This is a genomic window from Streptomyces sp. NPDC059994 (assembly GCF_042737755.1).
Taxonomy (GTDB): domain Bacteria; phylum Actinomycetota; class Actinomycetes; order Streptomycetales; family Streptomycetaceae; genus Streptomyces.
The window spans coordinates 1-56796 of record NZ_JBHWUR010000006.1; the positions used below are offsets into that span (position 1 = coordinate 1).

The following is a 56796-nucleotide window of genomic DNA, read 5'->3' on the forward strand; positions in this document are numbered from 1 at the left end:
GGTGCCACCGCTGGCGGTCACCGGCGCGCCGGGCTCCGGCAAGACCGCCCTCCTGGGCCGCTTCCTGGCACTGACCGACCCGGACAGCCCGGCGAGGATGAACACCGCGCCCCAGACGCTGCCGCCGCCGGGGCTGGCCGTCATTCCCCTCAGTGGCCGAGGCGTCAACGGGCTGCGGTCGCTGGCCGCCGACCTGGCCGCCGCGCTCGGCCGGCCCCCGGGCTCGGCCCCGGGACACGTGCTCGCCGCGCTTCGAGCACGGACCGATCCCGTCGTCATCGTCCTCGACGGCCTCGACGAGATGGCCCCGTCCGCGTACGACGACGGGCTCGCCGGCTTCGTACGCTCGCTCGGTCGCATTCCCGCTGTGCGGCTCCTCGTCGTGACCCGCCCGACCCAACTGGAGTCACTGGGCCCGGACGTCGAGGTTCTCGACCTGGACTCGCCCGAGTACCGGGACGAGGACGCCCCGCGCCAGCTCGCCTACCGGCTGGCCCAGGATCCCGGCCAGGCCGCCGCGATATTGGCTGAGCTCGAACGCGACTTCACCCGCGAGGTGGGCCACTCCTTCCTGATGGTGCACCTGTTGGCGGCGCGTGCGCTGGCTGCTGACGGCATACCGTTGAACGCAGGAGACCTCCCCTCGCTGTTCCACGGCCTGATCCAACGCCTCGGCCCCGACGAGGCACGCTCGCAGCGCCTGCTGTCGCCGCTCGCCTGTGCTCAGGGAGCGGGCCTGCCTCACGGACTGTGGGCGCCACTGGTCGAGGCCCTCACCGGCGATGTGTGTACGCCCGAGGAGCTTCGGAGGTTCCGCGACCGGGCGGGCACGCTCGTGGTCGACAGCACCAGGCCCGACGGCACCACCGTCCACCGGCTCTTCCACGTCGCACTCGCTGAGTTCTTGCGGGCATCCGCCGACGAGCGGGAGCAGCAGAGGCGCATGGCCCGGGGCCTGGCCCGCCTGGTACCGCGCACGGCCGACGGACGAAGCGACTGGGCCGCGGCGGACCCGTACATCCTCGAACACCTCGCCACCCACGCCGCAGCAGGCCGGATCCTCGGCGAAGTCGTGCGGGACAGCGCCTACCTGAGCCATGCGACGCCGGAGCCACTGCTGCGGGCGCTGGCCGACAGCGGCGCCATCGGCCCGCCCACCGCGGCCCCCGCGGTCGAGGCCGAGGAGCCCGATGCTCCCGCCGAGGAGGACGTGGGCGCTGACACCGACACCGACGCCGGTATGACCACGGACGAGGACCTGGTCACGGACGCCGACGAGGCCGAGGACGCCAGCTTCGACGACGAACTCGACTTCGGCCTCGACCGGGTGACCGCCACCGAACTGGCCGCCGTCCACGTCCTGTCGGAGCGGCCCTGCGTCCTGGTCGTCGCCACCGAATGGTCCTCGGGCCGCGGCGGTCTGAGCACCTTCAACCGGCACCTGTGTGTGGCGATGGCGGCCGCGGGCGCCCAGGTCTTCTGCATCGTGCTGGACGCCGACGCCTCCGAAGTGACCGACGCCAAGGAGAAGGGCGTCACCCTGCTCACCCACCCCGGCGCGCCGGGAGCCCCGGACTACGGCCGGCTCACCCGTCGGCCGACCCTCCCGCACGGTACGCACCCCGACCTGGTCATCGGACACGCCCGCATCACCGGACCGGCGGCCGCCCACCTCAAGGAGGACTTCTTCCCGCACGCCCGTCGGCTGCACTTCGTCCACATGGCGCCCGACGAGATCGAATGGCACAAGCTGGGTGACGGCGTCGACCGCGCCCGGCAGGCCGAGGAACGCACCGAGATCGAGCGCGAGCTGGGCCTGACGGCCCACCGGGTGGTCGCGGTCGGCCCGGCGCTGAAACGCCGTTTCAGCAACGAGCTCTGGGGCACCGGAGTCCCCGAACCGCTGCGCCTGGATCCGGGCTTCGATTCGCCCACGTCCACCGGGCCGGCCGGTGCGAGGGGTCTGCCGAACGCGTTCGCGCGCCGCAGGCCTCCACCGGACGGGCTGCACAAGGTGCTGTTCGTCGGCCGCACCGAGGACGTCCGGCTCAAGGGAGTCGACCTCGCCGCCCGGGCCTGCGGAATGGTGCACGAACTGCGGAACAGAACGGCGGGAGAGCCGATCGAGCTGTTCGTCCGCGGCGCACCGCCGGAGAAGGCCGACGAACAGCAGCAGCTCATCCAGGACTGGTCAGGCTGTCCCGGCCTGCGCGTGGTGGTACGCCCCTACTCCTCCGACCCGCGCAAACTGGAGTCCGACATGCTGCGCGCCGGGCTGGTGGTGATGCCGTCCCGCTCGGAGGCCTTCGGCCTGGTCGGACAGGAGGCCATCCTGCGCGGCGTGCCCGTACTCGTCAGCGACCAGAGCGGACTGGCGCAGCTGCTGCGCGAGGAACTCCGCTCCGACGCCGACCACTTGATCGTTCCCGTCACGGGCGACTTCGCGGACGACACCAGGGAATGGGCCGCACGGATCGAGAAGTGCCTGAGCGGCCGCGAGGAGGAGTTCGAACGGATGCACACCGTGCGCAGCCGCCTCACCGCCTCAGTCACCTGGGCGGCCGCCGCCCGCCTGGTCCTGGCCGAGGTCCCGCCCCGCGGTTCGCGGGGCACGGGGCAGGGCGGATGACCTGACACGGTCGGCAGCCGTTCGGGAACCGGCGGCTGAGCGCCGTCGGGTCTGGCCCTCCATAGCCATGGACGTGCTCATGGCCCCGTGAGTGCTGTCGCGGTTGCCGACTCGCCGCCACACGATGTGGCACGCCTGGTATCTGTTCCAGCCCGTACTCCGTGTCACGCGGCCGTCGCTGTCCCAGGTGAGCTCGAAGACGCCGGGTGCTCGCGGGACGCCCGTGACGCGGAGGGCACCGCGGAAGCATCCGCCGCGCCCTGCGCGCCACGGCCGTCGCCGGCTACCCGTCGCTGTCGGTGCCCGCCGGATCCGTGGGTGAACTCGCGGTCGGTCTGCTGCTGATGGCCGGCGACCGCGAGGACGTCGGCCTGCTGTCGCTGGGCGTCGCGGTGGAGCGGCGGCTACAGGCCTGGCGCACACCGCGCTGTCTGCCGTCGGTGGGTCCCGCCGTCCGCTGAGCGGAACCGCGGCAAGGAGTGTTCTGCCCCGGCGGGAGTCTATTCATTGTCGTGCGGTTCGTGCGGTTCATGCGGTTCATGCACCGGGCACAAGGGCCACTCGTCAGTGCCCGAAACCCCCCACATCCCCACGGTGACTGGCCCGCTCGGGGCGGAGGGGGAGGGGCCCCACGGCGAGCGGGTAGTGCCGGGCCGCCACAGGGGGCCTCGCCATCCATGTGGCCCAGCCGCACTCCCTGCCACCACGCACTGGCTGAATCACGTCTGCCCGCCCGCCGACAGTCGTCCTCATGAATTCGGAACTTGATGAAGAACGCACAGCTATTGACGTGGATCGTTCAGGAAATTTATGGTCCCAGGACCCTCGCAGGCGAACCAGAGTGATGGAGAACAATGACGTACTCCCTCGGTGTGCGGCCGCGTGCCGCCCGACTGACCGCGGTGCTACTGGCCGGAGTGCTTGTCGCCTCCGTGCCCTCGGCGGCCTCGCAGCCGGCGATGAACGCCGCCGCCACGACCGCGACCTGCCGCGACAGCGACGACTGGACGCTCGGCACCACCCGTGTGGACGCGACAGACACCCACCATGCCTTCGTCGGCAACGGCTACCTGGGCCAGCGCGTGCCCCCCAACGGCGCGGGATACGCCGACAGCACTGCCAAGACCGGCTGGCCGCTGTTCACCCCGCGCTACGACGGCTCCTTCGTCTCCGGTCTGTACGCGCACAACAAGCAGACCGCCTCGGACCGGCAGGCCGTCGCCGCGCTGCCCACCTGGACCGCACTCAGTGTCAGTACCGGCGGGGCGCAGAGCGATACCTTCAACTCTTCGACATCGCCGGGCCGGATCTCCCACTACCGTCAGTCGCTCCTCCTTCACTGCGGAGTGGTGCGTACCTCACTCACCTGGACGGCCGCGGACGGCCGCCGCACCGACCTCGTGTACGAGGTGCTCGCCGACCGTGTCAACCCGCATGTGGGCGCCGTACACATGAGCATGATCCCGCACTGGAGCGGGGAGGCGACCGTCACCGACATGCTGGACGGTCGCGGCGCGCGGCGCATCCAGCAGACCGGCGGCGGTGACCGGACCGGGGGGCGGCGCGGCGACGGCCGGACCGCACCGACCATGGACGTGGCTTTCCGCACGGACGGCACCGACGTCGACGGCGCCGTCGCCTCCACCCTGCGTGCCGGACGCGGAGCCCAAGGCGCCACGACCCAACAGGCCGGCCACGCCCAGAACATGACCGCTCGCCAGGTCCTCGCCCTCCCGGTCCGGCGCGGGCAGTCCTACGACTTCACCAAGTACGTCGGCGTCGACACGGCTCTGACCTCGCACGCGCCGCGCCGCGACGCCACCGCCGCCTCGCAGCGTGCCGCCGACCGTGGCTGGGACGCCCTGCTGCGGTCCCACACCGCCGCCTGGTCGAGGCTGTGGCGCAGCGACATCGAGGTCCCCGGGCAGCGCGAGATGCAGTCGTGGGTGCGGTCCGCGCAGTACGGGCTGCTCTCCAACACCCGCGAGGGCGCGGCCAACAGCATCGCCCCGGCGGGCCTGACCAGCGACAACTATGCGGGCCTCGTCTTCTGGGACGCCGAGACGTGGATGTACCCGGGCCTGCTCGCCACCCGGCCCGAACTCGCGAAGACCGTGGTCGACTACCGCTACCGGACCCGCGCGGGGGCGCGCGAGAACGCCCGCAAGCTCGGCTATCAAGGGCTCTTCTACCCCTGGAACAGCGGAAGTTCGGGCAACCTGGCCCAGGAGTGCCACAGCGTCGACCCGCCGCACTGCCGCACCCAGATCCACCTTCAGTCCGACATCTCCCTGGCCACCTGGCAGTACTACCTGGCCACCAAGGACACCCAGTGGCTGCGCGAGCGCGGCTGGCCGGTGCTGCAGGGCGTCGCCGAGTTCTGGGCGGGACGTGTCAGCCGCAACACGGACGGCAGCTACTCGATCAAGGATACGGCCGGGCCCGACGAGTACAGCAACGGTGTCGACGACGCGGTCTTCACCAACGCCGGCGCCGCCACGGCGCTGCGCCGCGCCACCCGCGCCGCCGAAGTACTCGGCAAGCAGGCTCCCACCGCGTGGAAGGCGATCGCCGACCGCATCCGGATCCCGTACGACGCGCAAAGCAAGGTCTTCCAGCAGTACGACGGCTACCACGGCAGCACGATCAAGCAGGCCGACACGGTCCTGCTGGTGTACCCGCTGGAGTGGCCGATGCCCAAGGGCGCCGACGCCGCCACCCTCGACTATTACGCCCAGCGCACCGACCCGGACGGCCCGGCCATGACGGACTCGGTGCACGCCATCGACGCCGCTGGAATCGGGGAGCCGGGCTGCTCCACGTACACGTATCTGGAGCGTTCCATCAAGCCGTTCGTCCGCGGCCCCTTCGCGCAGTTCTCGGAGGCCCGCGGTGACAAGGCGGGCGCCGATGACCCCTTGGCGGGCTCGCCCGCGCATGACTTCCTCACCGGCAAGGGCGGCTTCCTGCAGGTCTTCACCAACGGCCTGACCGGGATGCGGATGCGCGAGAACCGCGTGCACCTCGACCCGATGCTGCCGCCGCAGTTCGACCGCGGCGTCACCCTGCACGGCCTGACCTGGCAGGGGCGCACCTACGACATCGAACTCGGCGCCCACCGCACCACCGTGCGCCTCACCGACGGCGCGCCGATGACGCTCGACACTCCCCAGGGCGAGCAGATCGTCAGCAAGGACGTCCCGGCCGTCCTCAAGACCCGCCGCCCCGACCTCGACCCCACCACCAACGCGGCCCGCTGCACCACGGCCACGGCCTCATCCGAACAGCCCGGCATGTACGCGAGCGCCGCGCTCGACGGCAACACGGCCACGGCCTGGGTCCCGGACGGTGCACGGGGCGAGCTGACGGCGGACCTCGCCAAGCCGGTCCGCGTCACGAAGGTCACCCCCACCTGGAACGACACCAAGCCCACTGCCTACAGCATCGAGCTGTCCCTTGACGGGCGGCACTGGCAGCGCGCGGTGGCGGGCGATGCGCGGCTCGCGCGGTATGTACGGGTGACGGTGCAAGGCGATGCGGAGGCCAAGAAGCACCCGGGCGTCGCGGAGCTGACCGTGAACTAGGGTAGGGATGACCGGCGTTGGCGGTCTGCGGCTTCGCCCGCCGGATAAGGTGTCCGCTGCCCCGGACGCCTCCCGCCGGCGGGCGAGGGCCGCGCGGGTGGCGACCGTCGGCAGCTCAAACAGGGGACTGGTCACCGCCCCCAACCGCAGCCCGACGGCGCTCGGTTGGGGCAGGGGCGGTCCGGCAGTGGCCTCATCGGATGCGCGGAATGAGCGGGCGCCCCGTTCTGTTGTCCGCGGACAATTCCCAATGTCCGCCGCCGACCTGGGCTTTTGAGGGGATGAATTGACGGACAAACCGGGGCCGGGTGACGTTGGGGCTTCCGTCGTCTCAACCTCATTCGGGAGGGCCAGTGAAGATCGCGCCCCGGTGGCACGTGCGGACCCCGCTTCACCGCAGAAAGTCGGAAACCGGTATCCGCACCCGACGGATACGCCGCCGTATGGCAACCCTGGCGGTCTCGACCGCGGTCGTCGCAGGGGGGATGTTCTTCTCCGCCGGCTCGGCCTCGGCGGGAGTGGCATCGTACAACGGGGGATGCGGATCCGGTTTCCGGGAGATAGACCACGTCAGCATGTACAGACCTGCGGACGGCGCGTACGTCGGAACCGGATATCTCACCTATAACTCCTCCACGGAGGAGAACTGTGCGGTGCTGCAGGTGGCGCCCGCCGATCCGGCGAAATGGGTGTTCATCGGTATCCGGCGTTCCGACGGGGCCGGGGTCCCGGTTTGGGACGAGGGGTACTACTCGCAGTACGCGGGGCCGGTCAAGGTGAGAGCCGCGGGTGCCTGCATCATCTGGGACGGGTTCGTCGGAGCCGACAACAACGACACGTCATCGCGGGCCGCCCGCTTCCACAAGGGGCCGTATCACTGCGACTGACCCACCCCACTGGTCGGCGGTTCCAGCCGGTCCATCTCTCTGCCCCAACTCGCTTGGCCGACAAGAACTCACCGCGAGAACAGTGAGCACGGCGCCCTGCGGGCAACGGTTCACCGGCCGTTCGACGGGGCGCCGGACAACAAACCGTCACGCCTTCCCCGCTCTTTCCCGTAAGGATGGCGGCAGACTCTGTCCGCCGTCACCGCCCACGTACATATGGCGCACGGCAGACGAGGAGATTCTCGGAATGAAGGCCGGACAGATCAGTATCAGGGTGGGATTCACGGCGCTCGTGTCGGTGGCCGGTCTGATCGCGGTTCCGGTGACGGCCGAGGCGGTACCGACGGACGGGCAGTACAACGGCGCGTGCGGCTCCGGATATCGCGTGGTCGATTCACTCGATATCAGTGGCTATGGACGCACCTTTCTGACCTGGAACGACTCCAACGGTCACAACTGTGTCGTCACCCAGAAGTACGGGGCGAACGAGGGAAACGACCTCTACTTCATGACCGCGTGGATCCAGCGCACCGCCGGTGGTTACGAAGAGGAGGACAAGGGCCTCTACCGCCACTACGCGGGCCCGGTCTACGTGAACGGGCAGGCCACCTGTCTCAACTGGGGAGGCTATGTGGATCCCGCGGGCACCGGTTCCTATCAGTTCAACAGGCACTGCGGGTAGCGCAGCCGGGGCGCGCATTCCTGAAAACGCGCGGGTCTGGAAGTGAACGCCTTTCCGCACGATCCGTGCAACGACAAAGACTCACGGAAGGATGCCGTCATAACTGCGTGGTCGTCGTGCGTCACGGGTCGGGAGCGGTGGTGGCGATGACCGCATGGATCGGGCGCGACAATGGCGTCCAGGACGTGGATTCCGGCCGCTATACCCTGTACGCCGGTCCGGTCCATGTGGACGGCCGCGGAACCTGCGTCGACTGGGGCGGTGTGATCCACGACCGGGAGGTCAGCCGCTGGAACAGCCACTGTGGGTGAAACCCACCGACGGCTGCGTACCGGGCGGTCGAGCGGCCGCTCTGCCCGGGGGAGAAGGCGATTGCGCCGAGTCGTCGGCATCCCGGGTTGCCCCGTTCAGCAGTCGCTGGAGGGTGCCGGAGGTGCGATGCCCGGCATATTTTGGAACGGCCCGGACGGGGCGTTGTACGCCATCCCGTCCGGGCCGTTGATCAAGGCCGGTGCAGCTCCGCGCGCTGGATCAGCCGGTGGTGACCGAGGTGTCGTCGATCAGGAAGCTGGTCGCCTGGGAGGAGTCCTCGGTGCCCGTGAACTTGATGGTGACCGTCTTGCCCTTGAAGGCGGACAGGTCGAGGGTGCGCTGGACGTAGCCGCTCGGCGTGACGTTGGAGTACGTCGCCAGGGTGGTCGTCGTGGTGCCGGAGACGACCTGCGCCTTGAGGGTGTCGTACGCGGTGGTGCCGGTCTCCTTGGTGTCGATCGCGAGCCAGAAGGACAGCTTCGGAGCCGCGGCCGTCGCCGGGATGGTCACCGACTGGGACAGGGTGTCGGTGTGGGAGGAGCCGTATCCGTCCAGCCAGGCGTAGTACGAGCCGGCGTGGGCGGTGGCACCGGTGTCATTGGTGATGGCACCGGAGGACGCGGACCAGGCGGTCGCGCCCGACTCGAAGCCGGGGTTCGACAGCAGGTTGGAGCCGCTCGGCGGCTGAGTGGTGCCGCTGCCACCGCATGTGGTCGCCGTCGGCGCGCCGGCGACGCCGCTCCAGGCCTTCTCGACGGTGGTGCACTGGGTGCTGCTGGCACCGTACAGGTCGGTCGCGGCCTTGATGGTCGCGGTACGGGCATCCGCATACGTGGAGGCGGCCGTCAGGTACGTGGTGAGCGCGCGGTACCAGATCTTGCCGGTGGCGTCGTTGCCGAGGCCGGTGACCGTACCGCCGTCGCAGGTCGGGCTGTTGCCGTAGCTGGACGAGCCGGAACCGACCGCCATCAGGTAGAACCAGTGGTTGCCGACGCCGGACGAGTAGTGCGGGTCCAGGTTCTTGGTGTTGGTGGTCCAGCAGCTCTGGGAGGCGCCGTCCTTCTTCGGATCGTCCATGTACCGCAGCGGTGAGGTGCTGATCTTCTCGCCGATGAGGTAGTCGGGCGTGTCCGCGGGGCTCTTGGCGTTGAACTCGACCAGGGTGCCGAAGATGTCCGAGGTGGACTCGTTCATGCCGCCCGCGTCACCGAAGTAGTTGAGGCCCGCGGTGGCCGCGGTGACGCCGTGGCTCATCTCGTGGCCGGCCACGTCCAGTTCGGTGAACGGCTTCTGGCCGGAGGCGCCGTCGCCGTAGATCATGCTGAAGCTGTCGTCGTCCCAGCCCGCGTTGGCGTAGTTGACGCCGTAGTGCACGAAGGAACGGGCGCCGACGCCGTCGTTCTTGATGCCGTTGCGGCCGTGGACGTTCTTGTAGTAGTCCCAGGTGGCCTGGATGCCGTAGTGGGCGTCCACGGCGACCGTGGCGCGGTCGCTGAGGGTGCCGTTGCCCCACACGTTGTCCGTGTCGGTGAAGGCGGCGCCCCAGCCGGCCGGCGGCGAGTCGTTGGTGACGGTCTTGTTCTGGGCGTCCCGCGTCTCCCCGTTACCGCGGGTCGGGTCCTTGAGCTCGTACCCGCCGGAGACGCTGTTCGTGCCCAGCGTCACGTCGCCGACCTGGTAGCCGTGGCCGGTGCCCGAGGCGGCGGCACCGGCTATTGCGGTGGTCTGCGAGGTGGTGGTGTGGCCCGGGACCACCGTGCTGTGGAAGGTGTTCCAGGACTTCCCGGCCTGTCCGGTCGTCGCGTCGACCAGCGTGTGGAAGTGGCTGGGCGAGCCGTCGGGGGCGGTGCCGTCGACGACGACCTGCCAGGCGAGCGTCGGCGTGGCCGACGTCGCGTCGACGACGAGCTCGGCCTTGCTGCCCTTCCTGACGCCCTTGAACTTCGCGACGGCCACGGCCACGGCACGCTGCTTGCTGACCTTCGGCGTCACCGAGAGCGACAGCGGGGCCTTGAGGGTCATAGAGGTCGAGCGCAGCTCACCGTTGGGAGCCGAGTGCACGATGACGTCGCCGCCCAGGACCGGCAGGCCCTGGTAGCGGCGGTCCAGGTGGACGTGGCGGCTGCCGTCCTTGTCGACCGTCACATCGTGTGACAGGAAGGTGTCGTGGACGCCTGCCCGGACGGTGTTGGGGCTTGCGGCCACCTCGGCGGTGGCATCCCGCAGTGCCTGGGCCTTGCTCGGCTTAGGCGAGACGGCCCGGGGACCCTTGGCGGCGGAGGCGGGGGTGCCCGCACCGGCTATCAGAAGGCCGCTGACCGCGAGGGACAGCGTACCGACGAGTAGAGATCGTTTCATGGGCACGGAGAATGGCGGGATCTACGTCTCCGGGGCAATGAGATGCCAATTCTGTTTAATAAGCATCCCTGTGAAACGATCATGACAAGTAACGGGTGTGTGTCCCCGTTGTTTCCCGCCCTGATGGGCGCGTGTGTACCGAGCAGAACGAGCGGTCGGTGCTCGCCCCTGCGCAAGCAGGGCCCTGGCCAAGACTGTTCACATCGTGACGTGTGTCACCTGCCGTTTGGCTGGAAGTCGCTAGCATGTGGTCCCCCGCACGGCACGCAGGACGGATCACCTGTGCCCCCTCAACCCCCGCTGCCCGACCTGGCCGACGCCCTGCGCCACGGCCCGTTCGAGGTCGCGCTCGACTGCGCCGTGCGCGCCAGCGGCCTCAGCCTGGAACGCATCCAGCACCGGCTGGCGGCCCGCGGAGTCGCCGTCAGTGTGACCACTCTCAGCTACTGGCGGCGTGGCCGCAGCCGCCCCGAACGCCCCCAGTCCCGGCAGGCCGTCCGGCTGCTGGAGGAACTGCTGGGCCTCCCCACCGACTCCTTGGTCTCCCTGCTGGGTCCCCAGCGCCCGCGCGGACGCTGGGTCAACCGGCCGCCTCGGGTGCTGGAGACCGAGGACCTGTGGCAGCAGTACAAGAGCCTGCCCGGCCTGCTCGACGCGATGGGTTCCACCGACGACGGGCTGACCCGGCTTGCTGTGCACGACCGGTACGAGATCGACGAGAACGGCGCCGAGCGGCGGCTGACCGTCACCATGGTGCTGCGCGCCGAGCACGAGCGGGTGGACCGGCTGGTGCTCATCAGCCGTGGCGACGACCCGCAGCGCGCACTGCCCGAGCTCACGGACATCCGCAATGCCCGCAAAGGCCGGGTGCGTTCTGACATCTCGGTGCCGCTGTCCGTCGCGGAACTGCTCCTGGACCGGGTGCTCACCAAGGGCGAGACCGACGTAATCGAGTACACCTACGCCTTTTCGACCACCGGTGCCCGCACCAGCGAGGTCGGCACCGGCTTCCGCGCCCCCGCCCGGCTCTACACCCTCGAAGTCCAGTTCCATCCCGACGCCGTCCCCATCCGGTGCCACCGTTACTTCGGCACCACCGCCGGCGGTCCCATGGACCCCGCCGAGCAGGTCTGGATCAGCGCCTCCGGCCGCGCCGCCTTCACCGTCGAAGACCCCGGCCCGGGCTTCCAGGCCATGCGCTGGGAATGGGATTGACGTACTCCCCGCTCTGAAGGGCGGGGGCTCTGGCCTGGGGCGTCTGGCCCTTCCGGTGGCAAGGGCGACGGTCAGTTGGAGTTCGGCGGTTGGATCTGGCGCTACGACCTTACGCCGCTCGGTCCGTCCGGGACCGAGGTCACACTCATGGGACACTCAGGCTATCGCCGACGCCTGCGCCGTGTCCGCGCCGAAAGGCTGAGGACGCCTGCAAATCCGCTGCTCATAGCCACTCGTTGAGGGCTGCGACCAGACAGTCCCCGCGAGATGGCTGATCGCGTGGTGCGCCTGGAGTGCTTCTCCCATGTCCCCGGTGGTCCTGTCGCGGCTCGCGCCGACGGACAACGACCGCTCGCAGGGATGCCCTGCCTCCCCCGTGTCGCGGGGAAGGCAGGGCACCAGGCGTGCACTGCTCGACGGTCAGCAGGCGCGTGCGCCCGCTCGTGGTCACCGAGGCCGGTAGGCGGTGGCCAGCACGGAGACGGTGACCTGGTCGGCCAGGAGGCCGTCATCGTCCAGGTCTGAAGGGCTCAGGTGGCGTGCGCTCGGAGTCATCCCCACCAGGTCGAGGGCCTCCAGCCTGGTCAAGGACGTGACGTACTCAATCTGCTCGGTGGCGGTGGCCTCGAAGAAGGGGGCCAGCGCCTGGTGCAGGCGCTGCTCCTTGGCCGGGTCGACCGTGACCACCGCGGGCCCACGGCCACGCAGCTCGGCCAGGTGCCGCCCGGTAGGTCGCACCACGACCAACCGGCCGGACGGGCGCAACACCCGGTGAAACTCGGATGGGTTGCGCGGGGCGAACACGTCCAGCACGACGTCGGCCATCGCGTCGGCCAGCGGGAAGGGACGGAAGACGTCCCAGGCCGCCGCGGCGGCCCGCTCATGGACGCGGGCCGCCGAGCGCAGCGCGCGTACCGAGGTGTCCAGTCCCAGACCACGGGCGCCAGACAACTGGTCGAGTACGCCGGCCAAGTAGTAGCCCGTGCCGCAGCCGACGTCCACGACCGTGCCCCGCTCGGGCACGGCGTCGGCCGCCAGACGGGCCACGGCCTGGCAGATGGGCCCGTACTTGCCCGTGGCCAGGAACCGGTCCCGGGCCCGGACCATGGCAGCGTCGTCGCCACTGGTGGCGCGGGCGCCCGTCAGGAGGCTGACATAGCCGTGGCGGGCGATATCGAAGGTGTGGCCCGCCGGGCAGCGCAGTGCGCCGGGGCCGGGGTGCAGACGGGCGCGGCACCCCGGGCAGCGCAGCAGGCCGAGGAACAGTTCGAGGGCAGGACAAAGCGACACGGGCACAAGGCACTCCTGGCAACGGTGAAGGGAGGGGACCGTGCCTGCACGCGTACTTCGAAAGTCACCGCCCCAGGAAGGGACGGGCCCAGCCTCCGGCCGCCTCGGTACGGGCAGCGCCGGGGACGTGGTTCACGCGGCAGGCACACCAAGGAGGGCGACGCCGCCCGGCATCGCCCTCAAAGCCTGCCGATCACAGGAAGCAGTAGTGCGGGGTGCTCATGAATGCCACGCCACGATTCTACGACGAGGTTCCGCTCAATCGCCCGCGCAGCCGCGGCGGCGCTTGCGGCGACGTTCGGCCCACCCCGGCCGCCGGCCCCGCCTTTGACGCGTGCACCGTCCAGGCCTGGCCGTTGGTGGTACCACGGGCTGGTGTGGGTGTTGCCGACGCCGGCGGTACCGGAGCGCAACTGCGCGGGCCCCGTAACGGAGTTCCCGGCCATCGCCACCGCGACGCTGCGGCGAAGCGGCGGCCTCGACACCCGCCGGGGCCCCGCGGAGGCGGCGTCGGCCATTCCGGGCAATGGCCCGGCCATGTTTCGGGGCGCGCATGGCCCGCCGTTCGCGCCCGTGAGCACCGTTGGTGCACGAGTGGTGCACGAGCAGGAGTCCCTCGGGAGGGGCAGCTCATGGCCTGGCACACACTTCGACACCGCAGGTCTGCCGCAGGACGAGCAATTCACATGGTGGCGGGAGGCCGTCGGCCGAGGCGTGGCACCGGTGCACGTCACCAGCGACGCCGCCGCCTTCGACGGAAGCATCGGATCCCTGCCCATGGGGCAACTGCACCTGACAACGATGTGCTTCCCCGAACTGCGCTCCGACCGGACGGCGGCGCTCGTGCGCCAAAGCGATCCGGAGAGCTACGAACTCGCCCTGATCCTCGGCGGATCCATGGCCGTCTCCCAAGGGCGCAGCGAGGCCCGGCTCGGCGCAGGCGATTTCGCGATCTGGTCGTCCTCGCACCCGTACCGGGGCGCTGCCGGAGAGAGCCGGGAGGCGGTGGTTCACGGGCGATCGTGCTCAACCTGCCGAGGATGCTGGTCCCCGTCCCCGAGGCCAGGCTCGGCGGCGTGCTCCCGCTGGGCACACCCGCCCGTCAGATGCGCGCCCACCTCGGATTCGGGGGAGCGATTCCTGCTCCTCCGTGGGGCGGGGCGCCGGTCCGGCCGCGCGGGCCGAGGGGGATCATGATCCATATGACTTCCGCAGCGTCCTTCCCTTCCACCGAAACCGCCACTTCCACCGGCACCTCCCCCTCAGCACGCGCCTTCCCGTCCACCGGCCGTCGCGTGCTCGTCAGCGGTGCCTCGCGCGGGCTCGGCCGTGCGCTCGCTCAGGCGTTCGCCGCCAATGGCGACCGGGTAGCCGTCCACTTCGGCTCGCGGCGCGAGGAGGCCGAGACGACCCTCGCCTCCCTCGTCGGTACGGGGCACGTGCTCGCCGGAGGGGACCTGTCCGCCCCTGACGGTGCGCACGCCGTCGCCGAGACGGCGGCCGCAGGACTCGGTGGGCTGGACGTGCTCGTCAACAACGCCGCCGTGAACCTCCCACATCCGCTCGCCACCACCGCGTACGAAGACTGGGCGGCCGCCTGGCAGAGTCACGTGTCCGTCAACCTCCTCGCGACGGCCAACCTCAGCCACCTCGCGGCTCGCCGGATGATCGAGCAGGGCGGTGGTGGCCGGATCGTCAACGTCGGCTCGCGCGGGGCCTTCCGCGGCGAACCGGACCACCCGGCGTACGGGGCGACGAAGGCGGCGGTGCACGCGCTGGGCCAGTCCCTCGCCGTGCACCTCGCCACGTACGGGATCGGCGTCGCCTCCGTGGCACCCGGGTTTTTCGAAACCGAGCGGGTTGCGCACCGGTTGAGCGGGGCGGAGGGCGAGGCGATCCGCGCCCAGAGCCCGTTCGGACGGGTGGCGTCGGCGGACGAGATCGCGGCGGCCGTGCTGTGGCTGGCCTCACCGGCGGCCGAATGGGCCTCGGGGACGGTCCTGGACCTCAACGGGGCCTCGTACCTGCGTACGTGAGACACCAGCTCAGGCACAGCCATGCTGACGCGCGGCCCGCCGGCAAGGGGCGGCGTCGACGACCCTGCGCCTTCGCCCATGAGGAGGACGGCAAGGTCTTGGCCCTGGCCCGGTCCGCCGGCCGCCCGGCGTAGACGGTGGCCCAGCCGCCCGCGCCGATCGGTTCGCCGACGATCCAGGAGCCGGTCCGGTGGCCCACGGGCAGGAGACGCACCCGGCCAGTGGCCCGCATGGCCGACCAGGTGCGGGCCATCCGGGCGAGGCGCCGGGCTCGTACGGCATGGTGTCCGGGGCCGCGGTGACCCGTGAAGGATGCTGATGTCTCCCCCCGCAGGAGAGCCCGTGAGCGATCCCAGCCCCCGTGTGACCCCGAGGCCGGCGTCCGTCGCGGCAGGCGATGACGTTCCGGCTCCGGGTGTCATCGGCATCGGACTCGCCGCGGTGCTGACGTTCGCCCTCGCCCAGGGCTCGTGGCAGTGGTTCGCCACGTTCATCGGGGCGACGCTTCTTGCGGTGATGCTGGCCTTCCAGCGTCGGGCGCAGTGGACGCCGGACATTCGCTCGGCCTACATGCGCGGCCTGGTCGCGTACGCGCTGGTCGTCGGCCTCTGTGTGGCGGTCGCCCTGGCACCCCTGCTGCAGCGCGGGGCCTGACTGTTCCCGATGCCGGGCACGCGCGGCGAGTGCGAACTGATGGGCAGGTACGAGGCCCTCCAGGTGCAAGCCGCGCTGGGGAACCTGGCCGGCGGTGACGGTCCCGCCCTGGCGTTCGCGCAGGACGTCCAGGCCCGCAAGGCCGTTGCCGAGTGCCTGGCGGCCACGACGACTCTGTGGCTGCCGGTGTACGGGGTGGGGGCGGCGGTGCTGGTGGGGGGCACTGCGTGGTTCCGCGACCGGGCCCGTGCCCGCCGGGCCCCCGTGGGCCACTGAAGTCTTCGGGCGCACCTTCCGCCGCCCGGCCCGGTTGCCGGGCGGCCGTGCGGTGTGGCGGCCGGGCAAGGGGCAGCGGTGGTGTCGCCGTCGGTCCGTACCGTGGACGGTATCTGGGCAGGGGCGGGCGGGTTTGCTAGCTTCGAGCCATGGTCGCCCAGGCTGAGAACTTCGCGTCGCGTCGCTATGTCGACCTGCGGCGCCAGGCCACCGCCACCTGTCTCTCCCGCTGAGGCGGCCGGAGCGGGTCCCGTCCCGATCGCCGAGAAGCAGTCGGCGCAGTGTCGGACCAGCTCCCCGAGGAAGTTCCCCATGTACCGCTCCGTGGCATCCGTACCCCCGCTTGTCTCCCCGCCGTACCGTCCGGCCCCGGCGGTCCGCCGGGTGTCGGACAGCGCCCGGCGCAGGACCAGCGCCAGCGTCGTCCTGCGGTCCGTCCTTGAGTACGGTCCCGTCGCGCGCAGCGGCATCGCCCGTCTGACCGGCCTCTCCCCGGCGTCGGTGACCGACTACTGCGCACAGCTGGGCGCGGTGGGCCTGATACGGGAGGGCGCGCTGCCCAGGCAGTCCAAGGGGGTCGGGCGCCCGTACATACCCGTCGACCTCGACACTTCGCGGTTCGTGGTCGGCGGGGTGCACGTGGCTGTGCCGTACACCACCGTCGCGCTGCTCGACCTGCGCGGGCGGGTGGTCGCCGAGCGGCGGCTGGGCCACGGCGAGGGCATCGAGCCGGGCCGGATCCTCGCCGACGCCGCCGACGGGCTCGACGCGCTGTTCGCGCAGGCCGGCGGACGTACCCCACTGGGCGTCGGTGTGGCGGCCGGGGGATGGGTGGACCGGAACTCCGGCACCATCGTGGAGCACGGGCTCCTCGGCTGGCGCGACGTGGCCGTCCGAGAGGTGATCGGCGCCCGTACCGGCCTGCCGGTCCATGTGGACGGGCACGCACGGGCGTTGGTCGACGCGGAGCGGTTGTTCGGCCGGGCCCGGGGCGGTCGCAGCGTGCTGCACCTCTTCGTCGGCAATGTGGTGGACGCCGCCTTCGCCACCCACGACGAGGTCCATCACGGGCCCCGTTCACAGGCCGGCGCGATCGCCCATCTGCCGTTGGAGGGCGGCACGGAGCCGTGCGACTGCGGCCGGACCGGGTGCCTTCAGGCCGAGCTCAGCGAGCGGACACTGTCCCGCCGGGCGCGGGAGAGCGGCGTCATCCGTACGGCGAACCCGATGCATGTGGTGGGCGCCGCGGCCGATGGCGATCCGGTCGCCGTACGCCTCCTGGTGGCGCGGGCCCGGATGGTCGGGCGGGAGCGGGGGGCGCTGGTCGTGCCCACCAGTTTCGCGGAATCGGTGCTCGCGGTGGCGGGCGGTTCGGTCGCCCTCGACGTGCTCTACCGGGATCCGCTGGGCATGCCGACGGACGCCATTAATTCAGAAACTCCGAATGTTGACAGGGGCAGTGCCGGGCCGCGAGCATTCTGGGCATGAGCAGCGCGCAGGAATTCTCCCCGATGGCCCGGTCGCGGCAGGTCCGCGAGCGGAGCGTCGGTGTCGCGCCGTCGAAGGCGTCGTCGCTGCTGGCGTTGCGGCGCACTCCGCTGACCAGGTGCCGTGTCATCGACCTGATGCGGGTAGGCCGCACCCTTTGTTGCTGACGCGTCACGCCCAGGTGTCCGCGTGTCCATTTCCCCACGCGTCCCCACGCTGACGCGCGGTTGAATCGGCGCATTGTCGCGTGCGTTGCCATGCGCTGACGTGGTGACGCACCGGCGTCGCGAACTCCCTTTCTCCCTCGCTTCTTTGGCGTGCGTATTTTCTCCCGCGTATTTCTCCTTCCGGGCTTGGCCCTGGCCGGAATTTCACGTGGTATTCCTCCCTCCCAGCTCACGGAGTCCTCCCATGCCACCAGTGTCCCCGCTCGCGGCCGGTGTCGACCGGCGACTGTTCCTGTCCTCCCTGCTCGGAATCGCTGCCGTCGGTCTGAGCGGCTGCGCGGGGGCCAGTGCCGCCGGCAACGAAGCCGAGGCCACGGGGGGCGTGCTCGCCCCGCCGGCGGCCGAGGTGCCCGCCGGTACGAGCCTCAAGGTCGCCTCGTACCAGGGCGTGCAGCAGCTCCAGTTCAAGTTGGCGGGCCTGAACGACCTGCCCTTCACCGTGTCCAGCTGGCTGAACATCGGTGCCGGACCCGACGTCATCAACGCCTTCCGTGCCAAGTCCCTGGACCTGGCCAACAACGCGGGCATCCCGCCCATCCAGGCGCACTACCAGGGCTACGCGGCGAAGATCGTGGCGATCGGCATCACCCGCAAGCCCAACTACCTCTTCGCCACGAAACCCGGCAGCGGCATCGAGGACGTCCACGGCTTCAAGGGGAAGAAGCTGGCCTTCTCGCAGGGCCAGGCGCAGGGAGTGGTTCTGCTGCGCGCCCTGAAGAAGGCCGGGCTGACCCACGACGACGTGAAGCTGGTGCCGCTGACCAGCAATCAGTTCCTCACCGCGCTCCAGGCGGGACAGGTCGACATCGCCCCGCTCGCCAACCAGCAGGTCCCGGCCTACCTCAAGCAGTACGGCCCCAAGGGGGCGCACACCATCACGACCGATGTCGTGGACCTGCTCAACCTCCTGTGGGCGCCCGCCACCGTCCTCGCCGACCCCGCGAAAGCCGCCGCGATCGCCGCGTACATCCCTCGCTGGGCCAAGGGACAGGTGTGGGCGTACGAGCACCCGGACACCTGGAACGAGGAGTTCTACGTCAAGACCCAGAACCTCACCACCGCACAGGCCCAGTCGATCACCGCGCTCGCCAACAAACCGCTCTTCCGACCGAGTTGGGACGAGGCCGTGAAGTGGGAGCAGGAGACCGCCGACCTGCTGGCGGAGGGCGGCTTCGTGAAGAGGTTCACGGTCGACTCGCTCTTCGACCGGCGCTTCGAGGGCATCGCGGCCAAGGCCGTCCCCGCCGGATATCAGAGGTGACGGCCATGACCACCACCGCGACGCCCCTCCTTGTGTCCGCGCCCACCGAAACACCCCCGGCGGTACGCCCGGCCAGGCGGCGCAGCCTCGCCCCGGGCAAACGGCTACCCGCCTCCCGCCTCATAGGCCCGTCCCTGGTCCTCGCCCTGTGGGCCGCGGCGTCCGCGGCCGGACAGCTGGACCCCGCGGCGATCCCGGCGCCCTGGACGGTCCTGCGCACCACGGGCGACCTGTGGAGCGGTGGCACGCTGCCCACCGATGTGCTCACCTCACTGGAACGCGCCGGATACGGGTTCGCGCTCGGGCTGGCCGCCGGTGTCGTACTCGCACTCACCGCCGGCCTCAGCCGGATCGGCGAGGCGCTGATCGACGGAACCGTCCAGCTCAACCGTGCGATTCCGACCCTGGGCCTGATTCCGCTCCTCATACTCTGGCTCGGCATCGGTGAGACCTTCAAGATCGCGATCATCGCGATCGTCGTCTACATCCCGATCTACCTGAACCTGCATGCCGCGCTGTCGGGCATCGACCACCGCTATGTCGAACTCGCGGAAGCGCAGGGCCTGTCCAGGATCCGTTTCATCCGGCAGATCGTCATCCCCGGCGCCCTGCCCGGCTTCTTCGTCGGGCTACGGCTCGGGGTGACCGGTTCCTGGCTCTCGCTGGTCGTCCTGGAGCAGATCAACGCCACCAGCGGCCTCGGCTACATGATGTTCCAGGCCCAGAACTACGGCCGCACGGACATCATCCTTGTCGGCCTGCTGATCTACGGAGTCCTCGGCCTGCTCTCCGACAGCGCGGTCCGCCTCTTCGAACGGAGGGTGCTGTCGTGGCGACGCACGCTGAGCAACTGACCACCGACGTCACGGCCCCGGCAGTCCGCCTCACCGGGCTCACCCGCTCCTTCGAGGGCCGCACGGTCCTCGACGGCATCGACCTCGCCATCCCGGCCGGGCAGTTCACGGCCCTGCTCGGACACAGCGGCTCCGGCAAGAGCACGCTGCTGCGGGCCATCGCCGGGCTCGACCACCGGGTCGCGGGCAGTGGCGAGCTGACCGCCCCGGCCAGGGTGTCGGTGGTCTTCCAGGACTCCCGGCTGCTGCCCTGGTGCCGGGTGCTGGACAACGTCCTGCTGGGCACGGACGGCAAGGAAGCCGTGGGGCGCGGTCGCGCGGCCCTGGCCGAGGTGGGTCTGGCGGGGCGTGAGAGGGCCTGGCCCAACGAGCTGTCGGGCGGCGAGGCCCAGCGTGCCGCACTGGCCCGCTCCCTCGTCAGAGAACCCGAACTGCTCCTCGCCGACGAGCCGTTCGGCGCCCTGGACGCGCTCACCCGCATCCGTATGCACACACTCCTGCGCGAGTTGTGGGAGCGCCACCGGCCCTCCGTCCTCCTCGTCACGCACGACGTGGACGAGGCGATCGTGCTGGCCGACCGGGTGCTCGTGCTCGACCGGGGCCGTATCGGCCTCGACCTCACCATCGAGCGCCCGCACCCGCGCCAGTACCGCGACCCCCTGCTCGGCGACTACCGCGAGCGGCTCCTCGCCGCCCTCGGCGTGACGGAATACCAGGAACACCAGGAACACGAGAACGACCAGGACAGCGACCAGGACGACGAGCCGAACCCACCGCACCAGGAGGACCACCAGTGACCCGGCGTCAACTCCACCTCAACGCCTTCCTCATGAGTACCGGACATCACGAGGCATCGTGGCGCCTGCCCGAGAGCGATCCGTACGCGAGCGTCGACCTCGACCACTACCGTGACCTCGCCCGCATCGCCGAACACGGCACCTTCGACTCGCTCTTCCTCGCCGACGGACCGGTCCTCTTCAACAACGTCGGCCAGCGTCCGTCCGGTGTTCTGGAACCCCTCACCCTGCTCACCGCCCTGGCCGTGGCCACCGAGCACATCGGTCTGATCGCCACCGCCTCCACGTCGTACAACTCGCCCTACAACCTGGCCCGCAGATTCGCCTCCCTCGACCACGTCAGCGGCGGACGGGCGGGCTGGAACATCGTGACCACCGCCGGTGCCGAGGCCGCCCGCAACTTCGGGCTGGACGACGAACCCGCCCATGCCACCCGCTACGAGCGAGCCGACGAGTTCCTGGACGTGGCGCTCAAGCTCTGGGACAGCTGGGAGGACGACCTGATCGTCGCGGACAAGGCGGCGGGGGTCTGGGGCGACGAGCACAAGCTCCACCCGCCGCGTCACCAGGGGACGTACTTCAGCGTCGAGGGCGCCCTCAACGTACCGCGCAGCCCCCAGGGCTACCCGCTCCTCGTCCAGGCGGGCTCGTCGCGGGACGGCAAGCGGTTCGCGGCGCGCCACGCGGAAGCCGTCTTCACCGCCCAGCAGACGCTCAACGACGCACAGGACTTCTACAGCGACCTCAAGGCCCGAACGCGTGCGGCCGGCCGGGACCCCGACCACGTCAAGGTGCTGCCCGGCATCGTCCCGGTCATCGGATCCACCGAGGCCGAGGCACGCGCACACGAGCGGCTGCTGGACGACCACATCGTCCCCGAACACGGCCTCCACCGCCTCGAACACCTGCTGCACCTGGAGGCGGGCGTGCTGGAACTGGACTCCCAGCTGCCCGCCGACCTGCCTCCGGAGAGCGCCATCGAGGGCGCCAAGAGCCGCTACACCCTCGTCGTGGAACTCGCCCGGCGCGAGCGGCTCACCGTACGGCAGCTCATCGGCCGCCTGGGCGGCGGACGCGGCCATCTGACCTTCGCGGGCACGCCCGAGCAGGTGGCCGACGCCATCGAGGACTGGTTCCGCCTCGGCGCCGCCGACGGTTTCAACATCATGCCCGCGGTCCTGCCGTCCGGCCTCGACCGGTTCGTCGACCACGTGGTGCCCATCCTGCGCCGGCGCGGCCTGTTCCGCAGCGAGTACGGCCCCCGGCAGACCCTGCGCGAGCGCTACGGCCTGCCGCGCCCCGCCAACCAGCACACCTCCCCGACCCTGACCCACGTCTAGAAAGGCAGGACCCCACACATGTCCGACATCGAGTTCCGCAAGGTCACCGCGCACATCGGCGCCCAGGTGTCCGGCGTCGACATCGCCAAGCCCCTGGACGCCGAGACCGTCACCGCCCTGCGTACGGCCCTCAGCGAGCACAAGGCCCTGGTCTTCGACGACATCGACCTGGACGACGAGGGCCAGCAGGCCTTCGCCCGCCACTTCGGGGAGCTGACCACCGCACACCCCACCGTGCCCGCCGTGGCCGACGTCCCCAACGTCCTCCCCGTCGACAGCGAGCGCGGCCGCGCCAACCACTGGCACACCGACGTCACCTTCGTCCTCAATCCGCCGCAAGCCAGCACCCTGCGCAGCATCACCGTCCCGCCCTACGGAGGCGAGACACTGATCGCCAACGCGGCGGCCGCGTACCGCAGCCTGCCCGAACCGCTGCGGCTGCTCGCCGACACCCTGTGGGCCGAGCACACCAACGACTACGACTACGCGGTGCCGGACGAGGAGGTCGACGAGGAGAAGGCCGAGCAGCGCGCCCAGTTCACGTCCGTCACCTACCGGACCGCCCATCCGGTCGTACGGGTCCACCCGCTGACCGGCGAACGCGGGCTGTTCATCGGCGGATTCGCCCAGCGGATCGTCGGCCTGTCAGTGGCGGAGTCCCGCAAGATCCTCGAACTGCTCCAGAGCTACGTCACCCGGCCGGAGAACATCCTGCGCTGGCGCTGGTCCCCGAACCAGCTCGTCCTGTTCGACAACCGGATCACCCAGCACTACGCCATCGACAACTACGACGGCCTGCCGCGCCGCCTGCACCGCGTGACCGTCGCCGGTGACGTGCCGGTCGGGATCGAGGGCAAGGAGAGCTATTCGATCGCGGGCGACGCCTCCCACTACACGTCCGTCTACACACCGCCGACCGCATGACACATGAGGGGGCCTGTCTCCACTCGGGGAGAGGCCCCCTCACCCTTTCGCCTCCGTCCGCGCCCGCGCGTACGGAGGGGGGCGAGCTGAAGATCAGCTTCGTGCCGGCCGCGAAGACCCGCCCGGCTGGAGGGGCGGCTCGCGGAGGAGCGGGTGCCGCGACCCCGCCGCCTGGCTGAAACCGAACCGTCACTGCTCCGTCCGCGACCCTCCATCGAGCGCCGCCAGCCGGTCGCGGCACCCGGCTGCCGCGATGTCCGCGCCGAGTTCCTCGTAGATGCCGAGCGCCTCGGCGTACGCCGCCCGCGCCTCGGCCTGATGCGGCATTACGCCTGCCAGGGCGCACAGGATGTCGGCGAGGCCCCGGCGGGAGCCGACGCGTTCGAAGGCGGCGCGGGCCTCGTCGTAGGCGGCGCGCGCCTGGTCCGGCCGGCCGTCGGCGCGTTCGGTGTCGCCGAGCGCGCGCAGCGTGAATCCCAGGCCGCCCGCGTTGCCCAGCTCACGGTGGACGGCGGCGGAGCGGGCCAGCGTCTCGCGGGCCTGCGCGTAGTGGCCCCGCAGGCGCTGTACGTCGCCGAGCCCGCGCAGCATGTCGGCCTCCCCGCGCCGGTCGCCGATGCGGCGGGACAGGTCGCGGGCCCGGACGAAGAGGTCGGCGGCCTCGTCGTGGCGGCCGTCCACCCGGGCCACATGGCCGAGGCCCCTCAGCGCCTGCGCCTGCCCGCGCACGTCACCGATCTCCTCGTACGTCACGAGGGCGGCCCGGTAGCCCTCGTGCGCCTCGATGCCCCCGCCCCGGTTGCGCGCGATGTCGGCCAGGCCCCGCAGCGCCTGCGCCTCGCCACGGCGGTCGGTGAGCCCGGCATACAGCTCGCGCGCCTGCCGGAACTCCCCGGTGCCCGTCTCGTAGCGGCCCTGCGAGACGCTGACGTTGGCCAGGCCCCAGAGCACGTCGGCGCGGCCCGCCCGGTCGTCGAGCTCCTCGTAGACGCGCAAGGCGCAGGTGAAGAGCTCACGCGCATCGTCGTAGCGGCTGCGGGAGCGTTCGGTCTCGGCGAGCCCCCACAGGGCGTCCGCCTGGCCGCGCCGGTCGCCGAGGGCCTCGTACAGCTCATGGGCGGCCCGGTAGTTGTCCCGCGCGGCCGCCAGATCGCCGCGTGTGCGCTCCGTATCGGCCAGGCCCCGCAAGGCGTCGGCCCGGCTGGGCCGGTCGTGATCAGCCATGGCGGCATCCCTCATGGCGGTCCAGATCCTGGCGAGTTCGGTGGTGGCGCCGAGCCCGCCCAGGACGGCGTGCGCCAGTGCGGCGAGGCGTCTGGCGTGCGGGGAGCGGCGTTCGACGGCGGCCACCGTCACGGCGATCAGATTGGTGCGCTCCGCCTCGACCCAGGCCCGTGCGGCACCCGGCTCGCCCCCTCCGGTGGCCAGCGCCTCGCGAGCCGCCTCGCCCCGGCTCAGCTGGTGGGTGAAGAGCCGGTCGAGGGCCTCGTCCCAGCGCTCCTGCGGCTCGTGTCCCACCGCCAGGCTCCGGGCGTACGCGAGGAACAGGTCGTGGAAGCCGAAGCGTCCCCGGCCGTGGCGTTGCAACAGGTGCCTCTCGGCCAGGTCGGCCATGCGACGGCGGCACTCGCGCACCGTCATCCCGGTCATCGCCGCGCACGCCTCCACCTCCAGCTCGGAACCCGGATGCATGGCCAGTACCCGCAACAGGCCCGCCTGCACCGGGTCCACCGCCTCCAGCGCCTGCCAGGACACCGCGAACGCCGCGCCGACCCGCCGGTCGGCGTCGGGAATCTCCAGCAGCGGCGAGTCCGCCTCCCGCATGGCGAGCAGCAGCTCCGCCGGTTCCTCGAAGCGCAGCCGGGCGGCGACCGCCTGCACGGCCAGCGGCAGGAACCCGCAGGCCCGGCAGATCTCCTCCAGGGCGGGGTCGGACGCCTCCTCCGCGGACAGTCCGGCGCCCGCCACGAGGAGCCGTACCGCCTCGTCTGCGGGCAGCACGTCGAGTGCGGTGAGTGTGATGCGGTCGGGGTCGTGCAGCGCGATACGGCTGGTGATCAGGACCAGGCTGCTGTCGTCCCCGGGGAGCAGGCAGGACACCTGGTCGAGCGATGCCGCGTTGTCGAGCAGCAGCAGGCCGCGTCTGCCGTGCAGCCAGTTCCGCCACAGCGCGGCCTTCGCGTCCAGGGTGGGCGCGTCGTCGCCGCGGATGCCCGCCCAGGTGAGCAGCGCCTCCATCGCGGCGTGCGCGTCCAGCGGCGCCCGGTCGGGGGTGTGGCCGTACAGGTCGAGTTCGAACTGCGCGTCGGGGAAGTCGGCGGCGAGCTGGTGGGCGAGGTGGCGGGCCAGCGCGGACTTGCCGACGCCCGGCATCCCGACGATGGCATGCACCAGCTCGGGCCGCCCTGTGAGGTTCCCGGCGACCAGCTCGGGCAGCCGGTGGCGTTCCGCGACCCGGTCCACGATCTGGCGGGGCGGCGCCTTGAGGGTGGTGCGCAGCGCCTCGGCCGGACCCGGCGCGGCCGGTAACCGGGCGGAGTCGGCCGGGCGTTCGGGATCGAGCGCCCGCAACAGCGGGTCCTGGCCGGTCAGTTCCCGCAGCACGTCCCGGAATCCGGGGTCCGCGAGCAGGGCCCGCACGGGAACGGCCGTCAGCCGTCGTCCTTCGTAGGGCCGGTCGCTCCAGGCGACGACGCCCAGCAGGGCGCCGCTCTTGTGCACGACCGCGCTGCCGGACATGCCCGACCACTGGTCCCAGCCGGCCGGCCAGGCGCTCGACACGTCGATGGCGTATCGGTCGCTGCGCGTGTATGTCAGCGGGTCCAGGACACCGCGCACCGTCTCGGTCTCCGTGCCGTCGCCCGTGCTGCGTGCCGCGGCGGCCGACATACCGGTCACGGCGACGGTGACCGGCTCGGTCCCCGTCACCTCGGCCCAGCGCGGCTCGGGTACGCCGTGCGCGCCGGAAACGCTGTGCTCGTCGACGCCGAGCCGCAGTAGCGCCGCGTCGAGCCCGGCGTCCCCCTGCCAGAGGACGGTGCACGGCACGGGGTCGGTGAGACGCACCGCCCCCCGCCCGCCGACGACGGCCCTGACCGTGATGTCCGGCCGGTGCCGGCCGTCCGCGAACGTCACCCCGTGGCGGGAGGTGAGCACCAGCGAGGGCGCCAGCAGCCGCCCGGACGAGAACTCACTGCGTCCCTCGGCGTCCACCGGGCCCGCGGTGACCGCCACGAGGCCCGGGTGCAACGGTGCGGCCCCCTCGTGCACGCCCGTGGCCCCGTCGTACGCGCCTTCGGCCCGCGAAGCCGTCACCGTCGGCCGGAGACCGTGGCGGGATCCCCGGTCAGGGTGTCGCGCACATCGAGCTTGAGGCGCAGCCGGTGGGTCGTACCCTGCGACACCTTCGCGTCGGCGCCGAGCTTGACCACGCCGAGGCGGACGCCACCCGATCCGCCGGCGTCCTTGCGCACCTCGACGAGGAACTCCATCTCCACCTCGGTGATACGGAATTGAAGCCGCGCGTCCTTGCCGTACTCCTGCGCCTGGGCCAACTGCGTACGCAACTGCTCGATCGCCTCGGTGATCTCATTGCCGTCCGTCGTCATCCCATGCCCCCGTCGCTCACGATCACTGCCGCCGCATCCTGCCGCACGGGCCCGGACGCCCGCCAGCCCCTCGGCCCGCCGGGCCCTCACCCGCTCGCCGGAGCGGCGCGAACGCCGACCCCCGGCCGGACCCCTCCTGCGAAACCGCCGCCTTCACCGTGGCCTGCAGCTCAGCCTATGCTGGGGTGACAGTGGGAAACTCAGAAGGAGCCTCCGGGGTCGTGTGCACGCATCAGCGCAGCCGCGTCCGGCCGACCAACATCGGCCCTACTTCTTTCTGAGTTACGCGCACACGCCGGGGTACGGGGCGGGCGGCCCGTACCCCGGCATGTGGGGTGGAGCGGCTCTTCCGTGATCTCTGCGAGGGGCCGCAAGCACGTGCGGGATGTCCGCCTGGTGCACCCCGCGCACACCACGATGGACTGCGCGCGGTGCGGAGCGGGAACCAAGCACGCACTGCCTCTGTCAGAACGAACGTATGCCTGCACCGCGCGCGGAGCCGTATCCCCCAGGGACAGAACTCCGCTCGCGTGATGCTGCTCCGGGCTGGTCTCACCCCGGCCGGTACTGATCGTGGAAGCCCAGACGGGGCGCTGTACGTGCCGAGTCGGCCCACCTGCTGCTCACCCTCGCGGACTATTCACGCTGACCAGCACACCCCCCTCGTTCCCGGGCAGCCGCCAGGGCGGCCGGCGAGTGGCCATCACGATTGGGGTGGTGGGTACGCGTCGGCCGCCCGGGGGGAATTTCCGGGCGGCCGACGTCGGAGACCAACCTGCTGGTCAGCGGCCCTTCAGGCGTTCGACGGCGGCGACGCCGACCGCGGCGAGTGCGATCTGGATGGCGAGTTCGATCCAGTCGATTCCCTTGGTGTCCGCGACGCCTGCGGCGGCGGCGATGGCGGTGCCGACCAGGGCGGCGACGATACCGACGGCGATGGTCCACAGGATGCCGGTGTGCTGGCGGCCAGGCAGGGCGAGCCGGCCCAGCACGCCGATGACGGCGCCGATGACGATGGCGGTGATGATGCCGGAGATCTCCATGCTGTCCCTTCCTCGAAGTCGTTCGCTGCCCGGATGCCCGCCCGCCGCGTGCTCACACACCACGTCGTCCGGACAGAGGTCCTGGCAGTCACGCTCCAGAGGCCATGGGGGCTACAGCTCCAAAAGGGGCTCCAGGGCGCGCAGCTCATGGCGGATCTCGTCCAGGGGCAGCGCCCGTTCGCGGTCCAGGACGAGGTAGATGAAGAGTCCGCCCTCCCGCAGCCGCAGCACAGGCCGGATCATGTGCAGCTCGGTGCCGAGCGTGATCAGGATGTCCTCGACGCTGTCCGGGGCGTAGCCGAGGAGCTCCAGGGTGTACAGCTTGGCGCGCATCACATCGCTGTCTCCGTAGGCGACCTTGTCCATGTCGAGCCCACTGCCGCGATCCAGGGAGCCCAACACCCGGCGCTGCCGGAAATCGACCACCGCCACCCCCGTGGCACCGCCGATGGCCAACGCTTTCTCCAGCACCATCGCGATGGTGTCCATGCCGCCTCTCCTTGCTCGGCCGGCCCGGCGACATTCAGCCGCGCCCGGCCCGACTCACTTCGTCGACCAGGCACCTTAGCGAAAATGGCGCACCTCGTGCGCCCGGGCCCGGGCCTCACCCCGGTGGCCGGTCTGTCTGTCAGGGGTCGTCGTGGGTTGACGGAGTGAGTGCTGGTGGACGGCGGCTCGTTGGCGAGGTGACCCTGGATGCCGTGAGGGGAGCTTGCCTCCGCGAACTCAGGCAGGGGAGCAGGGGGAGGCTGGCGGCTCCGTTGAGCGTGGGGACTCCCGTGGTCAAGGCGTACGTCGGCCGCGTCGGTGCCACCACGGCGCGCCGTCCGGCCGGGATCTGGCCCGGGTGACCCGCGTGGCGGGGGTCTCGCCGATGGCCGTGCCGAAGGCAGCCCGCACTTGGGCGGCCTCCCGGCGCACGGCCTCGTCGAGGGTAGGGTCGCGCGTGACCGCCTCCAGCATGGCCTGGGTGTCGCGGCGGCTGCGGCGGCGCATGTCTTCCTCCTCGTACGGCGTGAGCGGCGCCATGGCGACGAAGTCGCACATCTGCATCCGGGCCGGTGTGTGCCACTGGTCGAGGATGTCGAGCTGTTTCGGGTCCTCGGCCATGGCCCGCAGCGCCTCGATGCCACGCTCGTCGCCCACCCGGCACAGTATCTCCGCGGCGAGGACGCGCTGCTCCCCGGCGACCCGACGCCCGCTCAGCGCGACCGCCGCCAGCGTGGCGCGGGCGGCCTCGGCCGCCTTGGTGGGGACAAGCGTGCCGAGCGCCGCCTGGAGCGTGATGAACGTGCCGCCCTCCGCGCCGCCCCTGCGCGCGATCCGCAGGTATCGGATGGTCAGATCGGTGCCGTGCGCCTCGACGAGGTCCAGCACGAAGCCCGCGTACGACATGTCGGCGCGGGTCAGGCAGGGCAGGCCGTAGAGGCCGAGGACCGCGCGCAGGTTCACCTTCACCACCGACATCGACCAGGTGGCACGCGTGAACGGCCAGGACGGCGGCTTGACCCAGCGGCTGTCGAGCAGGTGCCGTACCTCGCCCGCACGGTCCCAGCGGGTCAGCGTGGCGTATCGGGCCGCGTGGTACTCCATGAACGTGCGGTGCGGAAAGGTGAGGTGACTGCCTTCGACGGTCAACAGGCCGGTGACCGAGAGCATTTCACGCAGGAACCGGTGCCAGTCCGGCGCGGACAGCGGGGCCGGGGGACGGCTGCGCGGATGGTCGGCCAGGGCCTCGTCCATGGTGGCGGCCCCGGTGTGGAGCAGCCGGAAGGCGAGGTGACCGACGAGGTCCGGCAGTTCGTCGCGTGCCGCTGATGCCGCGCGGACCACGGCATCCCGGTCGGGCATGTGCTGGAACGGCCGTGCCAGCGCCTCGATCGCCCTTCGGTGTGTCTCGATGACGTCCTTGTGGGTGTTGTGCGCGTGGACGCGTTCCACGAACTCGCGGTAGACGGCGGTGCGTCCCTCGGGCAGCCGCTCCCCGGGGGCCTGCGCGTACAGACGGCACAGCATCGCCGCCATCAGCGGGATGCGGGCCAGATCGGCGAGGCCCGCCTTGCCCAGCAGCGCGGCGAAGCGCTCCGCGTGCTCCTCGGGGCCGTCCAGAGCGGCGAAGCGGGCGCGCGCGTAGCCGCGCAAGTCCTCGGCGGTGAACGGCAGCAGCTCGAAGCGGGCCGCGGGCGAGGTCGCCGTGTCGAGTTCGTTCGGCGGCAGCGGCCGGGTGGTGACGAGGAATCGGTACGGGCCCTCTCGCGCCGCCACGGCCAGGGTGCGCAGCAGCGCCGCCCGGGCGGCCGGGGCGGGGATCTCGTCGAGGCCGTCCACGAGGACGAGCCAGTCGGCCTTGGGGTGGGGTCGCCCGCGGAAGAAGTCCTCGGTAAGGGTGCCCGGCGCCAGCTGGCCGGCGAGGGCGTCGGAGGCGGCCGCCGCCAGGACGTGGGCGAAGGGCCCCCGGGACGCCAGTTTCACCGCGCGCACCAGCACCGGGAAGGCCTGCCCGGCACTGCGGTTCGCCCGCTCGGCGAGCAGCGCGGCCATTTCGGCCACCTGGACGCGCAGCAGGGTGGACTTCCCGCCTCCGGGCCCCGCGACGAGCAGGCCCGTTCCGCCGGGCGCCGCGAATACTTCGGCGGCGGCCCAGTGCTCCCCGGACACCTTGCCGCCCGGTACCGCAGCCGCCATCCGCTGGGGCACGTAACTGTCGGCCAGGGGCGGGCTGTGCTCGCCGAAGAGGCCCGGGTAGGGATGGACGCGGGCGGCGCGGGCGGCGGCGTCCAGGTAGGCGCCGAGGCGTGGGTCGGGTCCGGGGCCGGGCTCGGCGCGGACGCTTTCCCACAGGGCGTACCAGTAGTCGTAGTGTCCCTGGGCGCGGCCGGGCCCGGCCCCCGACTCGCGCCCGGCCCGGGCCCGGGGCGCGGGCGGCCCCTCGCCTGTGTGCCCGGCCCGGGTCCTCGGCGCCGGCGGGCCGTCGCCCGCCGCGGTCCCGGTCCGGCCCGCCGCGGCGGCCTCCGCCTCCGTCAGGTCGCCCCGGGCCACCAGCATCACCGCCACCAGTGCCCACAGTTGCGCGAAGTTGGACCCCGGCTGCCCCGACAGGCGCTCGGTGAGGCGGGACGCGCTCAGGCGCCGTACCCCCCAGCCGTCGAGCAGCCGGTTGGCGCGGACGACCGCAGTGCCCTTGTCGAGCCCCGACTCGGCGAGCAGCCGACGCAGCCCGGCGCCGAGCGCCCCCTGCCCCGACGCCGCCCGGGACTCCTCGGCCGTCTCGTGCGTCATGAGGTCCCTCCCGCGCACGAGAGGGCGTCCGCGCCGCTCCCCGAGCGTCGGGAACTTCGCTTCCCGGCCCCGCCACCGCCCCGCTGACCTGCGTTCGCGCAGCGGCCCGTCGTTCTCTTCCGGGCGGCGTGACGGCGCCGCGCCAACCCGGTTCCCTGACCGTGGTCCCGGTCGCACCGGCCGGGACCGGGGGTCTGGAAGAGGGGAGTCGGCACATGCTCGCGACGGCATGGGCGCTGGTGGCCGGTCTGGCGGTGGTGGCGGTCACGGTCATCGCGCTCGCCCATCTGGCGCTCAGGGGCAGCGCACCCGCCGAACGCGCGTGTCTGCTGCGCGCGCTGTCCACCGTGTTCCGCGCGCTGGCGGACGTGGTGCGCGCGCTGCGGGGCGGGACCTGACGACGCCGGATGTCTCATGGCCGGGGATGATGCCGGGCGGAGGGGGCGGCTTCGTCCGGATTCACGCAAACGTGACCCCACGGCCGGGGGCGGACGGTGTCGAGAACGGCGCGCACGGCGCACGCGCCGGGCGCCTGTGTCTCACCTCGCGGGTGCGTCCTGGCGTTCAGCACGGGCCTCCCCTTCGGCGCGGCTGACCTGGCGGCCGAACTCGGCACAGGACACCGGGACGTGCTGGACGCCACAGTCCACCGCGTCCTGCTCGCCGCGGCCGCGGCCCGCCTGGCCCGCCGGCCTACGAGCCTCTGCCACGCCGTACGTGACCTCGACGGTCTGGCGAGAGTCTGCGCCCGCGGTCGCGAGCAGGGCTTCTTCGGTCGCTCGGTGGTACACCTCACCCAAGTCCCGGTAGCCAACGCCGCTTTCACCCCGACCGGCCAGGACTGGGCCGCCGCGCGCCGCCTCATGAGGCGCGTCGAGGCAGCACACTCGGCCGGTTCGGGCGCCTGCCTCGACGGAACCGGCGCGCCTTCGAGGCCGCCCGGCGGGTGTCAGGCGGGGCCGGTCGGCGGCCGGGAGTGGGCGGGAGTGGGCGGACCACCTCGGTCCGGATCCGCGGCGGGACCTGGCCGCCCGGGCTCCGGTCGATGCCATGTGACGCAGATCGCACGACTTTCTTCCCCTCCCCGGCAACTCCGCCGTGTGCGGCGGCAACTGAGGGCCGACAGAGCAGTACTCCGCTCCACCTCCGCACAAGGAACCCCACCCCATGCCCCCTTCCTCTCACCGCCGCCTCCCCGCCCGACGCCGTATCGCCCTGCTCAGTACGGGACTTGTCGCTGCGGCGGGTCTCGGCGCCCTGCCGTTCGCCATGCGCGCCGACGCGGGTGCCGTCGATCTCGCACACGCCGGCCTGGCCGCCAAGGACGGCTGGGCGTCAAGCGGCTCCGGCACCACCGGCGGACAGGCCGCCGACGCGGCGCACGACGTCACCGTCACCACCCGGGCCGAACTGGTCAAGGCGCTCCGCGCGGGCCCGTCCGGCGCCCCGAGGATCATCCGGGTGAAGGGCCGCATCGACGCCAACACCGACGACCGGGGCCGCCCGTTGACCTGCGCCGACTACGCCAAGGGCACGGGCTACACGCTCGCCGCCTACCTCAAGGCCTACGACCCCTCGGTATGGGGACGGTCCAAAGTGCCGTCCGGCGCGCAGGAGTCCGCTCGGGCGGCGGCGCAGGCGAGGCAGGCCGAGCGGGTGGGCATCACCGTGCCGTCGAACACCACGGTCATCGGCGTGCCCGGCACCGACGCGGGCATCAACGGAGGCAGTCTGCTGGTCCAGAAGGCGGACAACGTCATCGTCCGCAACCTGACCTTCGCCGACACCCGTGACTGCTTCCCCCAGTGGGACCCCAAGGACGGCTCCCAGGGAAACTGGAACTCCGCGTACGACGCCGTCACCCTGCGAGGGGCGACGCACGTGTGGGCCGACCACAACACGTTCACCGACAGCCCGCACTTCGACGCTTCGAACCCGCGTTACTTCGGCCGTGAGTACCAGGTCCACGACGGAGCCCTCGACATCACCAACGCCTCGGACCTGGTCACCGTCTCGTACAACCGCTTCACCGACCACGACAAGACCATGCTCATCGGCAGCAGTGACAAGGATTCCAAACTCCGTGTCACCCTGCACCACAACGTCTTCCAGGGCATCGTGCAGCGCGCGCCGCTGGCCCGGGTCGGACAGGTCCACCTCTACAACAACCACTTCGACACCACCCCGCGCGACGGCTACACCCACAGCTACAGCGTGAACGCGCGTGCCAACGTGCAGATCGTGGCGCAGAACAACTACTGGACGCTCTCCTCCGACCGGAAGGCGTCCCAACTCCTGTCGGGCGACGGTACGGGCGCTTTCGCCGGCAGCGGGAACATGGTCAACGGCGCGGTCACCGACCTCGTCGCCGCCCACAACGCCGCGAACAGCAAGAAGATCAAGCCCGAGACGAAGTGGAAGCCGGTCCTCGCCGGGGGACTGGAGTCCTCTGCGGCCGGCCTTCCCGCGTCCCTCGCCCGCCGTGCGGGCGCGGGCGTCCTGAGGTGATCCCACCGCCCCGGTGTCCGGGCGGGCGCGCCGGCGCCGCCCGGGCACCGGGGCGGGTCACCGGAGACGAAGCGACCCCCGCACGACATGGAAAGAGCTGACCGAATGCTTGGTATGCTCACCGCCCCCGTCCCCGAAGGCTGGTACGAACACCGGCGCTGGCTCGGGCTGAGCACGGGCACACCCCACGGAGGCTGCGGCATGGCCCTTGACGACGCGTCCGCGGAGTTCCAGGACTTCTTCGAGCGCCACCACGCCGAACTGGCGCGCCTCGCCCACCTGCTGACAGGCGAGGCGCACACCGCCGATGACCTGGCCGCTGACGCCTTCGTCGCCCTCTGGCACCGCTGGGACCGTGTCCGGGGCGCCGACCACCCGGTGGCCTACGCCCGCGGCGTGGTCACCAACATGGCCCGTGCGCGCATCCGCTCCCTCACCCGCGAACGGCGCCGCGTCCACCTCTTCTGGGCAGCCGTCCCGAGCCACGCGCAGCACCCCGACGTGGATGCCGTCATGGACGTGCGCCGCGCGCTGGCGCGACTGCCGTTCCGTAAACGTGCGTGCGTCGTGCTTCGCCACGCACTGGACCTGTCGGAGAAGGACACCGCCCTCGCCCTCGGGACATCCGTCGGTACGGTGAAGAGCCAGACCTCCAAGGGCATGGCCGAGCTGCAGCGCCTCCTCGGGGCGCAGGCCGCCGAGGAACTGAGCGGAACGAGGAACTGATGGAGGACCTGAAGCGCCGGCTCCGGGACGCGGCGGCGGCTCACGAGCCCGACCGGGACGCCATGCTGGCGCGCGTCCGGCACGGTATGTCCCCCCGCCCCCGTCCCCAACGTCGTGCGACCGGGCCCCTGTCCTGGCCCCGCGTCACCCTCGCCACCCTTGCCTCGACGGCAGCGCTCGTGGCGGGCGGATACGTGATCGCCACCACCGTCGGTACGAGCGGCCCCGGCCGGGAGGTCGCCACGGCCCCGGCAGCGCCGTCACCCCCGTCCACGGCGGACGGCGCCCTCACCCCTTCCCGAACACAGGACGGGCCGCTCCGGTCCGACGGCTCTGTCGACCCCCACGCCAACGCCTACTGGGCGCAGAGCAACATCACCCTCCGGACCGGCGCGCCCCTGGGCACGCTCACGCTGGAGGTCCGCATCGTCCAGACGGGGGGTGTGGCCTCCACCGGCGCCTGGCGGACCCTGCCCGCAGGCGACTTCACGCTGACCACCACCGACGAGGGTGGCACCCTCACTTACCGGTGGACCCTCAAGCCGGGCCGGACCGTCCCTCCGGGACAGCACATCTTCGCCGTGCAGTACAACCACGCCCCCGGCTCGCGAGTCGCGACCGCCGATGCCTACACCGCGAAGGCCACCACGACGAAGGGGCAGCAGTACACCGTCACCGGAACGTTCCGCGCGGCGGCGGGCGCAGCGGGCTGACGGGGCCCCGGGCACGCCGTGGGCCACGTCGGGCGGGCCCTCCCAGGCTCGCCCCCCGCGCCAGAAAGTGGATCCGAGGGCCCGGGAGCCACACGACGACGTATCTCCCGTGCTCCCGGGCCCCCTTCTCCCATCGATTCACGATTGACGGTTTACGGGGTCCAGTCGCCCATCCAGTCCGAGACCTCCTGGGACGCGGCCTGGGGGTCGGTCAGGTGGGGCCGGTCGGTGCTCCTCGGACCGGCGCCCGGACCGGTGTTCAGGTACTCGGCGAAGCGGTCGTCCTTCCAGGAGAAGCCTCCCATGTCGCTCCAGGGAGTGCGCTTGATCGCGGCGCTGAGGGTGGAGTTGCGGACGGTGGTCTGGGGGTCGGCAGTCTTGTCGCCGCCGGGATGCCAGTTCCGGCCCAGATAGAAGGAGGACGCGGTCACGTCACCGTTGACCGTGGAGCGGTTGATGAGGATGCCCTTGCGGCCCGCCTGGGTGCTCGGGGCGGTGATGTAACCGGCCGAGGTACCGTTCCAGCGCTTCTTGAGTGTGATGACCGACTGGTCGATCACAACGGTGGCACGGCCGAAGACGAAGTCGACGTTGCCGATGATGTAGGAGTTGGTGACGTACACGCGACCGGGCTTGTCCTTCGCCGCGGTTTCCAGCTCCAGGGTGTCCTGGTCGCCGGTGACGATGAGGCCGTCCAGCACGATCTTGTCCGCGGTCGTGAGCAGGGCGACCGCCTGATGGTCTTTCAGGGACTGGTGCGCGGCCTCGTCGAAGTCGTTGGAGACGGTGAGGTTGCGCAGCTGGGAGTCCTCCGACCGGATGGCGACCGTGGCGCTGCCCGGAGTGCCGTAAGGGCCCGAACCGTCCGGCTTCTGCATGCCGGCCGCGTTGCCGTACACGATCACCGTGTTCTTGCGGCTCGCGCCCGAGCCCTGGATGGTGATGTGCGGCTTGCTCGCCGGAACGTCCACCATCTCGCGGTACGTACCCGGCTTGACCGAGATGACCACACGGGAGGGATTGCCGACGGGTACGGCGTCCACCGCGGCCTGGACCGTCTTGTACTGGCCGGTGCCGTCCTTGGCGACGGTGAGGGTCCTGGTGGCGGCAGCGTTGGTCGCGGCCGCCTGACCCGGGGAACTCCTCGGGCCGGCTCCGGACTTCACCAGCGCGGGCACGTTGCCGGCGGCGTCCGGTGCGTAGCCGTAGTATTTCTTCGGGTCGAAAGCCGCACCGCCGCCGCTCTCGTTGCGTCCGCTCGTGCCGGAGAAGATGTTGCCGCGCTGGACGAGAGCGGCGGTGGCGTCCCTGATCACGGGGTTGTTCATGCCCTGGAAGTAGGAGTTCTCCAGCAGCATCCGCGTCTTGCCGCGTGCGTAGTTGCCATAGGAGGACTTGATGGATGTGCCCGGGGCGTCTTCCAGGAAGTTGTTGTAGAGGTGCGCGTGGGCGGCGTTGTCCGTGGACGGGTTGCGCTGCTCGGTCTCGCGGATCCAGTTGTGGTGGATCGTGATGTCGGTGACGACATTCTGGGTCCATCCGATACCGAAGGCCTTGTTGGCGTTGCTGAGCCTGTTCCAGGACACCGTCACGTACGTGCTGTCCTTGCGGACGTCGATCAGTCCGTCGGCGGTGTGCCGCAGGTCGTTGTGGTCGATCCACACATGGTGGGCGCCGTCCATCTGGATGGCGTCGAAGTCGTGCTCCTTGTCGTTCCACACGCCCTGGTAGGAGTCCCTGATCGTCAGGTTACGGATGATCACGTTGTGAACGCCCTGGCCGAGGAAGAAGCCGCCGCCGACGATGTGCCCCAGGTTCCCGGAGCCGATGATCGTCTTGTTCGAAGCGACCTTGACCTCCTTGCCGACGGGGGCCATGTTGATCGTGCCCGAGACGACGATGACGTACGGCTCCGGGGCAGTGGCGTACTTCTCAAGGTCGGCGAGCGTCCTGACGGTGACAGTCCTGCCACCCCGACCGCCATACGTACCGTTCTGCCCGAGAGCGTTGACCGAGGCGAACCCGTCGGCGGCGGCGGTCGCCCAAGCCGGAGCCTCCGCCGCCGCGGCCTTCTCCTCGTCGCCCACTCCCAGTCCGAACACGGACCCGTACGCCAGAACTCCGGAAGCGGCCAGCACCAGCGGCACGCCGATGGCCAGAGCCCGTTGCGGTCTGCGATGACGGGCCGTGCGGTGGGTCGAACTCATATGAGGTTTCCGTTCCGTGAAGAGGGTCGATCGGTGTCAGGTTGCCGCCGGGGCTCGAAAGGTTGCCGTGCTCGTCGAAAGAACACGCAACGGCTGCCAGCGGTGCTTGCAGCGGTTGCGCGTTCGGCCCGGCCCGGGCCCGACCGGAGGAAGACGCCGCCAGCCACGAACAGCCGGTGTCGCTCCTCGTCGTACAGGTCGGCTCCGTGAGGACGAGGCCGGCGTGTGGGCGCCGGGGCCTCGGCCGGGCGGGGTGTATCCGCTCGGAACGGGCAGCCGAATCCGGCCGGAGCGGTGTGCTGAGCTGCGCCGGACGGGTCACGACCGGCCCACAACAGATCCGGACACGAAGGTGCGGCGAAATCCCCGCCGTGGGTCCTGGAGTGCGGAGTTCATCCGACGCCGGTGGTCTCACCGCAACTCCGTGCGGGCCGCCACAGCACCGATATCACCCGTCCCACGGCCATGGTGAAGGCCAGCGGCGGGATCCGGGCCGCTGGGCGGGCCGATCGGGGCAAGGCGGTCGGCGTCTGGGGCGGTATGACCGAGCAGGAGAGGGGCGGAGGCGCGGGGCGGGCGAGCGGGTGGCGTACGTGTCAGCGCCACCTGCTGCACGGGGGCGGCTAACGGCAACGGCGCCGAGGACAGGCTTCACCGCACCGCACCGCACCGCACGGCACGGCACGTCACCTCACCGCAGTGGAACGAGAGGCGGAGCGGTGGTGGGTGGGCGGCGCCTCCGTGGATCACGCGGGCCGGCACCCTCCCGACCAGCACTCGACGACATCCTGCGCGAGGGAGCGGTCTACAGGGGCGTCGGGGCGCCTGGCCGACGGAGGGGTGACTGCCAGGCTTCGCGGCGCGCTGCCTGGTCGAGTACGGGGCGACGACCGGCAGGCGCTACGGAAGTCAGCGTGGTTCCCAGCGCCGAGTCGGTCTGGAGTGAGCGAACCGGTTCACTCACGCTCTTCCTGCAATTCCAGCCGGGTGTCACCCGCGCTGGAAGGTGTCGGCCGCCTGCCGCAGGCGCAATGGCTCCAGCGTGTCCAACTGTCGCTGGGCGCGGCTGAGGAGGCCGTCGAGCTGCGTGGCATCCAGGCGTTCGTCGGTGTCGGCCACTTGCCGCAAGGTACGCCAGCCTGCGGCCTTCCCCTCCACTCCCAGGCGCAATAGTTCCAGCTCCACCATGGAAGTGAGCGGAGAACGACGTACGAGCCGTCCATTGGGCTTCAAGCGGCCCACCGTCTCGGCCAGGGTCCCCGCGACGACCTTGTAGCGGCGTACGGGGATGTCGAGCCGACGCATGATCTCCAGCAAGGCCCCCCGGTCCTCGGCGATCTCGATGGCGACGGGGCGTACGGCGTCGGCGAGCTCCGGAGCGCGCTCGGAGTCGGCCTCGGCCAGAGAACGCGCCCGGCGCACGCCCAGCGTGGCACCGGCAAGGTGATCGTTGAGATAGATACCGAGCAGGTCCGTGCCACTTCGGTTCGGGCGAGCGCCCATCGGGTCGTTCCCTTCAGGATCGGCGGCTTCTCAGCTCTCAGCCGTTCAGACGGTTACGAAGGAGTTGCTTGCCCAGTTCGGCCCCTTTGCGGCTGTCCGCCTGTGCGCGACGGAACAGATCCGCGACTTGGGTGTCCTTGTCGCGCTCCGCATCCTGAATGTATGTCTCCAGGCGCAGTGCGTTGCTCAGACACGCTTCGACATACCGGACGAGGTTGTAGTCCTTGTCCGGAGTCCGGTAAGACCGCTGGTGTCGTTCGTGCCGGTCGTATGAGCTTCCGCTGCTGTGGGCTACGGCATCCGCCTACTCGGCGTTGGGGGCCCGAGTACCCCGGCCACGCCCACCAAACGAACCGGGCCGGCCGAGTGTCGATGGTCCCTGCCGAAGGCTTCTGACGATCCGGTACCGCCGACCCGTCTCACGATGGCCGGAAGGCCGGCGCGGAGTCGGGAGCTGACGCGTCGCCCACCCGTAAGTGCCGTACTGGTTCAGCCCCTGGAGGCGTCGGGCTGACACCGTTCGCACCAAGCCGAGCTCGCAACCCCTGTGGTCACTGGACGGTCCACTCCCAGGATGCGGCCTTCATGTAGTCCTCGTCGGTTGTCACGTTCGTGGCCCAGGCGAGTCGGGCAGGGGGGTTCGACTCGTCCCCGGCGAAGACCGTGCAGAGGGTGCGGGTCTCGCCGATGTCCCAACCCATGTAGACGGGTGGGACATCGCAACCACCGTCGACATATCCCGTGTGGACGGTCGGCCGCTCCGCGACTTTCACGCCGTTCATGTCGAGGGCCGCCGCATGAGCTCCAAGGTCGGCGTTGGCGACTTGCGGCTTACCTGCCTTCAGCGTGTACGTGATGTACACGAAGTACGGCGTATCGCCCTTGAGTTCGCCCGGGCTGACCGTGTCCCAGTGCAGGGACTTCGCCTGCTCAGGCGTTCCCTTGACGATCTTCTTGGCCGTCACCTCGAACTTCCCGCCTGCGGTGTTCGCGGGTTCGTACAGCTTCGGCGCCGGCTGGCCCATCGTCAGCGCGGGGCCCCACTCCCACTTCGCGGACGGACTCGCGGACGGGCTCTCCCGGCCGGTCTCGCCCTTCGCCGCCCGGCCCTCGGAAACACCGGGCTTCCCGCCCCCTCCGTCACCGCCGCAGGCGGTGAGCGCGAGTCCGAGGGCGGTGACGAGAACCCCGTACAGGGCCTTGGAGCGGCGGTGCATGCACTCTTCCTTCTGACACAGATTCCGGATCCGGGGAGGAACAGGAGCCTGAGCATGCCGAATCCCCCCTGGCCGCGCTGCGCGCGCGTCGTGTACATGCTAAGTGCCTCCTCGCGACGCCCCTCCACCTGGCCTGCAGTGCGTAGGGCCTTCGGGGGAACGGGTAGGCCAAGGTTCCCCGATGAGCGCAGCCAATGCCGGACGGTTCCAGGCGCAACTGCCTGGGCGAACCGGGCGAGGCGAACTCGCGGGCCTCATGAACCCCGGCTGGGAGAACCCCCGCCCGTACGGGAGGCACCTGACCCTGCTGATCGGGACGAAGCCGGCCGACGTCGCCCACCCGTACACGACCGCCGAGTCGTACCCCGACTCCACCATCGGCACCGATCCCGGCGCCGGTCGGCCCAGTGAACCCACCCGTACCACTCCGCTAGCATGTTCGAGCTCGCGGTGATCGCCCTCATCGTGTCCTTCACCGGAAACCATGCTTTCGGCGCGAAGAGTGATGAAATCCCAAAAATCGACTAACCGATTGAGACCGATAACATTGCGGGTGCTTTCACGAATAGACGACCGACCGGAGTCCGCCGCGTGGCGTCAGCCACGGGTGATGCTGTGGACTGCGGCGGGTGTGGTGGCTCTCGGATTCCTCGTCGCGTTGGAGATCGCCACGCGTCACTACGGCATACCGGGGCCGCTCACCAACCAGGCGCGCGAGGTGATATTCGCACCCAAATCAGGGCCGCTTCTTTACGCCAGCATGGCTTTGATGACGGTGGTGCTCACCTGGCGGCAACGACTTTTCGCGGTGGGTGCCGCCATCGGCATCGACATCATCTTCTTTCTCGTGCGGTGGGCTGTTGACGCCAAGATGATGTTCGGCAACGGCGCGCTCTGGGTGATCCTGGGGTGCGCGGTCATCGCGGTCACGCGCCGCACCGGCCGGGAACGTGTCCTGCTGCTCAAGGGCGTCGGGCTGGGCCTGCTGCTGGTCGCCGGCCGCAAGACCGGTGATGCCTGGCTGCTCATCACGTGGAAGACCCGCCCGACGGTGCTCGACCAGTACGTGGCAACCGCCGATCACGCGCTGGGCAACCCGTCGTGGGTCGCAGGCCGGATCGTCGAGGCCACCGGCCCGGTCGGCGCCCATGTTCTCGACTGGGTCTACATCCAGCTCGCGGTGGGCGCGGTCGCCGTCGCGCTGTACCAGCTGCGTAACGTGGCGGTGGAGCGCCGTTTCCCGGGCCACCATCTGGTGCGCACCTTTCTGGTGATCGGCCTGCTCGGGCCGGCCATCTACATGATCTTCCCGGTGGTCGGACCGATCTTCGCTTACGGCGCCGACGGCGGTCACTGGGCGGTGGCCAACCTGTGGCCGGACACGGCGTCGCCGGTCAACGCCCCGCACTCGATGCCGTTCGACGGGATCACCCCGCGAAACTGCATGCCCAGCCTGCACACGGCATGGGCCACCGCGATCTTCATTCATTCCCGCAGGGGCCCGAAGATTCTGCAATTCGGCGGCGCGTTCTGGCTGATCGCCACGCTCGGCGCAACGCTGGGATTCGGCTACCACTACGGCGCGGACATTATTGCGGGCGTGGTGTTCGCATTCACGATCGACGCGGCGCTGCGCTCGCTCGACCGTGGCTGGGATCGCTCGGGAATCCAGCTGGTCACTTATGGAGCGGTGGTCTTTGCCGCACTCCTGCTGGCGTATCGCTATCTGTCCGTGGAGATGGCCGAACATCCGTGGGTGTTCGGACCGCTTCTCATTGGGGCGATGACCTCAGTGGTCTACGGCTGCGTACGGACCACCAAGGTGTGGGATGCGAAGGCCGCACCAGTGCGGCAGCCGGAACCGCAGCCGCAACCGCAACCCGAACTGGTGTGAGTCGTGGTGCATCAGCAGGCCCGGTGACTCCGGCCGAGGTCGGCGTTCGGCAGGCGTGCGGGGAAAGACCGGACCGGCCGCCGGAAGAGCGAGGTCGCCCAGGGCGGTCGGTCCGTCAGGCGTGATGCCGACCCCTGGGAGTCGGCCGGCCCGCCAGCAGGCGAGGCCCCACGCCTGGCTCTGTCGAAGTCGACCGCACGGTCCGCAGCTTGAGCCAGGCGCCGTTAGCCGTCGAAGCGCCCTTGTCGGTCAGGCACTTCTGACGGTGCTGAGGCAGCCACGTGGCCCACATGGCGGAGCCGATGGAGGGGGCGAAGGAATCGTTGCGGGCCGCCGTCGCAAGATCCCTCTGTGGACCGGCGTCGCGACCGGCCCTCCCGGCCCCGCAACGGGTTGAACCTCGACAACTACGTCGCGGCCTTCAACGCCGGCGAGACGCTCACGCCTGCGGCAACACCGCCTTCATGCTGGTCTTCTCCATCACCGGCACGGTGGCGACCGGCTCGATGACCGCGTACGCGATCGACCGGGTCGACTTCCGGATGAAGAAGCTGATGGTCACCCTCTTCCTCGCCGCTACCCAATGCCCGGTGTCACCAGCTGGGTCGCCACCTTCCAGGTGATCAACGGCTTCGGCCTGTTCGACAGACGGCGGGCCTCCATCCTCCATCGTGGTCGTCGTTCCGACCCCGCTGGTCTTCCTCTTCCTCCAGCGCTACCTCTACAACGGCTTCGCCGAGGGCGCCGAAAAGTGAGTGCACAGCCGCACCGACACACGGAGCGTCTCCACGCCGAGGGGGGACACCCCGAACATCGCGTGCCGTGCCGCCGGTCATGGCGCAGACTCGCGTGCATGGCGGACATGGGAGCGTTCCAGGACGAGGCGGGCGCCTGGGCGGCAGGCGGAAGAAGGGGGTGCCCCGCCGCTCAACCAGCATCCCGCGCCCCGGGCATCAACCGCCCCGTGCACGGTACTCGCGAGGCAACGGGGCGCCGCCCCGCCAGACTTCGAGGAGGTGGCCACCCATGATACAGCCGATGGGCCAGACGCTGTACGAGCCCGATGCGGAGAACGAGTTTCGCGCCGCGACGCAGAGCGCGACCCGGCAGAGCGCGCCCCTGGAGACCGGGACCCCGGCGGCCGAGCTCCTGCCGAGCAGGCCCCCGCAGAGCGCGTCCCTGGAGACCGCGAGCGGTGGTGCGGGTCAGGCGGCGCAGCCCCGGGGCCGCACGAGCATCGCCGTCGGCGCAGTGGCGAAGATCGCGGGTTTGGCCGCCCGCGAAACTCCCGGTGTCCACTCCCCGAGCGGCGACCTCGCCCGTATGCTCAGCGCGAGGCGTGCGGCGCGGGCGGGGCGCTCGACCGTGACCCGGGGCGTGCGCGCGGAGGCCGATGAGCGGCGGACGGCCATCGATCTGGAGATCGCGGTGGAGTACGGAATGAGCATCACTGAGGTGGCCGCCGAGGTCCGGCCGAACGTTGTCGGGGTCGTGGAGGGGATGACGGCTCTGGAGGTCGCCGAGGTGAACATCGCGGTCGGTGACGTCGACCTGCCCGACCGGGCGGCGCCCGAGACCCCCGAAAGCCGTCTCCCACAGCCGCCGCCGATGCCGTGAACCTCCGGCAAGCCGTTCTAGCCGGTTCGATGAGTACGGGACTGACGGTCGGCCTGGCCCTTGCCGCACTCGCGCTTCTCGCGACCGCGCTGGTGGCGGCCGTCCTGACCGTCCGGCTGGTCCGGGCCCGCAAGATCCTGCGGAACGCCGGCATCCCCCTGACCCACAAGGCCGCCTACTGGGGCGCGCTGCTGTACGTGATCAGCCCGGTCGACCTGCTCCCCGACCCCGTCTACCTGGACGACATAGGCGTCCTGCTTCTGGCCCTGCGCACCCTGCAGGCGGCGGCCTCGCGGGGGAGCGGTGAACCGGACTAGCGTCCGGGCCTGTCAGGCAGGGGTTTCGCCGCCTGCGGATCCGCTGGGTGGTACGGGACGACATCCGCGAAGCCCTTTCTCACCCCCGGTGGCCGACCTCAGGTCGGCTTGCGCCATACGGAGATGTGCTTCGCGGAGTCCTGGGTGAACGGCGTCCCGTCCCAGTCCGCGACGCGACGTTCCAGCTCCAGGCCGGCGATCCGTGCCATCAGGTCGAGCTCTGCCGGCCAGGCGTACCGGTGCCGGGAGTTGCCGCGGCGGTAGCGGCCGTCGTCGCCCTCGCGGGTGAAGTGGTGGGAGACGAGAATCTGCTCGACCAGGTCGAAGGTGTCGAAGCCGAGATGCTGTTCAGAGACGTCGAACGGCACCGCGACCTGGCCGGGAGGCAGGAACCGCAGCGGCGGCACGCCCAGCTCGATGACGAATCGGCCGCCGGGCGCCAGATGACGTGCGGCGTTGCGGAAGCATTCGACCTGCTCGTCCTGCGTGAGCAGATTCGTGATGGTGTTGTAGACGAGATAGACCAGGGTGAACTCGCCAGGGACGACGGTGGTGGCCATGTCCCCGATGACTACCGGGAGCGTGACCTCGTCGGCCTTGCGCCGCAGGACCGCTGCCATGTGCTCGGACATTTCGATGCCCACTACCTGCACGCCGCGTTCCCGGAGCGGGACGCCCACCCGTCCGGTTCCGACGGCGAACTCCAGAGCCCGGCCGTCTCCGGCGAGCTCCGCGAGGAAAGCGACAGTCGGTCCGAGAATCGCGGCCGAGGACATCTCGCTCTCTTCCGCGTCGTAGCGGTCGGCGCTCGCACGGGTCCATGGCTCACTACTCGTCACGGGCGGCCACTTTGCCGGGTGCCGAGGGGCGCTGTCGACGCATTTACCTTTCGCCGCTCCGATCACGGGGTCCGGGGCGGTTCGGCACAGACCTTCGAGGAACAGTCCGGATCGGGGGCCACAACGTCACGGCGTGGTGCGGCCGTTCTGCTCGGCGTAAGTGCCGGCTCCCGCGGTTCCGTCCTGCCGAACCGGTGCACGAACTGCCTCCGGGTTCGCCGGGGACGCGCCTGCCACATGTGAGTGATGCCGGAGATTGACCACCGCTGTTGAAGGCCGCCCATCACCTCGCGGGTGGTGTCCTCGTCGGCGGCGGTGACGGCCAAGACGGGTTCGGCGATGTGCTGTTCGTCCATCTGCATGCCCTGAGAGACGGTTCCAGCCCACCGCTTCGCGAGGAGCATGCCAGTTCCAGCCGCCGGCAAAAAACAAAGGCAAGGAGAGCACTCTCCTTGCCACTCTCAAGTTATAGCGCGATGGGGGGCTTGCGGCAAGACCCGGGTCTCGGCGCAGAATTCGGCGGCCGGGGCCACAACCTGCGGACGGAGCATTGCTGCCTTGGAGGTATCGCGATGATGGAGCAGTACGTGTTGGATCTTCAGGAGGTTGACGAGACGCAGGTCGCGGTCGTTGGCGGCAAGGGCGCGCATCTGGGCGGCCTTTCGGGGATCGAAGGCATCCGCGTGCCGGGCGGCTTCTGCGTGACGACGGACGCCTTCCGGCGGATCATGGCGGAAGCGCCGTCGATCGCGGATCGGCTCGATCGGTTGTCGCGCTTGAACCCGGACGACCGGGAGGAGATCCGCACGCTCAGCGCGCAGATTCGCCGGACCATCGAGGGGATCGCCATCCCGGGCGATCTCGCGGCGGCGATCACCCGTGCGCTCGCCCGGTTCGGCGAGCAAGCGGCCTACGCCGTCCGATCCAGCGCGACGGCGGAGGACCTGCCGACGGCCTCCTTCGCCGGCCAGCAGGACACGTATCTGAACGTCATGGGACCGACGGCGATCCTCCAGCACGTCAGCCGGTGCTGGGCCTCGCTGTTCACCGAGCGGGCCGTCACCTACCGCCAGCGGAACGGCATCGACCACCGTACGGTCCACATGGCCGTGGTCGTGCAGCAGATGGTCTTCCCGCATGCGGCCGGCATCCTGTTCACGGCCGATCCCGTCACGGGCAACCGGAAGGTCGCCACCGTGGACGCCGGCTTCGGCCTCGGTGAGGCACTGGTCTCCGGCCTGGTGAACCCGGACGTCTTCAAGGTGCGAGACGGCGAAGTCGTCGCCAAGGCGATTGCCGCCAAACAGCGTGCCGTTCACGCCCTGCCGACCGGCGGTACGCAGGAAGTGGCGATCGACTCGCAGCAGCAGGAGCAGCCTGCGCTGACGGATGCGCAGGTAGTGCGGCTCGTGCAGCTCGGGCGGCGGATCGAAGCGCACTTCGGCCGGCCCCAGGACATCGAATGGTGCCTGGTCGATGACGGCTTCCAGATCGTTCAGAGCCGGCCGATCACGACGTTGTTCCCCGTTCCCGAGGCCGGCGACCAGGAGAACCACGTCTACGTCTCCGTTGGGCATCAGCAGATGATGACGGACCCCATGAAGCCCCTGGGGCTTTCCGTGTGGCAGCTGACGGCCATGGCGCCGATGCACGAGGCCGGCGGGAGGCTGTTCGTCGACGCCACCCGCCGCCTGGCATCGCCCGCGAGCCGCGCCGCCCTCCTGGACCTCATAGGGAGAGGCGATCCGCTGGTCAGGGACGCGCTGGAGACCGTACTCGACCGCGACGGCTTCGTCCCGTCGCTCCGTGACACGGGTCCCGGCGGGCCGCCCGCCAGTGGCGCACCCGCCCCGATCGCGACCGATCCGGCCATCGTCACCAAGCTGATCGAGCGCAGCCAGGCGTCCATCGACGCCCTGGGGCGCGACATCCGGACCAAGACCGGACCGGCGCTGTTCGACTTCCTGCTGGAGGCCTTCGAAGACCACAAGCGAGTCCTCAGTGATCCGCTGAGCATGCAGGCGATCATGGCGGGGATGGAGGCCACGTGGTGGCTCAACGACAAGCTGCGGGAGTGGCTGGGCGAGAAGAACGCGGCTGACACGCTCACGCTGTCCGCCCCCGGCAACGTCACGTCGGAGATGGGACTGGCGCTGCTCGACGTCGCGGACGTGATCCGCCCGCAGGCTGAGGTGGTGGCGTTCCTGCGGGGCGTCGAGGACGAGGGCTTCCTGGAGGAACTGGCGAAGCTCGCGGGCGGGACCGAGGCGCGCGACGCCATAGAGGCCTACCTCGACCGGTACGGCATGCGCTGCGTCGGCGAGATCGACATCACGAGGCCGCGTTGGCGCGAGCGCCCCACCACGCTCGTGCCCGTGATCCTCGACAACGTCAGGAACTTCGAGCCGGGCGCCGCCGAGCGGCGCTTCGAGGAAGGCCGGCAGAAGGCGTGGGAGAAGGAACAGGACGTGCTGTCACGCTTGCGGGCCCTGCCTGACGGGGACCGGAAGGCCGACGAGGCCAAGCGGATGATCGACCGGGTCCGAACCTTCATCGGGTACCGGGAGTACCCGAAGTACGGCATCATCAGCCGCTACTTCGTCTACAAGCAGGCCCTGCTGGAGGAGGCCGAGCGCCTCGTGCAGGCGAACGTGCTTCCTGAGAAGGAGGACGTCTTCTACCTCACGTTCCAGGAGTTCCACGACGTCGTGCGCTCGAAGCGGGTGGATGATCAGCTCATCCGGCAGCGCAAAGACGCGTTCCGGTCGTACCACGCGCTCACACCGCCCCGGGTGCTCACCTCGGATGGCGAGGCCCTCACCGGGGCGTACCGGCGCGACGACGTGCCGGCCGGTGCCCTGGTCGGCCTACCGGTTTCCGCCGGGACCGTCGAAGGAAGGGCCCGCGTCATCCTTGACATGGCGGAGGCCGACCTTGAGGCGGGCGACATCCTGGTCACGTCCTACACGGATCCCAGCTGGTCGCCGCTGTTCGTCGGAATCACGGGCCTGGTGACGGAGGTGGGCGGCCTGATGACCCATGGCGCGGTGATCGCCCGGGAGTACGGCTTGCCGGCCGTCGTGGGCGTGGAGCGGGCCACCCGCCTGATCCGGGACGGGCAGCGGATCCGCGTGCACGGAACCGGCGGGTACGTCGAGATCCTGTCCTGACCGACCACGCCGGGAACCTGTCGCCTCGTCCGGCATCACCTGCCTCACCCGAGGTGCGGGGGCTTCGGCCCCCAGCGGGGCTGGGCAGCGTACTTCCGCAACGGGAACTCCGGGCGGAAGCTCAACGCGGTCGACGGTTATGTCCACGAACGGCCGGACACCTTCGCCAGCCGGAAACACAGACTCCGAGGCCGGAACCGGACCACCCGATTCACCTACGGATGGATCACCCGTCCCAGGGTCTACCGCCTCACCGGAAACGTGCACAGGGCGACCGCGCAAGCCAGTAGGTGAACGATGTCGGAAAGCCGCCTGTGCGGGAGAACTGCACGCACGGCATGAATCGGCGGGGGCTTGAAACGGAGCGGAAGCCACCGCGCCAGTCCCCGACCCTACGTGGAACGGTGGCGCTGAGCTGTGTCCTTCCGGGTGTCGTGGCGCAGCGCCGAGCGGAGGTCGAGGAGCGCCGTGCCCCACGTCCAGATGGCCAGTGGCAGCGCCACGGCCTTGACCCAGAACCACACCGAACGGGGCTCGGGGTCGGCGAGCAGGTCGTATCCCCACGAGGCGCTGAGCGTGCACATGGCCGCGGTCGGGATCAGCTGGGCGCGCGCTGAGCGGCTCGTGCGTCCCGGGTTGTCGGCCAACCGCATCGCGTACACCTCGACAGGACCGAACTCCTCGGCCGCGCAACCGCCGGACGCCCGCAGATGGTCCCGGGCCTCCTCCCGGCAGCGGGCCGCCGCCGTGGGCGGGTAGCCGTGCCGCCCTCTGAGCAGCTCTTCCAGACGGCCCAGCCATGCCTCGTCACCGACCGGCTCCGCCGCGGCACGCCGCCCGAGGAACCAGCGCCCGGCCCGCTCGTCGGGCAGCCGGAACCCCGCGACGGCCAGCAGCACCCCGACGCCGAACAGCGCGGGCGCGGGCACCTCGACCAGCGACCTGGAGGGGACCGATGTGAACAGGACAGCGGCTGTCACCACGAGGGCGCAGACCGCCGTCAGCGCGATGCGCCAGGCCCGCAGTCGTGCGGCTGCCCGCAGTTCGGGCAGCACCCCGGACACCGCCACGGAAAGCGCCGCCAGCAGCGCCCCGCCCGTCAGCTCCGGCCATCCGGCCGTCAGCCAGAACCCCTCGCTCACCCAGAGCACGATGCCGAACAGCACCGCCTGAAAGCCCGCCAGCACCAGCCCCGCGGTAAACCGGCCGCCCGCCGCGAACCCGTCCAGGCCGTCGGCGCTGCGCCGCGTCTCGCTGATGCGCTCCGCCGCGACCGTATCGGCGTAGGCGTTCGGTTCGCCGACCACCTTGCGTAGGGGCCTCCCGGCCTCCGCCGCGATCTCGTGGACCTCGGCGAGCACCTCGTCGGCGAGCCCGTCCGGCGGGTTGTGGTGGTAGGCCAGCGCGAGTTCGAACTGTGCCGCCCACCGCTCGTCGTCCTTGCGTGTCCAGACCGGCCGCTGCTCGGTGCCGCGCGTCATCGATTCTCGCCCCCATGGTCCCCGGGTGTCGTCCGTGCGGAAGAGCGGCCCCCGGCCAGCGCGCTCACCACGTCGTCCAGGGCCCGCCAGGACCGGTACTCCTGTGCGAGCCGGGTGTGTCCGGTGGCGGTGAGGTGGTAGTACTTCCGCCCCGGCCCGCCGTCTCCCGCGCTCCACCGCACCTCGACGGCGCCCTCTTCCTCCAGCCTGCCGAGGGCCGGGTAGAGGGTGGCCGCCTTGAGGCCCCCGAGCCCGGCCTCGCCGAGCCGCTGGATCAGTGCGTAGCCGTAGCTCTCGCCCTCGGTGGCCAGCACGCCGAGCAGACACAACGGCAACGACGCGCGCAGCCACGCGGCTTGGACGTCCGGCATGATCCCTCCCCAGCAACCCGACTAGTTGGGTTCTGATAATAGTCGAAGGATCGGAAGAGTTGTCCAGGGGGCGCGGTAAGGGGCGCCGGGGGACGCGAGTGAGGGAGTGGACCGGGCGCTCCGGGAGGCGGTCGGCGGGGATGACGGGAACGGATGAATGCTTGGCACGCCCCCGGGAGGTGCCCTTCCCGTGCTGCGGCACCCCCTGCTTCCCCCAGCGCAAGCGGCCAGTGGAGACAGGGGTGGTGACGGAACATCGAAGGCCTGAGATCCCAGCTTTCCGGGCGCCATGTGTGCGACCTTTGTTGTCTGGGCTCTCCTTCCCGTCGCGAAGGGGGCCTCTCCCATTGCCCGAACGCCCCTGGGAGCTCCGCCGGGGGCTTTGCCCGGTGCCGGAGACGTACGAGGAAGCACGGCAGGGCTGTGAGCAGACCGGTCGCCTGACGGGGTGAGTCCCTGAGATACCAAGGCTTCCCGATTGACGGGTGATCAGTTCTCGATGAGCGGGGACTCCCGTGGGCCGGGCCCTGATGGCCCTGACCCGCGCGCCTGACCTCGGACGAGACGAACGGTGATGCGTCAGCCTTCGGCGCGATTTTCTCAAGGTCGGGCGTGGCAGCACAGCGGCCTGGCTGTCCTTTGGCGGCGGAGTCGGTCTGGCGGAAGACGCCGACCTGCGAGAACTGGCTTCATCGTCGGCGCAGGTTCTCGACGGAGGCGAGCTGGATGCCGATGGGCTGCAGTACCGCGTCGACCACCGCCTCCACGAACTCTTCTTCGGCCGGGAGTTGCCGTAGCAGGATCCGCATCCACACGGCGCCCGCGATGAGGTCGAAAAGAAGGGCGGGGTCCGTGTCTGCGGACAGTTCGCCGCGGGCCACGGCACGGGCGAACAGTGGCCGTTCCCGTTCGAGGCGGTCGGCGAAGAAGTCCCGGGTGAGGAGGGCGAGTTCGTCCTGGCCGCCGCCGCTGAGCATGGCACGGGCGACGGGGCCGGTGCGCTCTCCGTTCACCAGGCGGGCCATCTGTCCAGCGAGTGCGATCAGATCACCCCGGAGGTTTCCGGTGTCGGGGATGTCGATGTCGAGCACCTGGGAGCGGAGCAGTGCGGCCCGCAGCAGTGGCCCCTTGGACGGCCACCACCGGTAGATCGTCGTCTTGTTCACCCCCGCCCGCTGTGCGACAGCCTCCACGGTCAGTCGCTGGTAGCCGCGTTCGATGAGTAGTTCCAACGTGGCCTCGTGGATGCGTTCGGCGGCGCGCGGACCGGTGCCTGCCGTGCGTCGCCGGGGACTGCTCGTGCTGGATTCACTCATGGCGCTAGTGTAAAACACAACGCAACGTTGCGTTGTGATTCAGGGGAGGAAGCATGGCTCGTGTACGGCGCAGGACAACTGCGGAACCGGCGGCGTCCGCGGAGGCGCACGCCGTACCCACCAGTGTCTACTGGGGGTTGTTCGCCGCCTGGGCGGTCAACGATGTGGAGGAACTGCTCACCATGGCCCCCTGGTCCCGCTCCGCCGGACCGCGCCTGAAGGCCCGCTTCCCCCGCGTCCCGGACGCGGTGTGGAACCGGATGGAAGTCACCCAGCCGCAGGTGAACACCGCGATCGGCCTGATGGCCCTGGTGATGGCAGCCGCCGCGGCGGACGGTGCCCGCACCCGGGGCCACAGCGCCTTCTTCCGCACCGTCCTGACCGGCTTCGGCCTCCACGGCGTGGTGCACCTCGCCCAGTCGGCCGCCTATCGCGGCCTGACCCCGGGCGTCGCGACCTCCCCAACCGTGGTCATCCCCTACAGCGTGTGGGCACTGTCCCACCTGCGTCGCGCGGGCCTCCCACCCGCCTCCCCGGCCCTCGGCCTCGCCCTGTTCCCCGTGGCGGCGGGCACGGTGCACACACTGGCGCGGCGCCTGACTCGGACGACGAAGCAGGCAACGCAGGCGTGAACCCCCGGGACCCGCAGCACAGTGCCCCGCAGCACAGTGCCCCGCGGCCGGGCCCCGCGGCCCGACGGCCTGCGGAGCATCGGTGAACTCGCCGAGCACGCCGGCGTCACCGTCAAGACAGTCCGCTTCTACTCCGACCGCGGGCTGCTGCCGGAGGCAGCCCGCAGCTCGGGCGGGCACCGCCGGTACGGTCCGGCCGCGCTGGACCGGCTGCGGCTGATCCGCTCGCTGCGCGCGCTGGACCTGCCGCTGCCCGAGGTAGAGCGGATCCTCGCCGAGGACGACGGTACGGGCGGGCAGGCACTGGAGGCGGCCGTAGCGGGGCAGCTGCCGCTCGACCGGCTGGCCGCCGGGGCCTGCCGACCGGACCGCCGGACAGCCGTGATCTCAAGGCGGCGCCGGGGAGCTGACACCCGTCCCCCGGGGCCGCGGAGCATGCCCGATCCAGCACATTGGCCCCCTGCTGGACAGCCGAGGCGTCACGGGCTGCGCGGGCAGCGGGTACCGTGGGGGGCACCGATCTCATGAGCCTCCTGACGGGCTGCGTGAACCCAGGAGGAACAACATGACGACGAACCGCGGACGCAAGGACGTGATCCGGGACCGGATGACCACGACCGGCGAGTCGTACAACGTCGCCGCCCGCAATCTGAAGGCGATGAAGGACATGGGCTTCACCAGCGAGGCCGTCCGCACGCAGCGCTGGCGGCCCGCGGACTCGCTGGACCTGCCGTGCCCCTGCGGCGGGACGTGCGAGCCCGGCGAGAAGTGCGATCACTGCCACGCCCGGTACCGGCACGTGGCACGCGCCCCCGGCAGCCTCACGGACGTGGAGGTCTGGGCGGACCGGTACGACTGCACCGGCTGCTCCTCCTCCTACACACTTGCCGTCACCCTCCCCGGCCGCCCGTGGGGCATCGCCGAGACGGTCATTCAGGGCGCCGCCGCCGATCCGGTCGTCCGGGCCCGAGTGTTCCCCGGCGTCGTGCACCCGCTGCTGCGCCCCGGGGCACCCGAGCAGGACTGACGCGGGCCGCTATGACCTGGCCCTTGCTCTCTACCCCACGGCGGCGAGGAGCCGCGCCGCGACGGCCGGGCGGTCCAGACCGGCCGTTACGGTCGGCCGAGCAGTCTCAGATCATGAACGGCCAGTCCACCGACAACATCGTGCTGGAGAACGGTCCAGAACCCGAAATCGCGGAGTGTTGACAACGCGGACTGTCCGACGGCGGTTTGCGCGACCGCATTGTTGGTTAGGGTGGTGGCAAGTAGCGACTGATGCTGATGCCCTTGGCCAGGGCGATGGACAGGCTGGCGAGTTCGGGGCTGCGCAGGCTGACGGCTCCCGCGCGGGCCAGGGCACACGACGGGGGGCTCGTGGGTGGGGAGTTGGCGTCGGCGGAAGCCGAGAGCCACGTCGGCCGACGTCAGTGGCGTTGGATCGCTCGTGGTCCCAGGGGGACCGCGACACAAGCCACTGCTGCGCATGGCAGACCAGCAGGTCGCCGAAAGCAGGCCGGGCAGTTTTCAAGAGGGCCTGGAACAGGGGGAACAGGAAGCCCTTGATTCACGGCTGCCCACCGGTCGGGTGAAGGGCCGCACCCTCACCCTGCTTCAAGAAGTCACGATCCGGAGCACCATCTGCCGATCACGTCCGGCTACCACAGGCCGACCCAACGCGGTGGGCTTATGACCGGCCGGCCGGCGCCCGCGGTGCTGCCCCCATCGCTGCGCGCATGGCTCGGGCTGATCGCGGCGCTCGCCACGCTGGTGGTCGTCGTGCTCGGGGTCCTGTACGCCGGCCACGACAAGCCCGGCATGGTGGACCGGTGGATCATCCAGCCGACGGCGGACAGCGTGCGACCGCCGTGGCGGCGCGTCGCTCTGGCCATGGACTTCTTGGGGGAGCCAGCCGGAGCGGCGACGCTGGTCGTGGCCACCGTGACAGGCTGCCTGCTGCTTCGGCGTCCTCGCGCAGCGGTGCTCGTCGTTGCCGGACTCGGCGTGACCGTGGGGACGGCGACGCTGCTCAAGCACCTGGTGGGACGCACCATCCACGGCGGCAATCTGTCCTACCCGAGCGGGCACACCGCCTTCGCCACCGCGCTCGCCCTCGTGGTGGCGCTGCTCGCGACCGGCCGACTCGGCCTCGACGGGACGGCCGGCACGTTACTCGTGCTCGTCGCGGCACTGGTTGCCGGCGCCGCCATGGGCTGGGCGCAGGTCGCCCTGGGCGCGCACTACCCGACCGACGTCCTCGGCGGCTGGTGCACCGCGCTGGCGGTGATACCGGCGACCGCGTGGCTGGTCGACCGGATGGCCGACCGGCTGGCTGACCGGATGGGCGACGCCGGTCGGCGGGAGCGTCGCTGACGTCACGTCATGCCAAGCGGCGGAAGACGGGCTTCACCGGCCGCCCGGCCAGCCAGGGGGTGGGGTCGGCGGCGTCCAGTGCCTTCCGGTACACCGCACATGCCTGGGCCACCACATGGATGGTGCGGTCGATATCGGCGTCGCTGAGCGCGCTGCTCACCACGAACGACGGGGCCAGGACTCCGCCTGCGAGGAGCCGGCGCAGGAACAGGGTGCGGTACTGCTGCGATGGCTGCCCGTTCTCGTCGAGGGTGGCGAAGACCAGGTTGCTGGCCCGGCCCCGGACGACGATGTGGTCGCCGACGCCCATGCTGGCCGCGGCGTCGCGGACCCCGGCGGCCAACCGCTCGCCGAGGGCGTGCAGCCGCGCGGTGATGCCCTCCTCGGCGTAGGTGGTGAGTACGGCCATCGCGGCTGCCAGGGAGTGTGTTTCCGCACCGTGCGTGCTGGACAGCAGGAACACCCGGTCGCCGGAGTGACGCAGCCCGCCCAGCTCCATCAGATCGCGGCGCCCGGCCAGCGCGGAGACGGCGAATCCGTTGCCCAGCGCCTTGCCGAACGTGGAGAGGTCGGGGACGACGCCGTACAGGCCCTGGGCGCCCGCCTCGGACCAGCGGAAGCCGGTGATCATCTCATCGAAGACCAGTACGCAGCCGTGCCGGTCGGCCAGCTCGCGCAGGCCCGCGAGGTACCCGGGAGTGGGGTCTCCCCTGCCCGAACGAAGTTGAGAGCTTGGGGAAGGCTCGGTGTGGTTGGCAGGTTCGAGGATCAGGCAGGCGATCTCGTCCTGGTACCGGGCGAGCAGCTCCTCCGTGGCGGCCAGGTCCCCGTAAGGGAACGCCACGGTGAGCTCGGTGGTCGCCGCCGGAACACCGGCGGACATCGGCGTGGTGCCGATGAACCAGTCGTCGACGGAGAAGAAAGGATGGTCGGCGCAGATGGCAACCCGCGGGCGCCCGGTGGCGGCGCGGGCGAGGCGCACCGCGGCGGTGGTGGCGTCGGAGCCGTTCTTCGCGAACTTCACCATGTCGGCGGTCGGCACCGTGGCCAGGAAGAGTTCCGCGGCTTCGACCTCCACGATGGACGGGCGGACGAAGTTGCTGCCGCGGTCGAGTTCCCGCCGCACCGCCTCGATCACGCGTGGGTGGGCGTGGCCGAGGCTGACCGATCGCAGGCCGGAGCCGTACTCGACATAGCGGTTGCCGTCGACGTCCCACACGTGGGCACCGCGGCCGTGGCTGATGACCGGGGCCAGGTTCTCGGGGTACTGGTCGTCGCCCTTGGCGTAGGTGTGCGCGCCCCCGGGGATCATCGCGTGCAACCGCTCGTTCGCCAGCCGCGACCGGGGCAGGAGGAACTCTTCGGTGTCTTCGGCGTCCACGCGGACCTCACCTCTCCATTTGCTTCAGGACCTCGGCGAGGCTCGGCGCCTCCCGGTCCCGCTGGGACATCGATGTGACCGGCAGCGGCCAGGCAATGGCGAGCTCCGGGTCATCGAAGGCGATCGTCACGTCCTCGGCCGGATTGTGCGGGCGGTCGATCCGGTACGAGGTGTCAGCGGTCTCGGTCAGCGCCTGGAAGCCGTGCGCACACCCCGCCGGGATGTACAGGGTCACCTGCGTCTCGCCGGACAGTTCGAAGAAGGCCCGGTTGCGGTAGGTCGGCGAGTCGGGCCGCAGGTCCACGATGACGTCGAAGACCCTCCCGTACGAGCACCGCACGAGCTTGGCCTCGCCCGCACCCGAGCGCAGGTGCAGGCCGCGCAGTACGCCCCGGGCCGAGCGGGACAGGCTGTCCTGGATGAAGGTGTCCGGGTCGAGGCCCACCGAGCGGACCACGTCGGCGTCGAAGGTGCGGCAGAAGAAGCCGCGCTCGTCGGCGTACGGCGTCGGCTCGAAGAGGTACGCGCCGGCGATCTCCGGGACTTCGGTCGCTTTCAAGGAGTCTCCCGCAGGGCGTGGGCGTGGTCGGTCGCCGGGAACAGGACCGCGGTCAAGGCGGTGAACTGGTGCTCAAGTCGCCGGGCGGCGGCCAGGTTCCGCTCGGTGAGGGTCCGCCGCAGCTCGGCCGACCGCTTCTCCAGCGCCCGGAACTGCCCGAGCAGCCGGTCGGCGTCGACCTCGCGCGCCGGGTGGCAGTACGCGCCAAGGCCCATCTGGGCCATGAGCGCATCACTCTTGGCCGCATAGCAGAGGGCGAGCACCGGAGTGCCGGTCTTCAGCGCGCAGATCAGGTTGTGGTAGCGGATCGCCACCACGGTGTCGGCAGCCGCCATCTCCTTCATCAGGTCGGCCAGCGAGGACGGCTCGGCAGCGGTGACCAGCGGCGAGTCCACCGCGTCGAGGATCGCGGCGACCACCGGCGCATCGCACTCGTCGCCGGTGAGCAGCCGGACCGGCCTGCCCTCCTGGACCAGCGTTCGGACGAACCGGATCGTCCCGTCGAGGTAGCGCCGGTATATCTCCTCGGCCCGGGCGCGGTCGTCGTTGCCGCCGTGGAAGTCCATGACACCGACACAGACCGGGCCCGCCGGGCCCGAGGGCGTGCTCGCCGACGGCGTCGGCAGGGAGAAGGCGAGGTCGGGGTAGACCTCGTCACGCGCGGTGTCCACGCCCATCGCCCGCATCGCGTCGCGGGACTGGGCGTCCCGGTACGACCGGTACGCGGCCAGCCGCGCCGACCAGCGCACCAGGGCCCGGGTCGGCCGGTTGCCGATCTCGGCGGCGCCGACGCTGACCAGCGCGACCCGTGTGCGCAGCAGCCGGCCGCTCGCGCAGAGCAGGAACAGCGAGTACGGGAAGCCCCACGGCCGCAGCGGCAACGTGGCCTCCAGGACGCCCATGCCCGGCACGATCACCACGTCGTGCCGGCGCACCCAGGCGGCGGTACGGAAGACGTCGACGAGTTTGCCCAGACCCTTCGCCGCGATCGCGCCCGCCCGCGACGCGGTCCGGTACTCACCGCGGTACCAGTGCAGGCGCGTCGCGGGGATCCCGTAGCGGGCCGTGACGGCCTCGGGTCCGCCGCACAGCGCGTCCACGACCGCCTCAGGGTGCTCGGCGCGGAGGTACCCGAGTACGGCCTGGAGCGACCCGTCGTTGCCGAGGTTGCCGGAGCCGAGCAGGCCGAACACCCCGACGCGCGCCGGTGCCTTGTCCGTGGACGTCA

48 protein-coding genes and 4 pseudogenes (2 of these 52 cut by a window edge) are annotated in these 56796 nt (G+C 70.7%); 32 read left to right on the plus strand and 20 right to left on the minus strand.

The window, feature by feature from the left end; genetic code table 11:
• From ACFWA7_RS05245 to ACFWA7_RS05270, 6 genes and pseudogenes are all read left to right on the plus strand, one after another.
• On the plus strand, positions 1-2629 hold a 2629-nt coding region (locus ACFWA7_RS05245), incomplete at its 5' end, for a glycosyltransferase (protein WP_385821080.1).
• A 272-nt stretch (positions 2630-2901) separates the two neighbouring features.
• A pseudogene (locus tag ACFWA7_RS05250) lies at positions 2902-3090 on the plus strand (amidase); the annotation flags it as partial.
• 393 nt (positions 3091-3483) lie between these two features.
• The gene (locus tag ACFWA7_RS05255) at positions 3484-6213 is read left to right on the plus strand and encodes a discoidin domain-containing protein (RefSeq protein ID WP_385821082.1); all 2730 of its coding nucleotides are present in this window, start codon (positions 3484-3486) and stop codon (positions 6211-6213) included.
• Between the two features lie 575 nt (positions 6214-6788).
• Positions 6789-7100 carry a hypothetical protein gene (locus ACFWA7_RS05260; protein WP_385538592.1) on the plus strand — a complete coding sequence of 104 codons (312 nt, stop codon included), beginning with the start codon at positions 6789-6791 and terminating at the stop codon, positions 7098-7100.
• Positions 7101-7347: 247 nt separating this feature from the next.
• Positions 7348-7782, plus strand: a complete 435-nt coding sequence (locus ACFWA7_RS05265) for a spore-associated protein A (RefSeq protein WP_385538590.1) — start codon at positions 7348-7350, stop codon at positions 7780-7782.
• A gap of 146 nt (positions 7783-7928) precedes the next feature.
• Positions 7929-8093: a hypothetical protein gene (locus tag ACFWA7_RS05270; RefSeq protein ID WP_385821084.1), complete on the plus strand. Its 165-nt coding sequence runs from the start codon at positions 7929-7931 to the stop codon at positions 8091-8093.
• Positions 8094-8313: 220 nt separating this feature from the next.
• Here the strand turns inward: ACFWA7_RS05270 and ACFWA7_RS05275 are convergent, their stop codons facing one another.
• Entirely contained in the window at positions 8314-10452 is a 2139-nt protein-coding gene (locus tag ACFWA7_RS05275; protein ID WP_385821086.1) for a M4 family metallopeptidase, read from the minus strand.
• Positions 10453-10734: 282 nt separating this feature from the next.
• Here ACFWA7_RS05275 and ACFWA7_RS05280 point away from each other — a divergent pair, with 282 nt between their 5' ends.
• Complete coding sequence (locus tag ACFWA7_RS05280) at positions 10735-11667, plus strand: hypothetical protein (RefSeq protein ID WP_385538585.1); 933 nt, start codon at positions 10735-10737, stop codon at positions 11665-11667.
• A gap of 447 nt (positions 11668-12114) precedes the next feature.
• Here the strand turns inward: ACFWA7_RS05280 and ACFWA7_RS05285 are convergent, their stop codons facing one another.
• The gene (locus tag ACFWA7_RS05285; RefSeq protein WP_385538583.1) at positions 12115-12963 is read right to left on the minus strand and encodes a putative RNA methyltransferase; all 849 of its coding nucleotides are present in this window, start codon (positions 12961-12963) and stop codon (positions 12115-12117) included.
• A 531-nt stretch (positions 12964-13494) separates the two neighbouring features.
• On the opposite strand from ACFWA7_RS05285, the gene ACFWA7_RS05290 reads away from it, so the two are divergent.
• The 11 genes from ACFWA7_RS05290 (at position 13495) to ACFWA7_RS05340 (ending at position 22814) form a co-directional block, all read left to right on the plus strand.
• Positions 13495-14154 carry a hypothetical protein gene (locus ACFWA7_RS05290; RefSeq protein WP_385821247.1) on the plus strand — a complete coding sequence of 220 codons (660 nt, stop codon included), beginning with the start codon at positions 13495-13497 and terminating at the stop codon, positions 14152-14154.
• 5 nt (positions 14155-14159) lie between these two features.
• The gene (locus ACFWA7_RS05295) at positions 14160-14993 is read left to right on the plus strand and encodes an SDR family NAD(P)-dependent oxidoreductase (RefSeq protein WP_385538639.1); all 834 of its coding nucleotides are present in this window, start codon (positions 14160-14162) and stop codon (positions 14991-14993) included.
• A 342-nt stretch (positions 14994-15335) separates the two neighbouring features.
• Positions 15336-15647 carry a hypothetical protein gene (locus ACFWA7_RS05300; RefSeq protein WP_385821088.1) on the plus strand — a complete coding sequence of 104 codons (312 nt, stop codon included), beginning with the start codon at positions 15336-15338 and terminating at the stop codon, positions 15645-15647.
• Positions 15648-15656: 9 nt separating this feature from the next.
• Complete coding sequence (locus ACFWA7_RS05305; RefSeq protein WP_385821090.1) at positions 15657-15923, plus strand: hypothetical protein; 267 nt, start codon at positions 15657-15659, stop codon at positions 15921-15923.
• 312 nt (positions 15924-16235) lie between these two features.
• Positions 16236-17411, plus strand: coding sequence for an ROK family protein (locus ACFWA7_RS05310; protein WP_385821092.1), 1176 nt, complete (start codon positions 16236-16238; stop codon positions 17409-17411).
• A complete protein-coding gene (locus ACFWA7_RS05315) occupies positions 17408-17578 on the plus strand; it encodes a hypothetical protein (protein WP_385821095.1) in 171 nt (56 codons plus the stop codon). Before ACFWA7_RS05310 ends, ACFWA7_RS05315 begins: the two co-directional genes overlap by 4 nt.
• 244 nt (positions 17579-17822) lie before the next feature.
• Positions 17823-18899: an ABC transporter substrate-binding protein gene (locus tag ACFWA7_RS05320; RefSeq protein WP_385821097.1), complete on the plus strand. Its 1077-nt coding sequence runs from the start codon at positions 17823-17825 to the stop codon at positions 18897-18899.
• A 5-nt stretch (positions 18900-18904) separates the two neighbouring features.
• Positions 18905-19753: an ABC transporter permease gene (locus ACFWA7_RS05325; protein WP_385821099.1), complete on the plus strand. Its 849-nt coding sequence runs from the start codon at positions 18905-18907 to the stop codon at positions 19751-19753.
• Positions 19729-20550: an ABC transporter ATP-binding protein gene (locus ACFWA7_RS05330; RefSeq protein ID WP_385821101.1), complete on the plus strand. Its 822-nt coding sequence runs from the start codon at positions 19729-19731 to the stop codon at positions 20548-20550. The genes ACFWA7_RS05325 and ACFWA7_RS05330 overlap by 25 nt, the downstream gene beginning before the upstream one ends.
• On the plus strand, positions 20547-21890 hold the full coding sequence (locus tag ACFWA7_RS05335; protein ID WP_385821103.1) for an LLM class flavin-dependent oxidoreductase: 1344 nt from the start codon (positions 20547-20549) through the stop codon (positions 21888-21890). Before ACFWA7_RS05330 ends, ACFWA7_RS05335 begins: the two co-directional genes overlap by 4 nt.
• An 18-nt stretch (positions 21891-21908) precedes the next feature.
• Positions 21909-22814 carry a TauD/TfdA dioxygenase family protein gene (locus ACFWA7_RS05340; protein WP_385821105.1) on the plus strand — a complete coding sequence of 302 codons (906 nt, stop codon included), beginning with the start codon at positions 21909-21911 and terminating at the stop codon, positions 22812-22814.
• Between the two features lie 189 nt (positions 22815-23003).
• On the opposite strand, the gene ACFWA7_RS05345 is transcribed toward ACFWA7_RS05340, so the two are convergent.
• Both ACFWA7_RS05345 and ACFWA7_RS05350 read right to left on the minus strand, forming a co-directional pair.
• Positions 23004-26129 (minus strand): tetratricopeptide repeat protein, encoded by a 3126-nt coding sequence (locus ACFWA7_RS05345; RefSeq protein ID WP_385821107.1) that lies wholly within the window; start codon positions 26127-26129, stop codon positions 23004-23006.
• Positions 26126-26422, minus strand: a complete 297-nt coding sequence (locus ACFWA7_RS05350) for a trypco2 family protein (RefSeq protein WP_385538564.1) — start codon at positions 26420-26422, stop codon at positions 26126-26128. The genes ACFWA7_RS05345 and ACFWA7_RS05350 overlap by 4 nt, the downstream gene beginning before the upstream one ends.
• Before the next feature lie 366 nt (positions 26423-26788).
• Between ACFWA7_RS05350 and ACFWA7_RS05355 the strand changes: the two are divergent.
• A pseudogene (locus ACFWA7_RS05355) lies at positions 26789-27018 on the plus strand (zinc ribbon domain-containing protein); the annotation flags it as partial.
• 186 nt (positions 27019-27204) lie between these two features.
• Here ACFWA7_RS05355 and ACFWA7_RS05360 read toward each other — a convergent pair.
• From ACFWA7_RS05360 to ACFWA7_RS05370, 3 genes are all read right to left on the minus strand, one after another.
• Positions 27205-27465: a GlsB/YeaQ/YmgE family stress response membrane protein gene (locus ACFWA7_RS05360; RefSeq protein WP_385538563.1), complete on the minus strand. Its 261-nt coding sequence runs from the start codon at positions 27463-27465 to the stop codon at positions 27205-27207.
• Positions 27466-27576: 111 nt separating this feature from the next.
• On the minus strand, positions 27577-27954 hold the full coding sequence (locus ACFWA7_RS05365; protein ID WP_385538561.1) for a hypothetical protein: 378 nt from the start codon (positions 27952-27954) through the stop codon (positions 27577-27579).
• Positions 27955-28248: 294 nt separating this feature from the next.
• The gene (locus ACFWA7_RS05370; RefSeq protein WP_385821109.1) at positions 28249-30744 is read right to left on the minus strand and encodes an NACHT domain-containing protein; all 2496 of its coding nucleotides are present in this window, start codon (positions 30742-30744) and stop codon (positions 28249-28251) included.
• Positions 30745-30959: 215 nt separating this feature from the next.
• Here ACFWA7_RS05370 and ACFWA7_RS05375 point away from each other — a divergent pair, with 215 nt between their 5' ends.
• The 4 genes from ACFWA7_RS05375 to ACFWA7_RS05390 all read left to right on the plus strand — a co-directional run bounded on the left by ACFWA7_RS05375 (position 30960) and on the right by ACFWA7_RS05390 (position 34691).
• Positions 30960-31142: a hypothetical protein gene (locus ACFWA7_RS05375; RefSeq protein WP_385821111.1), complete on the plus strand. Its 183-nt coding sequence runs from the start codon at positions 30960-30962 to the stop codon at positions 31140-31142.
• Between the two features lie 769 nt (positions 31143-31911).
• On the plus strand, positions 31912-33252 hold the full coding sequence (locus tag ACFWA7_RS05380; protein ID WP_385821113.1) for a polysaccharide lyase family 1 protein: 1341 nt from the start codon (positions 31912-31914) through the stop codon (positions 33250-33252).
• Between the two features lie 201 nt (positions 33253-33453).
• Positions 33454-33978, plus strand: coding sequence for a SigE family RNA polymerase sigma factor (locus tag ACFWA7_RS05385; protein WP_385538637.1), 525 nt, complete (start codon positions 33454-33456; stop codon positions 33976-33978).
• Complete coding sequence (locus ACFWA7_RS05390) at positions 33978-34691, plus strand: hypothetical protein (RefSeq protein WP_385538553.1); 714 nt, start codon at positions 33978-33980, stop codon at positions 34689-34691. The genes ACFWA7_RS05385 and ACFWA7_RS05390 overlap by 1 nt, the downstream gene beginning before the upstream one ends.
• A gap of 152 nt (positions 34692-34843) precedes the next feature.
• On the opposite strand, the gene ACFWA7_RS05395 is transcribed toward ACFWA7_RS05390, so the two are convergent.
• The 4 genes and pseudogenes from ACFWA7_RS05395 to ACFWA7_RS05410 form a co-directional block, all read right to left on the minus strand.
• Positions 34844-36898 (minus strand): pectinesterase family protein, encoded by a 2055-nt coding sequence (locus ACFWA7_RS05395; protein ID WP_385821115.1) that lies wholly within the window; start codon positions 36896-36898, stop codon positions 34844-34846.
• A 990-nt stretch (positions 36899-37888) separates the two neighbouring features.
• The gene (locus ACFWA7_RS05400) at positions 37889-38401 is read right to left on the minus strand and encodes a hypothetical protein (RefSeq protein WP_385538549.1); all 513 of its coding nucleotides are present in this window, start codon (positions 38399-38401) and stop codon (positions 37889-37891) included.
• A gap of 37 nt (positions 38402-38438) precedes the next feature.
• A pseudogene (locus ACFWA7_RS05405) lies at positions 38439-38636 on the minus strand (hypothetical protein); the annotation flags it as partial.
• Between the two features lie 316 nt (positions 38637-38952).
• Positions 38953-39618 (minus strand): hypothetical protein, encoded by a 666-nt coding sequence (locus tag ACFWA7_RS05410; RefSeq protein WP_385821117.1) that lies wholly within the window; start codon positions 39616-39618, stop codon positions 38953-38955.
• Positions 39619-40228: 610 nt separating this feature from the next.
• On the opposite strand from ACFWA7_RS05410, the gene ACFWA7_RS05415 reads away from it, so the two are divergent.
• Entirely contained in the window at positions 40229-41512 is a 1284-nt protein-coding gene (locus ACFWA7_RS05415; protein WP_385821119.1) for a phosphatase PAP2 family protein, read from the plus strand.
• A 439-nt stretch (positions 41513-41951) separates the two neighbouring features.
• Here ACFWA7_RS05415 and ACFWA7_RS05420 read toward each other — a convergent pair whose 3' ends face one another.
• Positions 41952-42074: a hypothetical protein gene (locus ACFWA7_RS05420; RefSeq protein ID WP_385821121.1), complete on the minus strand. Its 123-nt coding sequence runs from the start codon at positions 42072-42074 to the stop codon at positions 41952-41954.
• Positions 42075-42538: 464 nt separating this feature from the next.
• On the opposite strand from ACFWA7_RS05420, the gene ACFWA7_RS05425 reads away from it, so the two are divergent.
• Together ACFWA7_RS05425 and ACFWA7_RS05430 are read left to right on the plus strand one after the other, a co-directional pair.
• Entirely contained in the window at positions 42539-43129 is a 591-nt protein-coding gene (locus ACFWA7_RS05425) for an Asp23/Gls24 family envelope stress response protein (protein ID WP_385821123.1), read from the plus strand.
• 29 nt (positions 43130-43158) lie between these two features.
• Entirely contained in the window at positions 43159-43446 is a 288-nt protein-coding gene (locus tag ACFWA7_RS05430; protein WP_385821126.1) for a YkvA family protein, read from the plus strand.
• Positions 43447-43544: 98 nt separating this feature from the next.
• Here ACFWA7_RS05430 and ACFWA7_RS05435 read toward each other — a convergent pair whose 3' ends face one another.
• Positions 43545-44285: a class I SAM-dependent DNA methyltransferase gene (locus ACFWA7_RS05435; protein WP_385821129.1), complete on the minus strand. Its 741-nt coding sequence runs from the start codon at positions 44283-44285 to the stop codon at positions 43545-43547.
• A gap of 572 nt (positions 44286-44857) precedes the next feature.
• On the opposite strand from ACFWA7_RS05435, the gene rph reads away from it, so the two are divergent.
• Together rph and ACFWA7_RS05445 are read left to right on the plus strand one after the other, a co-directional pair.
• A complete protein-coding gene (rph, locus tag ACFWA7_RS05440) occupies positions 44858-47455 on the plus strand; it encodes a rifamycin-inactivating phosphotransferase (protein WP_385821131.1) in 2598 nt (865 codons plus the stop codon).
• 39 nt (positions 47456-47494) lie between these two features.
• Entirely contained in the window at positions 47495-47749 is a 255-nt protein-coding gene (locus ACFWA7_RS05445) for a group II intron maturase-specific domain-containing protein (protein WP_385821249.1), read from the plus strand.
• A gap of 98 nt (positions 47750-47847) precedes the next feature.
• On the opposite strand, the gene ACFWA7_RS05450 is transcribed toward ACFWA7_RS05445, so the two are convergent.
• The 3 genes from ACFWA7_RS05450 to ACFWA7_RS05460 all read right to left on the minus strand — a co-directional run bounded on the left by ACFWA7_RS05450 (position 47848) and on the right by ACFWA7_RS05460 (position 50623).
• Entirely contained in the window at positions 47848-48936 is a 1089-nt protein-coding gene (locus tag ACFWA7_RS05450) for a hypothetical protein (RefSeq protein ID WP_385821133.1), read from the minus strand.
• Positions 48933-49307, minus strand: a complete 375-nt coding sequence (locus tag ACFWA7_RS05455; RefSeq protein ID WP_385821135.1) for a PadR family transcriptional regulator — start codon at positions 49305-49307, stop codon at positions 48933-48935. The genes ACFWA7_RS05450 and ACFWA7_RS05455 overlap by 4 nt, the downstream gene beginning before the upstream one ends.
• A gap of 689 nt (positions 49308-49996) precedes the next feature.
• Complete coding sequence (locus ACFWA7_RS05460) at positions 49997-50623, minus strand: TetR/AcrR family transcriptional regulator (RefSeq protein ID WP_385821137.1); 627 nt, start codon at positions 50621-50623, stop codon at positions 49997-49999.
• Positions 50624-50676: 53 nt separating this feature from the next.
• On the opposite strand from ACFWA7_RS05460, the gene ACFWA7_RS05465 reads away from it, so the two are divergent.
• From ACFWA7_RS05465 to ACFWA7_RS05480, 4 genes and pseudogenes are all read left to right on the plus strand, one after another.
• On the plus strand, positions 50677-51255 hold the full coding sequence (locus ACFWA7_RS05465) for an HXXEE domain-containing protein (protein ID WP_385821139.1): 579 nt from the start codon (positions 50677-50679) through the stop codon (positions 51253-51255).
• Positions 51256-51291: 36 nt separating this feature from the next.
• Positions 51292-51585: pseudogene (locus ACFWA7_RS05470) on the plus strand (MerR family transcriptional regulator); the annotation flags it as partial.
• Between the two features lie 235 nt (positions 51586-51820).
• A complete protein-coding gene (locus ACFWA7_RS05475) occupies positions 51821-52282 on the plus strand; it encodes a hypothetical protein (protein ID WP_385534460.1) in 462 nt (153 codons plus the stop codon).
• A gap of 662 nt (positions 52283-52944) precedes the next feature.
• On the plus strand, positions 52945-53628 hold the full coding sequence (locus tag ACFWA7_RS05480; protein ID WP_385821141.1) for a phosphatase PAP2 family protein: 684 nt from the start codon (positions 52945-52947) through the stop codon (positions 53626-53628).
• A gap of 7 nt (positions 53629-53635) precedes the next feature.
• Here ACFWA7_RS05480 and ACFWA7_RS05485 read toward each other — a convergent pair whose 3' ends face one another.
• The gene (locus ACFWA7_RS05485) at positions 53636-55009 is read right to left on the minus strand and encodes a glutamate-1-semialdehyde 2,1-aminomutase (RefSeq protein WP_385534456.1); all 1374 of its coding nucleotides are present in this window, start codon (positions 55007-55009) and stop codon (positions 53636-53638) included.
• A 7-nt stretch (positions 55010-55016) separates the two neighbouring features.
• Positions 55017-55568, minus strand: a complete 552-nt coding sequence (rfbC, locus tag ACFWA7_RS05490; RefSeq protein WP_385821143.1) for a dTDP-4-dehydrorhamnose 3,5-epimerase — start codon at positions 55566-55568, stop codon at positions 55017-55019.
• On the minus strand, positions 55565-56796 hold the 3' portion of the coding sequence (locus ACFWA7_RS05495) for a polysaccharide pyruvyl transferase family protein (protein WP_385534452.1). 1 nt of this gene lie beyond the right edge of the window; the window shows 1232 of its 1233 coding nt (coding positions 2-1233); its start codon straddles the right edge of the window (only 2 of its three bases are visible, at positions 56795-56796); it ends in the stop codon at positions 55565-55567. The genes rfbC and ACFWA7_RS05495 overlap by 4 nt, the downstream gene beginning before the upstream one ends.
• Positions 56794-56796: the final stretch of a glycosyltransferase family 2 protein gene (locus ACFWA7_RS05500; RefSeq protein ID WP_385534450.1), read on the minus strand. It continues 945 nt past the right edge of the window; 3 of the gene's 948 nt are visible here — the last part of the coding sequence; its start codon lies beyond the right edge, outside the window; the stop codon is at positions 56794-56796. The genes ACFWA7_RS05495 and ACFWA7_RS05500 overlap by 4 nt, the downstream gene beginning before the upstream one ends.

What these genes read in the sequence shown, in the direction of transcription:
- ACFWA7_RS05255 (WP_385821082.1), top strand. Translation starts at nt 3,484, where the DNA reads ATGACGTACTCCCTCGGTGTGCGGCCGCGTGCCGCCCGACTGACCGCG.
- ACFWA7_RS05260 (WP_385538592.1), top strand. Translation starts at nt 6,789, where the DNA reads ATGTACAGACCTGCGGACGGCGCGTACGTCGGAACCGGATATCTCACC.
- ACFWA7_RS05265 (WP_385538590.1), top strand. Translation starts at nt 7,348, where the DNA reads ATGAAGGCCGGACAGATCAGTATCAGGGTGGGATTCACGGCGCTCGTG.
- ACFWA7_RS05270 (WP_385821084.1), top strand. Translation starts at nt 7,929, where the DNA reads ATGACCGCATGGATCGGGCGCGACAATGGCGTCCAGGACGTGGATTCC.
- ACFWA7_RS05275 (WP_385821086.1), bottom strand. Translation starts at nt 10,452, where the DNA reads ATGAAACGATCTCTACTCGTCGGTACGCTGTCCCTCGCGGTCAGCGGC.
- ACFWA7_RS05290 (WP_385821247.1), top strand. Translation starts at nt 13,495, where the DNA reads ATGTTTCGGGGCGCGCATGGCCCGCCGTTCGCGCCCGTGAGCACCGTT.
- ACFWA7_RS05295 (WP_385538639.1), top strand. Translation starts at nt 14,160, where the DNA reads ATGACTTCCGCAGCGTCCTTCCCTTCCACCGAAACCGCCACTTCCACC.
- ACFWA7_RS05305 (WP_385821090.1), top strand. Translation starts at nt 15,657, where the DNA reads ATGCCGGGCACGCGCGGCGAGTGCGAACTGATGGGCAGGTACGAGGCC.
- ACFWA7_RS05310 (WP_385821092.1), top strand. Translation starts at nt 16,236, where the DNA reads ATGTACCGCTCCGTGGCATCCGTACCCCCGCTTGTCTCCCCGCCGTAC.
- ACFWA7_RS05315 (WP_385821095.1), top strand. Translation starts at nt 17,408, where the DNA reads ATGAGCAGCGCGCAGGAATTCTCCCCGATGGCCCGGTCGCGGCAGGTC.
- ACFWA7_RS05320 (WP_385821097.1), top strand. Translation starts at nt 17,823, where the DNA reads ATGCCACCAGTGTCCCCGCTCGCGGCCGGTGTCGACCGGCGACTGTTC.
- ACFWA7_RS05325 (WP_385821099.1), top strand. Translation starts at nt 18,905, where the DNA reads ATGACCACCACCGCGACGCCCCTCCTTGTGTCCGCGCCCACCGAAACA.
- ACFWA7_RS05340 (WP_385821105.1), top strand. Translation starts at nt 21,909, where the DNA reads ATGTCCGACATCGAGTTCCGCAAGGTCACCGCGCACATCGGCGCCCAG.
- ACFWA7_RS05350 (WP_385538564.1), bottom strand. Translation starts at nt 26,422, where the DNA reads ATGACGACGGACGGCAATGAGATCACCGAGGCGATCGAGCAGTTGCGT.
- ACFWA7_RS05360 (WP_385538563.1), bottom strand. Translation starts at nt 27,465, where the DNA reads ATGGAGATCTCCGGCATCATCACCGCCATCGTCATCGGCGCCGTCATC.
- ACFWA7_RS05365 (WP_385538561.1), bottom strand. Translation starts at nt 27,954, where the DNA reads ATGGACACCATCGCGATGGTGCTGGAGAAAGCGTTGGCCATCGGCGGT.
- ACFWA7_RS05370 (WP_385821109.1), bottom strand. Translation starts at nt 30,744, where the DNA reads ATGACGCACGAGACGGCCGAGGAGTCCCGGGCGGCGTCGGGGCAGGGG.
- ACFWA7_RS05375 (WP_385821111.1), top strand. Translation starts at nt 30,960, where the DNA reads ATGCTCGCGACGGCATGGGCGCTGGTGGCCGGTCTGGCGGTGGTGGCG.
- ACFWA7_RS05380 (WP_385821113.1), top strand. Translation starts at nt 31,912, where the DNA reads ATGCCCCCTTCCTCTCACCGCCGCCTCCCCGCCCGACGCCGTATCGCC.
- ACFWA7_RS05385 (WP_385538637.1), top strand. Translation starts at nt 33,454, where the DNA reads ATGGCCCTTGACGACGCGTCCGCGGAGTTCCAGGACTTCTTCGAGCGC.
- ACFWA7_RS05390 (WP_385538553.1), top strand. Translation starts at nt 33,978, where the DNA reads ATGGAGGACCTGAAGCGCCGGCTCCGGGACGCGGCGGCGGCTCACGAG.
- ACFWA7_RS05395 (WP_385821115.1), bottom strand. Translation starts at nt 36,898, where the DNA reads ATGAGTTCGACCCACCGCACGGCCCGTCATCGCAGACCGCAACGGGCT.
- ACFWA7_RS05400 (WP_385538549.1), bottom strand. Translation starts at nt 38,401, where the DNA reads ATGGGCGCTCGCCCGAACCGAAGTGGCACGGACCTGCTCGGTATCTAT.
- ACFWA7_RS05410 (WP_385821117.1), bottom strand. Translation starts at nt 39,618, where the DNA reads ATGCACCGCCGCTCCAAGGCCCTGTACGGGGTTCTCGTCACCGCCCTC.
- ACFWA7_RS05415 (WP_385821119.1), top strand. Translation starts at nt 40,229, where the DNA reads ATGCTGTGGACTGCGGCGGGTGTGGTGGCTCTCGGATTCCTCGTCGCG.
- ACFWA7_RS05425 (WP_385821123.1), top strand. Translation starts at nt 42,539, where the DNA reads ATGATACAGCCGATGGGCCAGACGCTGTACGAGCCCGATGCGGAGAAC.
- ACFWA7_RS05430 (WP_385821126.1), top strand. Translation starts at nt 43,159, where the DNA reads ATGAGTACGGGACTGACGGTCGGCCTGGCCCTTGCCGCACTCGCGCTT.
- rph (WP_385821131.1), top strand. Translation starts at nt 44,858, where the DNA reads ATGATGGAGCAGTACGTGTTGGATCTTCAGGAGGTTGACGAGACGCAG.
- ACFWA7_RS05450 (WP_385821133.1), bottom strand. Translation starts at nt 48,936, where the DNA reads ATGACGCGCGGCACCGAGCAGCGGCCGGTCTGGACACGCAAGGACGAC.
- ACFWA7_RS05455 (WP_385821135.1), bottom strand. Translation starts at nt 49,307, where the DNA reads ATGCCGGACGTCCAAGCCGCGTGGCTGCGCGCGTCGTTGCCGTTGTGT.
- ACFWA7_RS05460 (WP_385821137.1), bottom strand. Translation starts at nt 50,623, where the DNA reads ATGAGTGAATCCAGCACGAGCAGTCCCCGGCGACGCACGGCAGGCACC.
- ACFWA7_RS05465 (WP_385821139.1), top strand. Translation starts at nt 50,677, where the DNA reads ATGGCTCGTGTACGGCGCAGGACAACTGCGGAACCGGCGGCGTCCGCG.
- ACFWA7_RS05475 (WP_385534460.1), top strand. Translation starts at nt 51,821, where the DNA reads ATGACGACGAACCGCGGACGCAAGGACGTGATCCGGGACCGGATGACC.
- ACFWA7_RS05480 (WP_385821141.1), top strand. Translation starts at nt 52,945, where the DNA reads ATGACCGGCCGGCCGGCGCCCGCGGTGCTGCCCCCATCGCTGCGCGCA.